This is a genomic window from Streptomyces sp. NPDC053048 (genome assembly GCF_044547045.1).
Classification (GTDB): domain Bacteria; phylum Actinomycetota; class Actinomycetes; order Streptomycetales; family Streptomycetaceae; genus Streptomyces.
The window spans coordinates 728,336-778,157 of the sequence record NZ_JBITZS010000002.1 but is presented as its reverse complement, the minus strand read 5'-3'; the positions used below and the strand labels follow the sequence as shown (position 1 = coordinate 778,157).

Sequence of the window (49,822 nt, the reverse complement as noted above, 5' to 3'; positions counted from 1 at the left end):
ACGGCACGGAGTCCTGTCCGTTGCGGGCACCAAGGTCATCACCCGTTCGGTGGCCATGCTGAAAAGGCTCACTGAGTGTGTCGGCCTCTACGACGTGGGGGTAAAGGGCAGGTGCCGTGGCACGGAGCTCGCTCTGAAGCCGGTCACGTCAGATAGACGCCAGAGAAAGTACCGTCGTAACCCATGGCGCGCTGTGCCTGGTCGAAGTCCTCCGCTACACCCGTGACGGGCCCCATCAGGTCGTCGAATTGCTGGGAGGTCATGCGGGGTTCCGGCCAGGTATGGGTGCAGCGACAGCGGATGAATATGCCTTCGGCGGCCCTGATCACCATCCAGTCGCGGCCCGCTCCGCACTGATGGCAGACCGCGGTTGAACCGGCGATAACCAGATGGCCGGGGTGCGGAAACGCCAGGAAGGACACCGTCGTCCGGTCCACCCGCAGCTCCGCCGGAATATCGACGGATTCCGGGGAGGAGCCCGTCTCCGCCGGAGCGGCGGGCTGCTGCTCAGAGGAGCCAGATTTCCTGCTGCGCCAGAACATCCAGTGTCCTCCCTGCTGCGTTTGCCGTTTGCTGTTTCAGGATCGGCCACGAGTGCCGGGTCGGGCCACTTGCAGTTCGGCGTGCATCAGCGAGCGTTCCCCCCGTCTCGGCGGTGATCGCTGGGAGGCATCGGACGTACGGTCCGGGTAGCTGTTGCCGGTGGCACGGTGGTTGTGACCTGCGGGGTGTGGGCGTGCAGGTTGGCGATGCGGCGTACGCGCCAGACCAGTACGTCGCTGACAGAGCCGGCGGAGTCCAGTTCGCGCTGGCCGGCGGCCTCGCGGAGGAGAGCGGCGGGGTCGGCCCCGGCTCGTGCGGCGTCGCTGAGGGTGGCGGCCAGGGCGTCCCAGCCCCTTTCGGTCAGCACGGTCTGAGCGAGGTGCGGGAGCACGGTGAGCACCGTCGTCTCGTACCGGGCGCGGGTGGATTTCGGCAGGCGTCGACCTCGGTCGCGCAGTGCGGTCAGCGGGGCATGAGCGGCGGAGTTGTAGGCGGCGCGCAGGTGCTCGGCAGCCTGGCGGGCGGCTGCGGCCTGCTGGGCGTGCTGGTGCTGGGCGTGCCAGCGAGCCGCGGCTACCACGACGAGGAGCAGTGTGGAGAGCACCATGGCGGTGGCTGCTCCGTCTTCGCCGCGTCCCAGGGAGGGGCCGGCGTAGACGATTTCCCGGGCGGCCTTGCGCAGTGCGCGCGCTTCGGCGTGCTGGGCGCGGATGTGGGAACGACTGGCGCGCTCGAAGGCACGTGCTGCCAGCCGCAGTTCTTCGCGTGTAGTGGCAGCCGACGTTTTGGCGAGGGCGTCGAGAACCTCGCCGGCGGCCGAGAGCTGGGCTGCTGCTGCGCCGTCATCGCCCTCGTTGCCGAGGAGGAGAGCGGCGTCCCAGATAGAGGTTGTCGCCGCGCGGCGGGCCGGGGCTGGACCGATCGGCCGGGAGCGGATCGTGCTGTCCTCACCCGAGTCCGGCGCGGTGACACGTTCCTCGGTTCCGGAGGTGAGGCGTTCGCGGATGCGGGGGAGGGAGAGATCGGGTGCCAGTTTCGACCCGGAGTAGAAGACGGGCTGGCCGTCCTTGTTGCGGTCGCCGGGCAGAGCGACGGTGTAGCCGAGCAGGTCGCCCGATGGCGCGGTGCGGGTGCGGACGAGGAGGCCGGAGGCGGTGAGGCGGCCGAAGAACTCCGCTTCGGTGTTCGCGCCGGCCACAGCCCGGCGTACGCTCTCGCGCAGTTCCTCCCGTGGAGTCTGCTCGCGGCGCTGCCGTTCAGCCTTGTGGCGCTCGGCGCTGGTGGGTCGTTGAGAGGCGGTCCCGTCACCGGTGTTGAGTCGGCGCAGCCCGAAGTCGGCTTCGATGCGGCGGGCTTCCTCCTGTGAGCGGCCGGCGTCGTTGTGGATCCGCGGCTTGTGCCCGTCCTCGCGCATGAGGGTGGCGATGATGTGGATGTGGTCGTGCGCGTGGCGTACGGCGGCCCAGCGGCACCCGGCCCCGTCGCCGGTGTCGATACCAGTGGCAGCCACCATGCGCCGGGCGATCTCGCCCCACTGGTCGTCGGCGAGCACCGGGTCGTCGGGGGCAGAGCGGATCGAAAGGTGCCATACGTGCTTGTCCGGGCGCCGGTTCGCGGCGACGGCCATCACGGGCTGGTCGAGCAGCTGCTGCAGCTGCTTGTACGTGGCCTGCGGGTCCCGGACCGGGTCGGGGGCCATCCCGTCCCAGGAGGCGACCAGATGCGGGTCGATGTGCTCCTCGTGGGTGCCGGGCCCGTACAGGTAGGCGAGCAGGCCGATGGTGCGGCTGCCGCGTTTGTGGACTCGAGGGATCACGCTGGAGTGCCTTAGCGGTCGATCAGTTGCTGGGCGGCGACCTCGACGCGCTGGACTGCGCGGCGGACGGCCTGGAGGACAACCTCGGCATGCGGGGCATCGGCACCCGAGTTGAGCGCTTTCGTCACCTGGTTGAGGTTGTTGCCGATGTAGCCGAGATGCCGCCGGGCGGTGAACAGCTCCGAGATCACTTCCCGTTCGGAGGCAACTACGGCTGCAGTGCGTTCGAGGTCGCGGGCGGCGGAGAGCGCGCAGTGGGCGAGGAAGCCGGCGACGGTCATGCCGGCGGCCTTCGCCCCGGCGGTGATGCGGGCGAGCTCTTCGTCGTTCAGGCGGGCGTTGCGAACGTGGGTGCGCTGGCCCTGGCTGCGCGGTCCGCGCTGATAAGGACGGCGACGGACGCGCAGCTCGGCGCGCTCGAGGTGCTCGCACGAGGAGGCGTGGCACGCGTGATGCTCCGCCTCGTGCTGCGGTCCGCCCTCGGTCGCAGCCTCTCCCCCTGGTGCCCCCTGGCGCCGGAGGGCCTCCTTCGCCCGCTGGGCGGAGGTCCCTTTGGATACTCCACCACCGGTGGAGTATCCAAAGGTATAACTTGCTCGGCCTTGTGCCGAGTTGGGTACCTGCGGCGGGCCGTGGTGGACCGGGGACGACGCGCGGTCGGTCATCGCGGTTCTCCGTCGGAGGCGCGCAGCTGCTGCTGGAGCGTGGCGGCCAGGACGAGGACTTCGCGGGCGTCGCGCAGCAGCCACACCGTGCTGCCGGGGCAGAGCTGGGCGAGCCATTGCCCGTCTGGGCCTTCGACCGCGGCGTGCACGAGGCCGAAGCGCACCAGGGCGTCGACCCACGCGGCGGCCTCCAGGTCGGTGTTCTTCTGCACGGGCATCGGGCGGTGTTTCATGTGCGCGTCCATTTCTTCGATGGGGAGCGGGGCGGGCTTGGCGGCTTGGCCGCTCCCTTGTGGCGTTTGGGATGTCCGGTCAGCCGCATTCGCGGCAGCGGCCGAGGTGCCGGTTCAGGGCGCGGGCCATGGCGTGGCGGGTGGTCTGGGCGCTGCTGTGGCAGGACCTGCCCATCGGGCTGTTCACCGCGCGCTCGGCGCGGAGCTCGTAGCCGGCGATTTCGCGCTCGAAGGCGGTCCGGATGGTGCGGAAGCGGTGGCAGTGGTGCATGGAGGGAAGGGTCCTCGGTCGTTCGCGCGGTGCGCGGCAGGCCGGAGCGGGTCGGCCGGCCGCGCACCGCGGGGATGGGGGAGTCGGAGCGTCAGGCGGCTTCGGCGCGCAGGCGCTGGAGGATCAGGCCCAGGCGCTGGTTGCTGACCTGGATCTGCTGCTCGCGCAGTCCTCCCCGGACGACGGTCCGGTTGATGCGGCCTTCACGCCGGACCGCGGCACGGGCGATGGGGAGGAGCTGCTCGAGGTCCTGCTCGTCACCATCGCCATCGTGCGGACCGGGCGCGGACCGGTCCGCACCTTCCCGGTCCGCGGGGGAGCCGGTCCGCCGACCGTCGTCGACGGCGCTCAGCGGTGCGGACCGCTCCTGCGGGCTGGTTCCCGCTGCCTGGTCCGCGGGCTGGCCCGCGCTGGAGGTGTTGGTCCGCTCGTCGGCTGCGGACCGGTCCGCCGAACCTGCGGACGGTCCACCGGGTGTCTGGTCGCCTGCGGCCGGCGGCGTGTCAGCGTCAGTGGGGCCCTTCGCACGAGCGGACTGGTCCGCGCGGCCGACCGGGAAAAGGGGGCTGGCGACCTCGTCCTGCGGGTGCGGCCGAGGGCGTTCGCGATCCGGAGCCGGATGCCGGCTCTGCCGTCCGCTGCCCGTAGTGGTCCGCGGTCCGCCGGCGGTGCGGACCGGTCCGCTGGCCGCTCCGGCGTCTCTGCTGTGGCGTGGACCGCTTCGCGCGGTCTGGTCCGGCCACTCTGCCGCGTGCTCTTGCTCTGCGGACTGGTCCGCATCCGCGGTCCGCTGGTCCGTGTCGGCAGAAGCTTGCGTGCGGACCGATCCGCCGGTGTCGTCCGACATGTGGGTGCGGACCGTGTCCGCGGACCGGTCCCCGCCCGTGGACTGGTCCGGGCGGACCGGTCCACGCCCGCTGGTGCCGACGGCGTTCTGGTGGCGGGTGATGAGGATGTAGAGGTGGACGGCGCCGGCGAGCGCGAGCGGGGCCAGGGTGGACAGGACGCCGACGGTGAGGTCGCCGAGGCGTAGGCCGTCGCCGGAGGCGTGGTTGATCTGGTTGAGGCGTACGGCGTGCAGGGCGTTGGCCCAGATGCTGGCCGCGGTCGCGGTGCCGAACAGCACCCATATATAGAGGCGGGCTCTCCAGGGCGCGGTCCGGGTGACGATCAGCGCTCGGACGCCGTAGCCGATGAACCCGTCGACCAGGAGGGGGAAGAGGTAGGTGAGCAGGCCGCGGATGTGGATGGCGGTGGCCATCTGCTGCAGCGCGTCGTAGGAGATGGCGCAGCCGGCGGCACCGAGGAGCAGGATGGCGGCGCGGTCCCAGCCGCCGACCTCGGTAGTGGTGGGGTGGGCGTGGGTCACGCTGCCTCGCTGAGGCTGTTGCGGTCGATCGCTGCACCGAGCGGCTCGGTCACGGTCGTCGCGGGGGCGCCTGCTGGTCGGCCGTCGGCCTTGGTGCCGTCCCAGTGGCGGTCGCGTTCCTCGATCTCCAGGTGAGCGGTGCGCAGGAGGTCGGTCGCCCAGTCCTCGCTGACGTTCAGGGTCCGGGCGAGCTGTTCGGCGGAGAAGCCAAGCTGGTAGGCGCGGCGGGCGACGGCGGTGCGCTCGGCGTTGCTGAGGTGGATGTCCATGCCGCGCAGCCGGGCAGCGATGCGGTCATGGTCCAGTCGGCGGGCGAGTTGGTCGTGCAGGGGGCGGCGCTCGGCCTCGGTCAGGCCGCCGCGGATGCCGTGGACGCTCTCGCTTTCGAGGGCGGCGTCCAGGCAGATCCGGCGTACGGGGCACTGGGCGCACAGCGCTTTGGCCTGGGCGATGTCCTTGCGGGCGCGGGGGGTGGGGAAGAACAGCTGGTCCGCGCTCTGCGGGTCGAGGCTGCTGCAGGTGGCCTTGTCGTGCCAGGAATGGTCGCCCAGTCGACGGAAGTCGGTCGAGGGCAGGGTGGTGGTACGGGCGTGCATGCTGGTGGCTCCGTTCGCCCCCAGGGCGCTGTGCGGGTAGCGCTCGGCCAGGGGTTCGGGTCTGCGGAGATGTTCAAGGGGATGCGGCTGGCCGCGATGGCGGTCTGGGCCGGGTCAGGCGGCGTTGCCGTGGCGGCGGCGGTCAGAGCCGGTGAAGACCACTTGCTCGCACATGCCGGTCAGGCGGGAGGCGACACGGTCGCCGATCTGCGCCCGCAGGTCGCTGGTGGGCAGGTTGCTGGTGATCAGGGTGGGCAGCTGGTGGATGCTGCGCTGGTTGATCAGCCGGTAGGTCAGTTCCTCGGTCCATTCCGAGGACTTCGCGGCGCCGAGGTCGTCCAGGAGCAGCACCGGGATGCGGATGATGCGGCGCAGCATCCACTCCGGATCGGCGCCCTGGCGCGGGCGCATCTCGGCGTAGAGGTCGGCGGCGGTGGTGGCGTGCCAGCGCACGTCGATGCCGGCGCCGAGCAGGCTGCGGATCGCCCCATAGGCGGCGTGGGTCTTGCCCCGGCCAGTCCGGCCGACCAGCAGCAGCGACGGGCCGTGCGTCACCTGCCGCCGCGCGGAGACGTTCGGCGCCTCGGCGGTGCCGGCGATGGTGTGTACCCAGGCGGCCACCCGGGGGTGGTCGGCGACTGCATCCCGGTACAGGCGCGGGATCTGCTTCTGGGCCCGCTCGAGGGCGGGGATCGGCTCGGGGGTGTCGCTGACCGGCATCCCGGCCGGGGGCATGCCGCGCTCGGCGAAGATCCGCTGGAAGCGGGCGGCGAGCGGCGCGGCCGACAAGGGCGCCGGATCGCGGTGGCGAGGGGGCATCAGAGCGCCTCCTCGTAGGCCGAGTCGTCCGCCGGGTTCATCCAGGGCGTGTACCTGCCGCCTGCCCGAGCGGGAGCCTGCCGGACGGTTGCATTCATGACCTCGTTGACCAGGCTCGGCAGCACACTCGGGCTCAGCCCCTTCGCCCGCAGCCGCTCCATGGCGGCGCGCAGGTGCTCGGTAGCGATGCCCTCGCCGAGCAGCTGGTTCAGCTCCCGCCCCAGATGCCCGAGCACCCGCTCCGGAGGCCGGTGCGCACAGGCGGCGACGTACTCGCCGATCAAGGTCTTGGCCGAGACGGTCGAGGGCGCGGGCGCGGCGCGCCCCGAAGGGATGGATCCAGGATCCAGGATCCTAGATCCAGACGGCGAGGGCTCGTCGAGTCCTCGACGAGGGTTCGACGAGTCTTCGTCGAATACGCTTCGACCTGCGCTTTCCTCGTCAGCCGTGGAGGTGGCGGCCTCTGGATGCCCGGCGGATGGCGCTGGGGAGTCCGCTGGGGAGTCCGCGAGGGTGGGGGAGGAGTCGGTCGCAGGCGGCGAGGGCTGTTCGGGGCTCGCGAGAACTCGTCGAATGTTCGTCGAGGGCTCGTCGAGCGCTCGGGGAGGGTTCATCGAGCACTCGACGACGCGGACCGAGGGCGCAGGCGCGTGATCCGGTCGCGGCACCTGGCCGCACTCGCCCTTGCAGGCACCGCATCGCTTGTCCTGGTCGTGGGCGCAGCACAGGGGCAGGCGCGAAGCGCTGGGCCGGTCGATCTTCTGGTGCTTCGCCCAGGCCACGATGTGCAGGTACCCGCGCCCGTCGCACCCGGTGTACCGGCAGATCAGCCCGGCACCGGCGAGCTGCTGGAGATCGTCTTCGACGTCCAGCGGGGTGTGCTCGGGGCGTAGCGGCCACAGCTTCCCGGCGATGATCGCGGGATGGTCGCGGTGACGCCCGTGGTCGTCAGCCTGGGTGAGCAGCCCGAAGAACGTCCGCTCGGCGGTGACCGTGCAGGCGGCCAGCGACTCGGAGACGAACGCCTCCGGCTTGATCGTGCGGATGCGCGCCATGATCAGCAGCCCCCGTCAGCCGCGAGGCGCCCGGCGTGCGGGCCGGGGCCGGCGGCTTGGTCCGCCGAGCTTTCCTGCTGGTGAGCAGGCATGTAACAATCGCTCCTTCGAGTGGGGCCGTCCGGGGTGCCTCGTCCAAAGGGTCCGGATCGGCTCTGGTTGGACCTCCTCGCCTTTGCAGAGGCGGGAGCGTCGCTGTGGTTGGCGCCTGAGAGTTACCGCTCTCGGGCGCCAGCTCGTATCTGCGTCTGTCGTGGCGCCGCGTGAACCACCCTTTCTCCCCGGCCCTCCCTGGCTGCGGGGACCAGCACCATACGGTCAGCCCTCCGCCACAGTCCAGCGGGGCTACCCATCTGACCTGGGACGGAACACTTGGGTGTCGCGAGCCGTGAAAAACTTACACCCCAGTTACGCCGCTCGGTCAACTGGAGTGTCCGACCTCGGGCTGGCGCTACACTGGAGTGGTGATCGCTAAGTTGACCGGTGACTCGGGTGAGGGGAGGGCGGAGATGACAGACAGTTCGGGGAAGACGTTCGCCGAGCTTCTGGAGCACCTGTTCCAGGAGATCCACCCACCCGGGCGCGGCTCCTACACCAATGCGGAGGTCGCGGAGGCGATCACCAAGGCCGCCGCGAACGGCGGCAAGGGCATCTCCGCCAGTGCCATCGCACAGCTGCGCACCGGGCAGAAGAAGAACCCGATGATGTCGACGATCAAGGCACTCGCCGACTTCTTCGGCGTCGAGCCCGGGTACTTCTTCGACCAGGCGGCGAAGGAGCGGACGGAAGCCGAGATCGCGCTGGTCGCCGCGATGCGGGACCAAGACGTGCGGCGCGTCGCTCTGCGCGCGAAGGGGTTGTCCGGGAACAGCCTGAGTATGGTCACGGCGCTGATCGAGCAGGCCCGCAGTATCGAAGGTCTGTCCGACGGCGAGTCGGCGCACGGTCTCGACCTCAGCCAGTAGCCCGCCAGAACTGAGGGACGACGGTGCTGGTCACGGCCGGCGCGCCGTCCAGTCGCGCATGAGCACGATGAAGCGCAGGTGCGTATTGCGCAACGGGGCCAGAGCCATGATCTTTACCGGCACCTCTTCCCGCTGGTGATAAGGAAGGCGTAGGCGCCGGATGTCGCCATCGGGGTGTACCTGAGCCCGGTTTTCCTTCCACAATTCAGCCGCCTCTTCGTTCCCGGCGAGGATGTCGTCGCGGAGCTTTTTCAGCTCTTCGCTCTCCTGGTTATGTGCGACGGCCACCCGGATCTGTGCCAGGAAGGGATCCGCCCAGTCGTCCCGCCAGTTGACCAGCTGTTCGCGAGCTTCCGGGTAGAGGAAGGCCCACCGCATACTGTTCCGCTCGTACGGAATCCAGGGGAACCAGTCCGCCTGCTGATCATTGTGCGCGACGATGTCCCACCAGAGGTTGGTGATGTAAGCCGGATTGGGGAGCTGGGCGTCCAGGAGGGCCTGCATGCTCTCGTCGACTGCGGTATCGACGGCCAGCCGGGTCGGCTCGGGCGTCCGGCCTACGGCCAGCCGGAACAGCATCCCGCGCTCGGTCTCGTCCAAGCGCAGGGTCATGGTCAGCCGCTGAAGGAAGGCGTCGGAGAAGTCGGCCTGCTCGCCCTTTTCCAGCTTGCGGTACCAGGTGACGCTCACCCCGGTCAGGGTGGCTACCTCCTGTTGGGTGAGGCCGGGTCTCAGGCGGCGTCGCCGGGTATCGATGCCGGGAATTCGCCGTGGGTCGAGCCTTTCGCGCCAGGAGACGAGCAGCTGTCCGAGCTCGTTCTCTGACAATCTGACGCCTGTGAGATGTCCGTCACCGTTTGCCATAGTCGGCCCAGTCCTCCCTTCGCATGCAAGGAGTGCGGTCTTTCCGATCATGCGCCTGAAATCGTCGGCGTGCGAGCCAACTGACGAGGTCAGGTTGCGGGAGAGCGGTAAGGGATCTTGTGCGAATAGGACTCCATTTGGTCTAGCGGTGGCAGCGGTACGCCGACTGTCGCCACTCCGAGTGGCGATTGTGGAGGTGCAGAATGCAGAGGCCGGTCGGTGAAACGATCGGCTTCCGGGGAAACTTCAAAACGAGAAAGTTTAATTCGCAATGTCGCGCTCTGTTCTTGTCACAGGAGGAAACCGGGGGATCGGACTGGCCATCGCCCGTGCCCTCTCGGCTGCGGGAGACCGGGTCGCGGTCACCTACCGCAGCGGTGAGCCGCCGGAGGGGTTGTTCGGCGTACGGTGCGACGTCACCGACGCGGACCAGGTCGCTCAGGCTTTCTCGGCAATCGAACAGGAGCAGGGTCCCGTCGAGGTCCTCGTCGCCAACGCCGGCATCACCAAGGACAACCTGCTCCTCCGCATGGACGAGGCCGACTTCCTCGCCGTCCTGGACGCCAATCTCGTCGGAGCCTTCCGCGTCGCCAAACAAGCGGCCCGAGGCATGCTCCGCGCTCGCCAAGGCCGCATCGTCCTGATTGCTTCCGCCGTCGCCCTCGCCGGCGAGGCGGGCCAGTCCAACTACGCCGCCTCCAAGGCCGGCCTCGTCGGATTCGGCCGCTCCCTGGCCAAGGAACTCGGCTCCCGCGGCATCACCGTCAACATCGTCGCCCCCGGCCTGACGGAAACCGACATGACCGCCGCCCTGCCGGACGAGCGCAAACAGCACATCCTCGAGCAGATCCCTCTGCGTCGTGCCGCGGCACCGGAAGAGATCGCCCACGCCGTCAAGTTCATCGCCAGCCCCGAGGCCGCCTACATCACCGGAGCGGTGATCCCGGTCGACGGCGGCGTCGCCATGGGCCACTGATCCGCACCCCGCGCATGAGCGGCGTGCCCCTGCGCAGCCGCGTCACAGCGCCGGTGTGTGGTGATGAGAGCCGCTCGCGACGCGCACAACGCCCTCGGTGCCGCACCCGCATCGGGAAGCCCGGAGCCGCGCCGATGGGCCCAGAGGGACTTGGAGGAGAACATGGACAACCGGCTCCGCATAGCCTGTTCGGAGCGGCTCGAACGCCTGAACCTTCCTCACCGCTTCGGTACCCAGCAGCTGTGCGATGCCGTCGCCGAACTCCGCGGCAAGCCGATCATCCTGCGGCCCATGGACACGGCGGTCACCGGCGACCTGCCGTGCGGGATCCGCGTGGAGATGGCCACGGCTGACGTCCTGTACTTCGAGCGCGGCACCTCCGCACTCCATCAGATGCACATCCTCGCCCACGAAATCGGCCACGTCCTGTGTGACCACCCCGGCAGCCTGTCGCTGGGCGACGGCGAAAACCAGGCACTCGGGCTCAACCCCACGCTCGTACAGCGGATGTCGGGCCGCACCAGCTACCGAACCGACGACGAGCGCGAAGCGGAAACGATGGCCACTGTCATCCGCCAGCGCATCTACCGCGGTATGGAACTGCCTCCCAGCCAGCCGCATGACCGAAGCGAACGCTGGGAAGCCCTCTTCGCCAACTTCCCCCAGAAGAAGCGCAAAAGACTGTGACTCCACCTCTCATCTTCACGACTGCGGACGTTCTTATGCTGGCGGCCATTTTCTGGTTCGTCCGAGGTCGCCGATCGAACCGACGCCCTATTGGCGCTAACGCTATGGTCGCCATCTTCGTCTCGCTCTGGGTGGCCTTCGCCGCGTACGCTCCCGCTGGCCGGTACGTAGTCGACGCCGTCATCCCCCACGGTTCCCGGCTCGTCAGCAACTGCGCCAGCCTGGCCGCAGCCACCGCGGTGCTGGCCTTCATGTTCCAGATCAGCGACCCCGACACGGCACGCCGACGCATCCGCTTGCGCCTGATCTACTTGATCTCCGCAGTCTCCGTGATGAGCGGGCTTTTCATCGCCGGAGATGAAGACCGGTTCTCCCCCCAGCTCTACGCGCTCTACCTACTCGTCTACATCGCCTACCTGGGCATCACTGTTGGCGAATTCCTGGTCCAGACCTGGAGGCAGTCCTTCCGATCCCGTCGGATCAGCCAGCGCATCGGACTGCGCATGGCATCCGTCGGCTGCGCCTCCGCATTGGTGTATTGCGGCTACAAGATCTTCACCCTGGTCTCCTTGGGATTCGACCTGGGTCTGATCACACACGGCTACCGGTGCTCCAGTGTCTTCACCCCCACGCGCTGCACGTTCAGCGTTGCCGCGCCCGCTGTCAGCGTGCTGCTGGTCGTCTTCGGCCTGACCCTGCCGGCGCTGGCCTGGCCTATCAGCCAGCTGGCCCGCAAACGCTGGGAGACCCGCTCCTTCAAAGCCCTCGAACCGCTGTGGAGCGAGCTCGTCGAGGTCAGCCCGGACATCGCTCTCGCCACCACCAAATCCGGCGAGGTAGCCGAGGACGACGCGGACTTCTTCCTCCACCGTCGCGTCATCGAGATCAACGACGGCATTCTGACCCTGCGGGCCTATCGCTCCGGGCGAGTCCAGCAGGCTACCCGACACGCCCTGGCACAGCTCGGTGAAGCCGACACCCTCCGCGGCCATGCCACCGTGGAAGCGGCTGTCCTCAAAGACGCTGTCAGGGCCAAGCACCGCGGCCTGAAACTGAACGGCGACATCGCCCGGCCCGCCCCCGGCACCGACCAACGAGAGGGCAACCTGAGAGCCGAGACCGAGTGGCTGCTGCTCGTCGCCCAGGCGTACGCCAGCAGCGACGTCGTACGCGCGACCACCACGGAAACCGCCCAGGACAAGGAAGCAGTCCCCACACCATGAGCGACCCGCTGTCGTGCCCGGAGTTCTTCCAGAACCCGTACCCCTTCTACGACGAACTCCGCACGGCAGCCCCTGTGCAGCCGGTGACCACCGGCTCGGGAGACAGGCCCAGCTACCTCGTGACCGGCTACGCCGAAGCGAAGGCGGCCTTCACGCACCCGGGCCTGTCCAAGGACACCTCCCGGTTCTTCGCCAGCCGCCCCTCCGGCCGTAACCTCCACCCCGCAGTCGCCCACACCATGCTCGCTACCGACCCACCCGAGCACACTCGGCTGCGCCGCCTGGTGACCAAAGCCTTCACCAGCGGCGCGGTCACCCGCCTGCACCCGTACATCCAGCACATCGTCGACCGCCTCCTCGACGCCCTTCCGAGCGACGGTGAAGCCGACCTCGTCGCCGGTCTCACCATCCCGCTGCCGGTCACGGTGATCTGCCAGCTGCTCGGCGTCCCCGAGGCCGACCGAGCCCAGGTACGTACCTGGTCGAACGACCTCTTCGCCGCCGGACAGCCCCAACGAATCGACGCCGCCTCCCACGCCGTGGCCGGCTACATGGCCGATCTCATCGAGGCCAAGCGCCACGCCTCGGACGGCAGCCTGCTGCACGACCTCGTCACCGTCCGGGAGGAAGGCGAACAGCTCAGCGAAGACGAGCTCGTCTCCCTCGCCGTCCTCCTGCTCGTCGCCGGCCACGAGACCACCACGAACTTCATCGGCAACGCCGTCCTGACACTCCTCCAGCACGCAGATCTCCGCGACCGGGCACGAACCGAACCAGGCCGGATCAGGAGCTTGCTGGATGAACTGCTGCGCTACGACTCACCGGTCGGCATCGCCACCTTCCGATACACCACCCAACCGATCTCCCTCGGCCAGACCGACATCCCCGCCGGCGTCCCCGTGCTCATCTCGCCTGGAGCAGCGAACCGCGATCCCTCCCGGTACCCGACCCCTGACTCTCCCGACCCTGACCGTGACGCCAGGGCACACCTGGCCTTCGGCTACGGTATCCACCGCTGCCTGGGCGCCCCGCTCGCCCTGGCCGAGGCGGAGATTGCCCTCCGCGCTCTCCTGGCCCGGTTCCCCGGACTTCGCCTTGCGGTAGCGCCTGAAGAACTTCGGTGGCGTCGCACGCGACTCATGCGGGGCTTGGAATCTTTGCCTGTGTTCACTCGGTAGAAGGGTGCGTCTGCCGGGCTCTGAACGGGGCAACAAGAGCCGAGGGGCGCAACTGGATCCGCCCGACAAGCCAAGGCTGCCCGCTCGGGAGGGGCGCGCGAGGCACATGTTCGGCTGGATCGGCGGGTGCTGGGTGGGGTCGTCGGGCGGCTGCTCGGCGCATATTTTCCGGTCTTCCTGCTACGGCGCCCTTGGCGAGGTAGCTTGCTTGTGAGCGCAGTGGACCCCGAGTTTCCCCGCTGGTGCGCGACAGACAGCACGATGCCGCAGGAGGGCGGCATTTGGGGGGAAAATGTAGGGAGCCGAGCAAGACTGGGGACGATCAGGCGCCACGTAGGGCCGAGGGTCTCCTTGGGGTGAAGTCGTAGTACGGCCGGGGCGCTTGCGAGTCTCCGAACCCGACAGGTCGTTCCTTCTAGGGGCATCAGGCTGAACCGTGGATCACGGTTCTTGGGATCGCTGTGATTGGCGGTCCGTTCCTGGTGCATCCACGCGAGCGGACCGCCTTCCTGAAGGAAGGACGAGTCCCGGTGAGCAGTCGGGAGCGCAAGGTCTTTTACGCCGCCATCGCGGTGCTGCTGTCGTGTGTCGTCGCCCTCGCCTCTGCCATCTTGAAAGGCTACGCGGGGGCGAATTTGGCGGAGTGCGTGATCCAGGGGGCTGCGGCCTTTGCCACGTCGATGACGGTGACCTTGGCGGTCATCGTCTACCTGACCGTGTAGGCGGGCACGGGCAAACCTGCGGCTGGGCTGCTGCCTCCAGAAGGAGCTGCTGTCCAGCCGCAGGGAGAGCCACTGCTGTAGAAGCCCCTGTCAGGGCCATGGACCGGACACCCGAAGTTCGTCAAAGCATCGCGCGTGCCCTTTCCAGGTCATCTGGCGTATCGATGGCGAACCCGTTGTCCGACACGGGCAGCATGCGGACTCCGTAGCCGTGTTCGACGAGCCGGAGCATCTCTATGCCCTCGGCGCGCTCCACGGGGCCCTGATCGAGCTGTCGAAACAGTTCGAGACCGTTTCGTGTGAAGCCGTAGAGGCCGAGCTGCCGCAGGTAGGTGGGGCGGTGGCCTTTCGGGTAGGGGATCGGCTGTCGGGAGAACATCAGGGCCTTGTCGTTGTCGCCGACGACGACCTTGACGACGTTGTGGTCGACAACGGCTGCCGCGTCGCTCAGCGTGGCGTACGCATTGACGGCCAGGGTGTTGGCGTCCAGGTGGGTGAGCGCGTCCGATACGGCGTCGATCGCCTCGGGGGAGATGAAAGGCTCGTCGCCCTGGACGTTGATGTACGCGTCCGCTTGAAGGTGTTGTGCGCACTCGGCGACTCGGTCGGTGCCGGTGGGGTGCTCGCCGGTCATGACGCAGGGGATGTCGAGCTGGCGACAGGTGGCTTCGATGCGGTGGTCGTCGGTTGCGACGACGGCGTCAGCGAGGCGCTCCGCCTGCCGGCAACGTTGATGGACGTGCCACAGCAGCGGCATCGTGCCGAGCACGGCGAGTGGCTTTCCCGGGAATCTCGAGGCTCCCCAGCGGCAGGGTATGACCGCTATGTGGCGGCGTGTGGCAGTCATGGTCAGCTCCCGTTGATGGGGTATGCACGGGCGTGTGCACCGTGGCGGGAACGCGAGTGATCATCTGTCGAAGTGGTCGAGCCAGACTTGCGCGATGGTCTGCCGGACGGCCGACGGCACTTCGTGCAGGCCGGGGTCGCACCCGCCTCGGCTGAGCGCGGCGGTGGCGGCGATGATCTCGGCTTGGACGAGGTGGATGTAGCTGCCGACCGCCGCGCCGTGCACGAAGTTGACCGCTCCTCCTTCGGCGAGCACGTAGAAGTAGTGCCCGGTCACCTCGTAACGGGTCAGGTGGTCGCCGACGGGAGCGCGCTGATAGAGGCCGTCGAGCGCGTCGAGTTCGAGCTCGTCTTCGGAGGAGGTGACCGACGCGACATAGGCACCGTTGCGGAGGGCTTCGAAGTGACCTTGCCGCAGAGCCAGGTTGCCCGTGGCGCAGAGAACGAGTTCGGCGTCGCGGATTGCCTCGGTGCAGGACGACGAGGTGCAGAAGCCCTGGGAGCGAGCCTGTACTCGTTTGACGGGATCGCTGTCGAAGACGGTGACACGCAGGTCGTGGGCGCGCAGGGTGTGCGCGACGGAGCGGCCGACCTTGCCGAAGCCGATGACACAGGCACCGCGGCTCGTGAGGATGTCGCCCCGGGTGCGGACGAGCGCATCGGTCGAGAAGACGATGGAGCGGCCGACCAGGTGGTCCTCGCAGTGCTTCAAGGGGGAGCGGGCCACGGAGAAGACTGGGCACGGCAGCTCTTCCAGGGCCTCGTACCGCTGGTTACCGTTCTCCGTGTCCTCGACGATGCCCAGGACGTGGCCGGAGAACTTCTCGGCCAGGGTGGCGACGGCGGGAGCGAAGTAGCCGCCGATGTCGAGCAGGACGACGTCCTGGCCCGGGGCGGTCTTCTCCAGGTAGTCCAGGGCCTTGGCGGGGTCGGCGAACGTGGCGCGGCTGAGGTCGTGCACGGCGTAAGTGCGCCGGACTTCCCGGAGTGCCTCGGGGTTGATGGAGCGGGGTTTGGGCAGAACGGCCGCGATGGTCGATGTGCGGGCCAGCGCGTGCAGGAAGGCCGGCCTTTCCGCGAGCAGGTGGGTGATGACCAGTAAGCTGATCGCGCCGTCGACGGGGAATTCGGCGGTGATCCGACGGAAGTACGCGTCGAGCCGGGCTTTCTCGGGACCTTCCACGGCATCTCCCTCTCTGCGGCGAGGTCAGGCCGCGGCGGGGTAGGTGGACCGGGCGAGCGCCTGCATCTGGGCGCGCATGCCGCTGGGCAAGTCGGTCGTGGCTCGCCAGCCGAGAGTGGCTTCGGCGAGCCGGGTATCGGCTCGGGTGCTCAGGACGTCTCCGCTGCGTGCCATGTCGGAACGAACGTCGATTTCCCGGCCCGCGAGGCTCTGGGCGATGTTGATCACGTCGATGAGGGAGGCGTTGGTCCCGCCGCCGATGTTGACGATGCTCGTGTTGTTCGAGGCGGCGCCGGCGGCGATGGTGGCGGCGACCACATCGTCGATGAAGGTGAAGTCCCGGCGCTGGTGTCCGTCTCCGTACAGCCGCAGGGAGCGGCCGGTGAGCGCGGCGTCGAGCGCGCGGTGGATGAACATGTCCGGGCGCTGGCGGGGACCGTAGACCGTGAAGTACCGCAAGGCCACGACGGACGTCGGGCATCCGGCGCGGGCGGCGTGAGCCAGGCACAGCTGCTCCTCGGCGAGCTTGGTGACCGCATATGGAGAAGCCGGGCGGGGGCGGTCGCTCTCGACGCTGGGCCCTCCGCTGGTCACCCCGTAGACGCTTGAGGAGGAGGCGACCACCAGGCGGGGGACGCGCATGCGGGTGGCTGCCTCCATCACGCGCTGGGTGGCGAGGATGTTGGAGCGGACATACTCGCTGAACTGCCATCCCCACGACGGGCGCACACCGGGGACGCCGGCCAGGTGGAAGACGACGTCCGCGTCGACGAGCAGCGGGTCGATCGCGCAATCGATGAGGTCGGCGGTGACGGGGATGTAGCCGTCGCGGCCGTGCAGCACGCTGAGGTTGGTGGCTGTGGCCTCGTCGCTGGCCGGGCCGCGCCGGTCCACGCCGACCACGGTGACGCCTGCCTGGAGGAGAGCGTGCCCGAGGTGGGAGCCGATGAATCCGGCCGCACCCGTCACGACCGCGCGCCGGATGACCGGTGCGGTGATGGCGGAGTGGATCTCTGACATAGGGACCTCCGAACGGGTCGTGGCGAAGGGGTTAGCTCAGGCGGGAGAGGACGGTGCGGCCGTGGGCGGTCAGGGTGGAGTCGTCCTGTTCGTGTCCGCGGACCAAGGAGGTGGCGGCTTCGATGGCGCCGAAGCGCTCGAGAAGGCGCTGCTCGGTGGCGGACGGGCGGGATCCGTAGCCTTCGAAGAAGGCGTCGCGCAGGTGCGGGGCTGCCTGCCAGCGGCGGAATTCGAGCCGCGCGAAGTCGCGCACGCGGGCATCACGTCGCATGTGCTCCATGTCGATGACCCGGAACTCGTCTCCAGTGATCCAGTTCTGCGGCTGGTAGTCGAGGTGGCAGACGGCGCTGTCCATCGGGGTGCCGGCCAGCTCGTCGGAAATCCGGTTGAGGAGCCGATGTTCGACTCGTGAAAGGAGGCCGGCTCGCTCGGCCTTGGCGATCCAGCTGCGCAGGCGGGTGGCGAGCTCGATGCTCAAGGCGCCGGCGCTTCGCCCTGCCGTGCCCCGGTGCAGGGACCGGAGGACGTGGCCGGCGTCGTGGTGCGCCTGTTCCTCCTCGGGGGATCCGGGAGGCAGGCTCTGGCCTCCTTGCCCGTGGACGGCAGTAAGCAGCAGCGTTCGCGTGGCGTCCTGTCGGCCGACGAGCGTCGGTGCGTGACCGTGCAGGTGGCGGACCCACGTCGTGTAGGCCCGGACCTCTTGGGCGTAACGGCGCGATCGCTCGTGCTGCTTGGCGAAGTAGACGTTTCCTAAGCTGTCGGCGAGGCGCAGTACCTGCAGCGGGAGCGCCGGGTCCGCGATGGCGGTGACCTCGCCGACAGTGCTGCGAGCGAGTTGGACGCGCGGGTCGTCGGATTCCGTGCTCACGGCGCGGGCTCCGTGGCTGGCCCGGCGAGGTGCGCGGCGTCGTTGTGAACTTTCAGCAGCCACCGGTGCTGGCCGAGCCGGTTGAGGTGACGCTGCCACCGGCTGATCGAGGCGTGGGAGACGGCGAAGCCGGCATCGGTGCCTGGGCCGAGACCGAGCAGTAGGGTGTGGGCGGCGATCACGGTCTCGCCGTGCGCGGCGAACAGGAGGCGGTCGCCTTCGTGCGCGGCGATGAGGTCGCGGAGAAAGGCACCGGCCCGTTGCAGGTAGCCGTTCCAGGTGTCGGATCCCTCCGCCCACGGCTGGTCAGGGTGGACGTGCGGCGCGCCTCCGGCGGCGGTTTTCACCTCGGTCCAGGGTTTGCCGTCGGCTGCGCCGTGGACAGGACCATCGAGGCCAGGGTGGGTGCCAACCAGCAGGCCGAGGGCCTGGCCGAGGATCTCGCCGGTCTGGCGGAGCCGGAGCCGGGGGCCCGTGTAGAGCGCGGTGAATGGGGTGCTTCGGTGCTCGGCGGCCAGCCGGGCAGCCGCCAGCGTCACCTGGGCGTGGCCGCGGGTGGTGAGTCCGGTGCAGGTCGCGGGCCCGCCGACGACGCCGTCGACGTTGCACTGGGCCTCGCCGTGCCGGATGAAGACGAGTTCGGTGGTGATCACGTTGAGCCTCCGAATCCGGGGACGCCGAAGTGGTAGCCGTTGCGTCCGGTGTACGGGGCGGTCAGGTGCACGTGGAGGGTGAGAAAGGCGTGAAGGCGCTGGAGATCGGTGGCGGCCAGCCGGGCGTCGTGGCGGGAGGCGGCCTCGTTGTAGAGGTCCAGGGCCTGCTCGATGCCGGGCGGTTCGATCGGACCGTGCGTCATGATCAGCGCGGTGATCAGCTTGGCCAGGTCATATCCGAAGGGGGCGAGCGTGAGGTCGTCGGTGTCGACCGTGAAGATCGTGCCGTCGGTGGTGATCAGGAAGTTCCGCGGGTTGCTGTCCTTGTAGAAGGCGACGGGGCCTTCAGCGGTCGCTTCGAGGAGCGCGAGCAGCATGTCCAGTACCGACGTATCGGGCAGGTGGCCCTGCTCCAGCCGCTTGCGCAGGGCGACCTCGCGGCAGGCGGCGTAGTCGGGGAACAGGGCGCCGTCGGGGAACACGTGCGGCCTGGTGAGCGAGGCGCGGTGCAGGTCGCTGGTCCAGGCGGCGCCGTGGGCATGACCCAGCAGGCCAGCCAGGCGTGGCAGGTCGTGCGGCTCGGCGTGTCGGCCCTCGATCCACGCGAACGTCAGGCTGGTGGGGGCGGTGGCTGTGAGCGCGGGTTGGAGCATCGGCCGGGCGTGCGCGGTCAGCCAGTGGTGGTGCCGGGCGGCTTCGGCCGCTTGCCTGGCGCTGACGTAGCGCTTGGTGAACGTGGAGGTCATGGCCGGCCTCCCCGGTGCCGGGCCACGACATAGGTGATGACGGAGCTGGTGGTGATCGACTGCTCGGGGAGCGCTTCGTGGAGTGCCTTGGCCAGTGCGCCCGGGTTGCCGTACAGGCCAGGGGCGAGGTGGTACTTCGGGTTCGTGGCGAGGTACTCCGCCGCGTGATCAAGACCGTCGAACGTGAAGCGGTGCTCCTCGTGCTCGGTCTTGATCACTTCCAGGCAGGTGTCCGTCAGCCCCGCGAGGTTGCCGCTGTGCGCGGCGGTGTAGAGGCTCTCGTGTTCCTCGGCGCGCAGGTCGAGCCCGGCGCCGGCGACGAGGGCGTCCATCTCCCGGTAGCTGTCGAGTGATTTGGTGACCAGGACGGCGAGTCCGTCAACAGCCAGCACGCGGGCGATCTCGGCGAGGGCCCGCTCGGGCCGCGGCGAGTGGTAGAGGCAGAACGCGGCCACCACCGACCCGGCTGAACCGCTGGCCAGGGGCAGCTGGTGGAAGTCCGCCTGGACGAAGTCCGTACGAACACCGCGCTGCCTTCCCGCCCGCTCGCGAGCGTCGGCTAGGAGCGCCGGGGCCAGGTCGATGCCGATCAGTCTCGTCGGCCGGAGCTGCTCGGCCAGGGCCCGAGTGGTGGTACCGCGTCCGCAGCCGATGTCCACCACCAGCCCGAGCGGCGGTGCGCCCTCGCCGCGATGATCCGTGAGGCTGCGGACGATGGCCTCGGGCACCGGTCGACCGGAGATCTTCGCGCGCATGAGAGCGCCGGTCCGGCGGGCCAGCCGGGTAGTACGACCGTACAGATCGCGATGCTGTTTGGGGTCGAGAAAGGGGTTGGTGATCACGAGCCGCACCCCCGCAGGGGCTGCGACCGGGTCAGCTGTGCTCGGCGGCGACCTGTCGAAGCCAGCGGCGCGTGTGGCGTCGGCTGGTCAGCAGCACTACGGTGGCGTGTCCGGCGGCGAACTGCTCGATCTTGGCCATGACGCGGGGTCGCATCTTGCGCCGGTACGTCGCGACGTACTTGATCACGCCCCAGTGGATGCGGTTGTGCACCCCGTTGCCCTGGTGACCGGCGCCGTGCCGGATCTGCCGGGAGAAGATCCCCCACAGGGCGGCCGGCGTCGAGACGTCCATGAGCACGACCGTGTCGCAGGCTTCGAGCCGGATCTGGAGCGTGGAGTTGTAGTTGCCGTCGATCACCCAGGCCGGCTCGGCGACGAGCTTCCGCTGCAGCTCGGCGAACTCCGCCATGGGCAACTCGTCCCAGTCGTCGTCGTAGAACGCGGCATCCAGGTGCGTCACCGGCGCGCCGAGCAGGGCGCCGAGCTCGCGGGCGACGTGTGACTTGCCGCTGCCTCCGCAGCCGACGACGGCGACTTTCTTCATGGTGCTCCAGCCTAGGGCTACGGGGACGGCCGGGCGGCCTGGCTGCCGGGAAAGGTCCGGGTGATCCGGGACGGGCTTTCCGAGCGCGGTGATTCATCGGGCCGCTCCTCGGCAGGCACCCGCCGGGGTGCTGGTGACCGAGTCGAGGACGGCTTCCAGCGCGTCCACCTGGCGGCTCAGACCGAAGAGCTCAAGGCGGGCGAGGCAGGCGGAGATCAGTTCCGCGTGTCGGCGGGTGCCGGCGATCTTCTTCAGGTCAGTGATCTTGCGGACCACGTGGCCGCCCGACCGGACCACCAGCTCGTCGGGTACGAACCGCTCGACCTGCCGGATGCCGGACGGGGCCAGCGGCAGGCAGCCGGCCAGCACGGCCTCGAAGATCCGCTGCGTCATCTGGCCCGTCGCGGCGTACCGCTCGGGCAGCAGCAGGACGGTGGTCAGCGCGTCACCGTACAGGTTGGCGACTTCCGTGAAAGGGACCCGTCCGAGAAAGGTGACGCGCGGCCAGCGACCGGTCTGGGTCCACTTGCCGCCGACCCGGTGCTCGAAGCAGGAGGCGGCCGGGGCGAAGAAGCGGTCGAAGGCTTCGTCGCGGTCGTACTGGTTGCCCACGTAGGCCAGCGGCACCTCGCGGGGCTTCATCGCCAGAGTGTTCGGATCGGCCTGGGCGAGCAACCCCTCGTCGACGGGGAACAGGAGCGTGCGGGCGCCCGGGGTGGGCTCCAGGGCGGCCTCGCACACCGCGACCGTGGAGCAGCGTCGCCAGATGCTGTCCGGTCGCAGCTGGCGGTCCTTGTCCCAGATCACCGTGGGCACGCGACGGTGCGTGGTGTAGTGCAGCAGCAGCTCGGACTGGCGGTGCAGATCACAGGTGTGGCCCGGGGCGCCGCAGACCGTGGTGTTGCGCCCTTCGATGGGCCAACGCCACTCGAGGAACAGGACGTCGATGTCGGGGAACCCGGTGTCGAAGGCGTAACGGCTGTCGACAGTGTCGCCGGCTTCGAGCCGGTCGCGGTCGGCTTGCAGGAAGGCGATGTCGTGGCCGCGCGCGAGGAGGGCGTCGACCAGGGGACGGCGGTGGCTGCGGCCTCCGTCGGGGGTGTCGGTGATTCCGTTGCCGAGGAAGCCCCAGAAGCTGTATCCGATCTTCATTTGGTGATCCACCGGCCTTCCAGGAGCAGCGCGTCCAGCCCGGAAGTCGCGAGGCAGTCGAGTGCCATCTCCGGAGTTCCGCAGATGGGCTTGCCCTTGACGTTGAGCGACGTGTTGATCAACACGGGGACGCCGGTGCGGCGCCCGAACGCCTGGAGAACGTCGTGCATGAAGAGGTTCTGCTGCGCGGTGACGGTCTGGAGCCGGGACGTTCCATTGGCGTGGACGACGGCGGGGATCCGCTCGCGGGCCTTGGCAGTGACCTGGGACGCCATCGACATGTACGGGGCGTCCTGGCCGAGGGTGAAGAACTCCCCGGCCCTCTCGGCGAGGGTGATGGGGGCGAACGGGCGGAACGGCTCTCGGAACTTCACCGTGGCGTTGAGCCGTTCCACGACGCCGTCCTCCAGAGGGGAGGCGAGGATCGACCGGTTTCCCAAGGCACGGGGGCCGGCCTCGACGCGTCCCTGGAACAGACCGACGATCATCCCGTGGGCCAGCTGGTCGGCGAGGAATTCCGCGGCTTCTGTGCCCAGGGGCTTCTGCTTCAGGCCCGGCCACCGGGTGAGGTCCGGACGGGGCTGAGGGTAGGACGGCCCGAGGTAGCAGGCGCGAGCGACCCCTTCGAGAGGCTGCCGACTGCCGGTGTCCGCGTGCACGGCGATCGCGGCGCCGATCGCCGTGCCGGCGTCGCCCGGCGCGGGCGGGACGAAGACCTCATCGAAGATCCCTTCCTCGATGATCCGCCCGATGCTGACGCAGTTCGTGGCCACGCCTCCGCCCACGCACAGCCTCCGCGACCCGGTGACCCGGTGGGCGCGGCGGGCCAGGTGGAGCATGACCTGCTCGGTGCGTTCCTGGAGCGCTGCGGCGAGGTCCTGGTGGACCTGCTGACGCTGTTCTCCTGGGTTTCGCGGTGGGCAGGTGTCGGTGGTGAAGAGGGGTGAGATCCGGGGGTAGCCGGAGTGGAGGACCCGTGGGGGGAAGTAGGCCGGGTCCACGACGAAGCCGGTGGCGGTGGTGCGGAGCGCGCGGGCGAAGACGGGTCGGAACCGGGCGGCGTCGCCGAGGGCCGCGAGCGCCATCACGGTGCCCTCCTCGTCGCCGCGTCGCCAGCCGAGATGTTCGGTGACGGCCCCGTACACGTAGCCGAGGGAGGCCGGGTCGTAGATCTTCTCCAGGGAGCGGATGCACGGGCGTTCGGCATGGTGGCCGTGTGCGACGGTGGTGGTCTGCCGTTCTCCGAGGCTGTCCACGACGAGGACGGCCGCCTCGTCCCATCCCGAGGCCGCAAAGGCGATCAGCTGGTGGGCGCGATGATGCAGTACGGGGACGACCCGGGCGCGGGGAAATTGCCGTCGCAGATATTGGAGGCGGCGCTGCGTGCGTACGGCGACCTTGGCGAACCCGGTGGCGCGCGGCAGGACTCGCGAGCGGGTTGCGCTCGACAGCAGCAGCCGCGCCGTGGCGGGGACCTCGGCCAGGTAGCGGGCGGGCTGGAAGTTGTACGCGACGGCGTCCACGTCGGTCGGCGCGAGGCCGGCTCGGCCGAGGAGCCAGGCGATGGCGTGGTGCGGGTATTCCCGCGTGTGCTTCTTGCCGGAGAGACGTTCCTCTTCGACGAAGCCGACCAGCTCGCCGTTCACCAGGAGGGCTGCGGCCGAGTCGTGCGTGAAGGAACACAGGCCGAGGACGACGGCGGGTACCTGATCCACCACGTCTCACCCTTTCGCTGCGGATGGGACGGAAGCGCTGGCGCGGCGGTTCAGCTCGCCGTACCAGTGGATCAGCGCCTCGCCGAGCGGTCCGTCGACGGTCGTGGCGATGCGTTGTGCCTCCGGGTGCGCCCCGCGCTTCCACAGGCGGTAGCTGCGCATCGTCGCGGCCATGGAGTCCCAGGTGGGATGCCCGGTCTCGCCTCCGGTTTCGACGCGGTCGAGCAGTTTGTCGAAGCCCTCCCATGGGGTGGCCAAGGCGGGCATGACCTGGCTCGCGTTGACGTCGGCCAGGCCGTCGGCCTGCTCGAGGTCACGTTCGTAGATGTGCAAGGAGCCGACCTGGTGGTGGTACTCCCCGAGCTCGGCGTCCAGCCATCCGGCGACCAGCTCGTGCAGCGTGGTGTAGAAGAACAGGTCGTACGGCATGCCGATCCACACGTCCTGGCCGCGCATGCTCGTCGTCATGTGCAGGCGGCCGGCGCGCAGGTGGAAGCGGAAGCCGAGGGTGCACGGGACGTCCTTGTGCCCGGCGGCGTCCCGTGCCGGATCGTAGAGCTGGATCAGGGCCCGGCGGGAATCGGGGTCGTCCTTGAGGATCTCGACGACCCTCTGGAGCTGGTCGGTCCTCCCGGCCCAGTTCCGCATCCGGGGCCCATACGCGCCCTGGAGAATGCCGTCGTCGGCGTAGTGGCGCAGCCGTCCGTTGAACTCGTGGATCCACGGGGCGTCGGTGCCGGACAGGTACCAGACCGTCTCGGCCACGGCGAATGCCGGGTTGATGATCCGGGCCGGCGGAGCGCACAGCAGCCGTGCCCTGGGCTGGGTCAGCCGCATGGCGACGTTGAGGACCTCGCGGGTCGCCATGCCGCGAGGGCTGGCTTTGTCCCCGTTCTTGGCCATTGCCACGGCTCCGACAAAGAGTTCGGCAATGCTGTCGGCGGTCAGATGCGTCATGGTTGCGTCTCCTCACCTTGCGATTCGCCAGGGCCAGTGCCCCGGCATGGTGGTGAACGTGGCTACGCCGGGCCGGTCCGGGACCGGTCGACGACGAGGCGGGCGATGTCGCTGGCGCTGGTGCCGCGCCAGTGGCACACCACGTCGGTGGCCCTGCGTGATCCCTGCGGCTGGGAGGGCGCGCTCAGCGCGTTGGCGATGTCGTCCGCCGAACTGCAGCGCTGGGCGAGGCCATGGTCGGCCAGGCCCAACGTCCGCCCACCGGGATGAGCAAGTTCGAGAACCGGCACATCCAGCAGCACGGCCTCGATGCCGCAGGTGGAGTAGGCACTCAGGACCGCGTCGGCGCCGGCAAGGCACCCGCGGGCGCCGATCCCCGGATCGGCGGCCGCCACCGGCGGCCTGCTTGCCCTTTCGAGGAAGAGGTCGAAGGAGCCGGCGCTCTGCGCAGGGTGGGGCGCGATGACCAGGCCCCAATCCCCCTCGGCCTTCCCCATGCCCTCCAGGACGAGGTCCCCCTGGGCGCGGAGAAGGTCGGGGCCGAAGGGTTGGCAGGCCCACACCGCGATCTTCTCCGGCCGGCGGCCCGCGCGGGCGGACAGAAGGTCGTCGAGGTAGCGGCGCTGCCGCTCTTGATCGAGGCCGGCGAGGGCATCGAACCGCGGCTGCCCCAGGGCGTGGACCTCGGCGTCCGGGTGCCGTGCCCAGGCCCTCGCGGTCGCGACGTCCCGTTCGCCCATGACGACGATGTGACGGCTGTGCAGGGCCGGCCACGCCACCGACTGCGGGGTCCAGGCTCCGTGCTGGACGTAGACCGTCGTGATGCCGTGCCGTTCGGCCGCATGAACCGCGAGCGCGCCCAGCGGGCTGGTGTCGTTGCAGAGCAGGACGGTGTGCGGCCGAGTGGACGCGAACACGCCGTCCAGCCAGGTCTCGGCGCGGAGCACCGCGCGCCAGGACGGTTGGGTGCTGCCGCCGCTCGTCTCGACGACGTAGGCAGCAAGGCGCTCCAGCCGGTCCAGCCGCACGGCCAGCCCGCGGACGCGGATTATCTTGTCGTCGTCGCCAGGGTCCTCGTCGGTGGAGGCGGGGCCGGAGACCGTACCGGCGGGGGAGAGGAGGTCGGCTGGCGCCGGGCACAGGTGGATGGACGGGGTCGTCGGCTCCGGGTATCGGTCCGCGGAGTTCGTGGCCAGATCGACCAGGACACTGGGGTGGCCGTCGCGGGCCAGTTCCTCCAGCACCGGCAGGATGGTCTCGGCGTGACGGGATGACCACGACAACGCTACGACTGTGGACTGCGGCAGCGCCGACAGTATGGAGCTGGGTACGGGCGAAGCCTGCGCGGGGGAGACCGTGAGCTGCCCGAGCTGAGCCGACCGCATCGGATCGTTGGCAACCGGCGCGCCCAGGAGGTAGGCGATACCGGACCAGCTGACGGTGTAGAGGCGGTACTCGCGGGAGCTTGTCTCACGCCTCCCGATCAATGCTTCGCCCGCGGCGGGGATGATGCAGCCGGGGTTTTGTGCGAACGGCTCCCACGCGCTCAGGGCAAGCAGCTTGCGCACAAGGCGACCGACGAGTCGACGCACCGGAACGTGCTGCACGTGGAGCCATGAGGCCCCACCGGGGGTCAAAGCCCGCTGGCCGCTGTGCGCCTCCAGCTCGGCCATCACGGCCTGGACGTGGGAGTCCAACTCCTGCCGATCGATGGGCGCATCCTCGAGATCCGTCGTGGCGATCCACGCCGCCGTCCGCTGGGCCGGCAGGGCGTCTTCCGTGACGAGCGCCCACCAGCACGCCCCGTCCGCCCCCACCCGGGCGAGCAAGAGCGGGCCTACGGCGACCGGGCTCACAGCAGACTCCCTTCGAGGAAGGGCCCGGAGTGCCGGCCCTCACCGAGGAAGTGCAGGAGATCTTCCGGAGCGCGCGCGATCGGAGGGACCGGAGCACCGGGAGATCCATAGCCCCATTCCGCGTGGACGTAGGCGACTCCAGCCCGGCGCGCCGCTTCATGGTCGACCGCCATGTCGCCCACGAAAGTGGCTTGCGCCGGATCAGCACAGAGATCGACGAGCGCGAGCAGCAGAGGATCGGGGGCCGGCTTGCTGCGGCCAGGACCGCCGGCTGCGCGAACCGAGCCGAATGGGCACCCGAGCTGCGCCAGCAGCGGGGCCGCACGATCCAGCGGCTTGGACGTGACGACACCGAGCAGCCACCCGCGAGCGACGAGGGCATGGAGCACTTCCTCCACGCCCTCGAACGGCCGAGCCAGATGGGCGACGGCCTTCGACGCTTCCGAGTACGTCCGATGCACCGCCCCGGCGTCGGTCACGGCCAGGCGCTTCATGATGTCGTTGAACGGGCGGCCCAAGTGCTGCTCGTACTGTTCGAACGGCACATCGATGCGGTGGCGCTGCTGGACCGCGCGCCACGCCTTCTGCATCACCGGTCGTGTGTCGAGCAGGACTCCATCGAGGTCGAGGAGCAGCGAGCGCTGGCCGCCGCGGCGCGCCGGATCGGTGTGACGACTCTGTATCGCGGGGCGAGGTGCCGAGGCCATGTTCTTCTCCCTCGAGTCGGGGTGGAAGTGCCGTGGTTCGAAAGGGCGTGCCGAGTCTTCGGATGTCAGCGAAGCGATGCGTGGGCGATCACTCCTCGGGCGGTAGATCGGGCACGCTGGCCGGCGGTGTGCTCGGGACGGCGTTGTGGTGGTGTTCGAGCTGTCCGAGCAGCCCCAGCGTGGCGACGACGCCGACCCCGTACGTCCACTTGCACACGGTGCCGACGGGGTCGTACCAGACGAGTCGGCGTCGAGGCTGTGCGCGGCCCCTCATGACGCGGCTGCCGGGTAGGGCTGCTCGAAGCCCGGCTCGGCGAGCGCGAGAGCGAGGAGATCGCGACAGATGTGGGCGACCTCTTGGGCGTACACGCAGCGCACGACCGCGGGCCCGGTCTTCGGTTCGTTGTTCAGCCTGTTTCGCACGGATGCGGCCATGAAGCGGATCTGGTCGTCCTGGCCGTACCGGGCCCAGTCCTTTGCCTCGATCTCGGGCAGGAGCAGCTGGATGTGGCCGCGCAGACGCAGCAGCAGGTGATCGACTGTGGCGGCCAGCGGCAGCCTGCCGAGGGTGACGCGGACCGTGCTCATGATGTCGTCGACATCGATGGGGTAGTCGACCTGCCTGGACTGGGGAGCGCCCCGGCGAGTAGCGCGCGGTCGGCGACCAGCAACCGTCTTGAGAGTTCTCACGACACGACCACCCGCCCGGATGCTGCCGGCCTCGCGGCGGATCGCGAGGCGGGCGCGAAGCCGCGGAGGAGGGGGAAACGGGGTTCGCCGAGGACGCGCCAGCACAGGCGGTTGCCGGTGAAGGATTCGCGGGCGTGGAGCCAGCGCTGGTTGTCGATCAGGTAGCCCTGACCGGCGTCCAGCGGGAGCCGGACCTGGTAGGTGGTGAGCGCGCTTCGGAGATCCGGCAGGTAGCTCTGCACGGTGGGGCTGAAGCGGGCGAGGCCGTCGAGCCTGAGCCGTACGGATACACGGCCGTCGGGATGCTCGGTGAACACCTGCGTCGCGTGGCCGTCTCCGCCGCCGAAGAACGCCGTGCGCTCCTTGCTCAGCGCGACGATGGCCTCGCGGCGGCGTGCCGCGATGTCGGTGTAGACCGCGCGGCCGTCGGTGAGCAGGCAGTCGCCGCCGTCGTAGGCGGGGGTTCCGCAGACCAGCAGCATGAGACGGGGCGGCTCAGGGACACCGGAGCGCTCGGTGTGCGGGGCGAGTTCGCCGTTGCCGAAACCCCCGTATCCGGCAAGGTGCGTGTGGCGTCGGGTGTCGCGGAGGGTGGTGAGCCCGTCGGGGTCGCTGTCGCGGTGAGGGGTGATGTTCATGATCCGGGAGGTGAACTCGCGGACGATGGTGCGGGAGGTGAAGCCGCTGAGTGTGATCATCCCGGTGTCGCGTAACCGCTCGTGGACCATCTCTTCGGCCCGCGACGACTGAATGTCGACGTAGTGGGCCGTGTACGGCTTCGCCTCGCGCATCAGTGCGCTCCTCTCCTCGGGGACGGTGCGGCCAGGGTCGACTCGGACCGGCGGCGCGGTACAGCGACGGATTGTCGACTCGGACAATTCGCCTACATGAGCAGAGAGTTGCCGGTTGCGTGCTATGTTCCGCACGCCCCAAGGACCGGCGACGCACGAAGGACAGCGATGACCTACACGCCCCCGACCTGGCCCGTCTCCGTCAAGGCCGTCGCCCTGGACATCCACCAGCGCGTGCTGCTGCTCAAGAACGAACGCGCGGAGTGGGAGCTGCCCGGCGGTCGCCTCGAGTACGACGACGACAGTCCGGAGACGACGGTCGAGCGGGAGCTGCTGGAGGAGACCGGCTGGGAGGTGAAGGCCGGGCCGCTCATCGACGGCGGCGTGTGGATCTACGAGCCGATCCCCGGCCGGCGCGTGCTGATCGTGACGTACGGGTGCACGGTGCTCACCCCGTACGAGGAGCCGGTCGTCAGCCACGAGCACAAGGAGATCGGCCTCTTCGCAGCCGACGAGCTTCCAGGGCTGAACATGCCCGACGGCTACAAGCGCGCCATCGCCACCTGGTACGGACAGCGGCAACGCTGACCGGCCGCCGGGAAGAGCGACGTGATGCCGCCGACGCCCCGCCCCGCCGCCCGCCATGTGGTCTGGCACTGGGCGACCCCGCAGGCCGAGGCCGTCCTCGCCAGCCGCGAACTCGGCACGATCCTGCGGTTCCACCGGGCCGTGCACCGGCTCAACCAGAGCGAGCTCGGCGATGCCCTGGGGTACGACAAGACGTACGTCTCGGCCCTTGAGCTCGGCAAACGCTCGCTGGACGACGTCGGCTCCCGCCGGCGCGTCGCGGAACGACTCGGCCTGCCGCCGCACGTCCTCGGCGTGACCGACGCCGCCGACACCGACCACCGGGCCATGGTGCAGTTCGGGGAGTCGACCGTCCGGCTCGCCGAGATCGCCCGCCAGTCCGGCCACGCCTCCGAAGCCGTCGCCGAGCTCTGGCCGCTCGTCGCCCGCCTGGAAGCCCGCGTCGAAGACGGGCACAGCGAACGTGACGTCGTACGGCTCCTCGCCCGTGCCCGTGTCGGCCTCGGCGTCGCCCTCGGCAACGTGCTCCCCGAGGAGCGCCTGGCCACCGCGGCTCGCTGGACCGCCCGCAGCCTGGAAGCGGCCCGCCACCTCGGCGACGACCCCGCCCTGCTCTCCGGCATCCTGCGCATGCACGGCAACGAACTGCGCAAGGCCCGCCTCACCGGCGCCGCTGTCGAACGCCTGCGCCACGCCGCCGCCATCGCGCCCACCACCGACGACCGCGCCGCCGTCCTGCCGCTCCTGGCCCGCGCCGCCGGCGCCCTCGGCGACCAGGAGCTGTTCGACACGGTGATGCGCGAGACCGACAGCCTTCTCGACCGGGCCGCGCACACCTCGCTGTTCAACCCCTACTCGCTCCACGAGATCCGCCTGCGCGGACTCCTGGCCACGGGCCGCGCACCGGCGGCGATACGGCTCGTCGAGGAACGGCCGGCGCTCACGACCAGGGTGGCGCCGCAGTGGCGGGTGATCGAGCTGGTCACCGTCGCCCAGGTCCGTCTCATTGGCGGGGACCGGGCGGGGGCGGCCGAGGCCCTGGACGTGGCGGTGAGCGAAGCGGTGGTGCAGCGGCTGCCGCACCAGCTGCAGCGCATGATGCGTGCCGCCGGCCGGCGGCTGCCGGACATCCGGGCCGCCGCGGGCGAGGCGCTGGACCGGATGCGACACGAGATGGCCGCGTAGGACTGCGACAACGAGCCCGCTCACCGGATCTGCCCGGGGCCGAGATCGGGGAACGGGACCGCGCGGGCGAGGTCGTAGTAGACCTCGAAGTCGTGGGCGGGCCAGGTCGTCGCATCGCCGTGGGCTTTCCGGTAGCGGGCCCCGACGGGGGATTCGGCGGGGCTCTCGAGCTTCTGGTCCGGGTGGGCGGCGGGTCCGGACATGGCCGTGCCAGGAAAAACGGGCATGGGGAGGCTCCAGCCTGAGCGTTCTGCGCGTTGTGTACGGGGGATGGAACGCGTTGCCCAAAACCGGGGAGAATCATGGTCGTTGGGTCATGCGCCTGGGCACGGATACTGCACTTCGCCGCCACGGCTGTGAAAGCAGCGGATGCGTACGGTCCCCGGGTGTACGCATCAACGGCGTGGACGATGGAGGAGACGCGATGCCGCAGCCGCCAAAGCCACTGAACCCGACCGGTTCGGTCAGAGAACGGTTCGGTGCCCATCTCCGCCACTGGCGCATGGTCCGGGGTCTGTCGCAGACGCAGCTCGGTGCCCTGGTCCACGTCAGCGGCAATCAGATCGGCAAGATCGAAAAGGGTGAGCGGATATGCCGGGTGCCGCTGGCGCGCCTTCTCGACGCCGCGCTCGACACGGGCGGAATCCTGGAGTGGATGTGCCCCTACGTGCAAGCCGAAGCGGACAACGGTCGGCGTGATGCGTACAAGACCGAGGACGGGACAGACTCCGATGAGTGTTCCCGAGGCGGTCATGCTGTCTCTCGACGATGACACGCTGAGTGACAACTGGAGTGACGTGCGACGCCGTTCCTTCCTCACCGCCGGGGGTGCGACCGCGATAGCGGCCTCTCCCTTCTCCCACCTGCTCGCCCCCACCGAGCCCGCGCAGCTGCCGGCCGTCGTACGCCTCCAGGACATCGAGCAGATCCAGGACGCCGCGAACGTGGTCTCCGGCTGGGACAACGCCTATGGCGGGGGCGGCATCGTCCGCCAGGTGGCCACGGCACAGCTGAAGTGGGCCTCTGCCCTCCTCGAGTGCCGCTGCCCGGAGAAGATCCGGCCGCAGCTGTTCGCCGCCGCCGCGCGGCTCGGCATGGTTGTCGGCGCCACCGACTTCGATGCGTACGCCCACGACGACGCTCGCCGTGTGTTCGCCTTCGCCGCGGCCTGCGCCGAGGAGGCCGGGGAATGGCACCTGCGTGCGAAGATCTACAGCTTCCGGGCCCGGCAGGCCATCTGGCTCGGCGACGGAGACACCGGCTTGACCCACGCCGAGCTCGGCCTCGCCCGCTCCGACCGGCTGACCGCAACCGAGCGCGCCATGCTCCACACCGCCCGGGCCCGCGCCTACGCCAAGCTCGGCGACACCGAAGCCGCGCTCAAAGCCATCGGCCAAGCCGACGACGCCTTCGCCCGCCGCGACCCCGCCGCCGACCCTCCGTGGATGGCCTACTACGACGAAGCCCAGCACCAAGGCGACACCGGCCACGCCCTGTACGACCTGGCACTCGCAAGCCACCACCATCCGGCGGCCGTGGAACGCTTCGACACCGCGGTGAAGCTCCACACCGATGCCTATGTGCGGTCACGGGCGATGTCCCGGACGAAGCTGGCCGCCCTGCACATGGCTGTCGGGGATCCCCGCGAGGCCGTCGCCATGGGAGTGCTGGCCCTTGAGGATGTCGGGCAGATGCGGTCCCGGCGAGCAGCGGACGGGCTGCGCGAACTCGCGACTCTCGGATACCGACACCGCGCCATGCCGGAGGTCACGGAGCTCCGCGAGCGCATCAGGGAGACGATCAACGCGTGAGCACCGTGGCCGCACAGTCCCGCGGTGTCCTCAGAGCCGCCTGCCGCCAGGTCGGACTCCCTGATGAAGGGGCCCAGCCGATACGAATCGCCGGCAACGCGATCTGGCGGCTCCCCGGTGGGATCGTCGCCCGCATCGGTCGCCCCGACGGCCGGGAGATCGCGGAACGAGAACTGGCTGTGGCCCGCTGGCTCACCGACAACGGCGTTCGCACCGTCCGTCCGGCGATCGCCGACCGCCCCGTCCTCGTCGACGGCCGACCGGTGACGTTCTGGGACGAGCTCCCACCTCATCGGCCGGGGACCGCCGCCGATGTTGCCCGGCTGCTGAAGCAGATGCATCAGCTCACCCCACCAGCCTTCCTCACCCTGCCGCCGCTCGAACCCTTCACCAAGCCCACGCGCCGCATCGCCGAGGCCGGCCTCCTCACCACCGATGACCGCCGCTGGCTCCAGGACCATGCCGGCCAGCTTGCCGCGGACTTCGCCGGCCTCCCGGCCGGCCTGCCGCTGTGCGCTCTGCACGGCGACGCCTGGGACGGCAACGTCGCTGTCGATGCCGACGGCACCGCCTACCTCCTCGACCTGGAGAACACCTGCTACGGACCACCGGAATGGGACCTCGTCTCCACCGCGGTGAAGCACCTCACGACCGCCACCGTCACGGCAGCCGCATACGAGGACTTCTGCTCGACCTACGGCATGGACGTCACCTCATGGCCCGGGTATCCGGTCCTGGCGGGCATCCGGGAACTGCGCATGGTCACCTTCGCCCTCCAGATCGCCGATGAACACCCGCATGCCCGCGCCGAGGCACAACACCGGGTCGACTGCCTGCGCGGCCGAAAGGGCTTACGCCCGTGGACCTGGACGGCAGTACCGTGATCCGGCAGGGCCGATGTGGGCCGGGGCAGGCGGGGGGCTCTGCCGTTGAGGGCAGACGCCCGTGGGGGCGGGCGCCTTGCTGGAGACCTAACGACAGCGGTCACTCGGGCGGCAAGGCCACCTGGCACAAACTCGAAAGCCCAGGCCGCTTCCGCTAAGGGGCAAGTGTTCGGCGGTGATGCCGCTTCGGCCGCAGAAACCGGTGTCCGGTAACAGGGCTGACCGGCCCATGCCGTGACCGTCCTGAGGAGGGAGGATGGGAAGAGAGTCGGCGTCGCTGCCGGAACTCGCCGGAAGGGAGATTTTCATGACAGCAGCTCCCGTCCTGGATGACGCCCGAGTGGCGGAGCTTGTCGGTGAGGCGGTGACCGCCCCTTCGATGCACAACGCGCAGCCGTGGCGTTTTCGCTACTCGCGGGGAGACGGAACGTTCCGCCTGTATGCGGACCCCGAGCGGAACATGCCGCACTCCGACCCCGACGGCAGGGCCCTGCACATCGGCTGCGGAGCCGCCCTGTTCAACCTGCGCGTCGCACTCGCGGCGGCCGGCCTCCACGCAGATGCCGCACTTCTGCCCGATGCCGAGGACGCCACTTTGCTGGCCTCGGTACGCACGACAGCTTCGGACGGCGGTGAGGATACGGGGCTGAGATTGTTGGAGCCGGCGGTCCGGCAACGGCATACCAGCCGGTACCCGTTCGCCGAGGAGGCGATTCCCGAGAATGTGCGTACTGCCTTGATCGACGCAGCTCAACGGGAGGGTGCCGTTCTGTCCTTTCCCGAGTCCTGGCAGGCGCGGTGGGTGGAGGAGCTCGCCGAGGAAGCCGAGGCGCGCAATCTCACCGACCGTGGCAGTGAGCAGGACCTCGCCCGGTGGACGCGGATCGGCGCCGACGAGGCCGACACGGCGACCGACGGTGTTCCGGAGTACGCCTTCGGGCCGCGCAAGCACGGTGGGCGCGCGCCGATGCGGGACTTCTCCGGCGGGCAACCGGTGGCCGACCGGGGTACGACACCCTTCGAGCGCACCCCGCACCTCGCCGTCGTGAGTACCGATGGTGATCAGCCGGTGCATTGGCTGCGAGCGGGCCAGGCCATGGAGCGTGTGCTGCTGCTCGCCACTCTCAAGGGCCTGGCCACGTCGTTCTCCACCCAGGCCCTGGAATGGCCGGACCTGCGCTGGCCGCTGCGTGATCCTTTGACCGGGACGGGGTCTGTGCAGATGATCCTGCGCCTTGGATACGGACCGCAAGGCCCAGCTACTCCGCGTCGCCCCGTGCGTGAGGTCCTGGCCATCGAGGATTGAGCCCCGTAGGCCGCGCCGAGCCCCGACAGCTCCGGTGGCCGCCCCGTCCGGGTGGATCCAGGCTGGAGACGGCGAGTCGCGCACCGGGCCCGCTGACGCGAAAGGGCAAGTGACGGAGGTGGCCGTCATGGATCAGGCGCCGATCATGGTGGGGCTCGACGGTTCCCCAGAGAGTCTGGCTGCCGCTTTGTGGGCGTCCGACGAGGCCGAGCGCCGAGGACTCGGGCTGCGCCTTCTGCATGCGTGGATACTGCTGGCGGGCGAGCCCTCGACCGGCCTACCGCCGGGCGAGGACCAGAATTACTGGGCGAAGCGCATCCTGCGTGCTGCTGCGACGGCCGTGTACGAGCGGCACCACGACCTCTCCGTGACCGAGGACCTGGTGGCGGAAGAGCCCGAGACCGCTCTGCTGGGGGCGGCCGAGGAATCGACGATGGTGGTACTGGGCTCCCGCGGGCTGGACCGCCTGGCGAGCTTCTTCCTGGGCGACATCAGCCTCCAGGTCGCGGGGAGGGCCGAGCGGCCGGTGGTCCTGGTCCGGGCGACCGGAACCGGTGGACAGCCGGCACCTGCCGTCGGCGCTGCCGACGTGGTCGCCGGCGTCAGTCTGCACGGTCCGTGCGACAGCGTGCTGGAATTCGCCTTCGAGGCCGCTGCGGCACGCGACGCGTCGCTCCGGGTCCTCCACGGTTGTCCGTTGCCGGTGCAGGCGTACGCGCCGTGGGGAGTCGATCCCGACGTGGCGGGCGAGATCAGCAAGGAGGCCGAGGAGAGGCTCTCAGCTGCCGTACGGCCGTGGCGCGATCGTTATCCCCGGGTTGCGGTGACCAGCACGGTGCGGCTGGGCAGTGCCGCCCGCGCTGCTCCGGAGGCCGCGGACGGCGCCGCTCTGCTGGTGGTCGGCAGGCGTCGGCATCACCCGCCGGTGGCGCCACGCCTGGGGAACGTGGCCCAGGCGTGCGTGCACCATGCGGCCTGCCCGGTCGCCGTGGTGCCGCACGACTGAGGCCGGGATGAAGATCTCCGTGCTGATGACGAGGCCCCCGGTCACGGGGACGGCAGGCCACCGCGTCGGTGGACGCGTTGACGGCGGGCCGCCGTGGCGCCCGGTTCCCTGAGCAGAGCGGAAGCGAGGCCGGTGATGGGGGAGTGGACCTGGGAGTACGAGGGGTACGACCCGGCGACGGAGCGGTTGCGGGAGGCGCTCCACACGCTCGGCAACGGCTACTTCGCCACCCGGGGTGCCGCCCCCGAGAGCCGGGGCGGGCTGATCCACTGCCCGGGAACGTACGTCGCCGGATGCTACGACCGGCTGGTCTCGTCGGTCGCGGGCCGGCAGGTCGAGAACGAGGACATCGTCAACCTGCCGAACTGGCTGCTCATGCGCTTCCGGCTGCTGTCCGACGACGGCTCGCCGGGCCCGTGGTTCACGCCCGACACCTGCAAGGTCACGGACTACCGGCAGGTACTCGACATCCGGCAGGGAACGCTGACCCGGACCTTCCGGTACTGGGCCGGCGGCGGCCGGGTGGTGCGGGTGGAGCAGTGCCGGCTGGTCCACATGCGGGAGCCACACCTCGCAGCGTTGCGGACGGTCTTCACGGCTGAGGGTCGGCCCGGAGGGATCGAGGTGGAAGCCGGACTGGACGGGAACGTGGTCAACGCCAACGTGCACCGCTACAAGGCCCTCGAACGCCGCCACCTGACCGGAGTGCACGCCGGCGTGGCGGAACCGGGGACCGTATGGCTGCGCTGCCGCACGAGGACGTCCGGCATCGGTGTCGGTCTGGCCCAGCGTGTGGACGTCGACGGCCCGGCACCGGTGTCGGTCTCGCTCACGGCAGCGGGCCACCGGGCAGCGCACCGCTTCGTGTTCGTCCTGCCGGAGGACGAGCCTGTGACCGTTACCAAGACCGTCGCCCTGCACACGTCCCGGGACACCGCCATCGGTGATCCCGTCGGTGCCGCCGTGGAACGCGTCGCCTGCGCACCGGACTTCACCGAGCTGCTGCGCTCGCATGCCGTGGCGTGGGAGCAGCTGTGGGGGCAGGCGGAGCTCGACGTCCCCGGCGAGGCGGGCCGGGTGCTGCGCCTGCATCTCTTTCACGTCCTGCAGACCCTCTCCCCGCACACCGCCGACCTGGACGTGGGCGTGCCGGCACGCGGGCTGCACGGGGAGGCGTACCGGGGACACGTCTTCTGGGACGAGCTGTTCGTCCTGCCGTACCTCGACCTGCACTTCCCCGAGGTCTCCCGGGCCCTGCTGAACTACCGCCACCGCCGTCTGCCGCAGGCCGTGCGGGCGGCCCGGCAGGCGGGCCGGGCCGGCGCCATGTACCCGTGGCAGAGCGGCAGTGACGGCCGCGAGGAGAGCCAGCTGCTGCACCTCAACCCGCGCTCCGGCCGCTGGCTGCCCGACCACAGCCGGCTCCAGCGCCATGTGGGCTCCGCGGTCGCGTACAACGTGTGGCAGTACTGCCAGGCCACTGGCGATACGGAGTACCTGCACGGCAAGGGCGCGGACATGCTGCTGGAGATCGCCCGGTTCTGGGCGAGCAGCGCCCTGCTCGACACCGCGAGTGGCGGGTACCGCATCCGGGGAGTCGTCGGGCCGGACGAGTACCACGACGCCTACCCCGGCGCCGCCCGGCCCGGCATCGACGACAACGCGTACACCAACGTCACGGCCGCCTGGGTCCTCACCCGTGCCCTCGACCTGACGCGCAGCCTGCCGGCCCGGCGCCGGCAGCAGCTCGTCGAGCGCGGCCGCCTCGACCTCGGCGAACTTCCGCTGTGGGAGGACGTCTCCCGGCGCTTGGTCGTGCCGTTCCACCAGGACGTCATCAGCCAGTTCGACGGCTACGGCGACCTGGCCGAACTGGACTGGGAGCGCTACCGGGAACGCTACGGCGACATCCGCAGGCTGGACCGCATCCTCGAAGCGGAAGGCGACGCGGTCAACCGGTACCAGGTCTCCAAGCAGGCGGACGTGCTGATGCTCGGCTACCTCTTCTCACCGAAGGAGCTCGCGTCACTGTTCGAGCGCCTTGGTTACCGGCTCACGGACGAGCTGTGGCAGCGCACCGTCGACCACTACCTGCGGCGCACCAGCCACGGCTCCACCCTCAGCGAGGTCGTCCACAGCTGGGTGCTGGCCCGCGCCCGCCGCGCCGACGCCTGGCGGTACTTCCACGAGGCGCTCGAAAGCGACGTCGCCGACCTTCAGGGCGGCACCACACCCGAGGGCATCCACCTCGGCGCGATGGCCGGCACGCTCGACCTGGTTCAGCGCGGCCTGACGGGGTTGGAGACCCGGGAGGACGCCTTGTGGCTGGACCCGGTGGAGCTGCCGGAACTCTCGGAGTTCGGCTTCACCCTGCGCTACCGCGGGCACTGGGGCATCGGCGTACGGGTGCGGAGCGACGAGCTGACGGTCAGTGTGCCGGACTCGGAGGAGTCGGCGGTCAGGATCGTCCTGCCGGGCCGCTCGCTCACCGTCTCTCCGGGCGAGTGCACCTCACTGAAACTGGCCGGCACGAAGAGCGATTGACCGTCTCACCCGGTATGGATGGTGCGCCCGGTCACCTGCCCGGGCCGGATACGGACCCACACGTCGCGCTTCCCGCCGGCCCAGGGCTGGGCGCCGGGCCGGGTGGCGAGGTCCTCGGCCGTGTCGGCGTCGGTGATGTGCTCGGCCGTTCCGGTGATGAGGACGCTCCAGCCGCGGCTGAGGTGTTCGTCGATGTGGTCGACCTCGAAGGCGAGCTGATCCCCGTCGCCCGGGGCCGCGGAGCCTTCCGGATCCGTCCGGTAGACGATGCTGTGACCGTCGACCAGGAAGTTCACGGGCAGAACGACTGGTGCCGCCCCGGTGGACAGGCCGACCCTGCCGATGCCGTGGGTGCCGAGCCGTCGCCAGCACTCGTCCTCGGGCAGCTGGGCCAGCAGGGGGTGAGGGCCAGCCCCTCGCCGGCCGGGTGCGGCTTCCCGTGGGCCGCCGACGAGCTCGTCGTAGGGCATTTCCAGGGCGGCGGCGAGCTGCATGAGCGCACCGGGGTCGAAGTCGCCGCTGAACGTCTCCAGCTGGTCCAGGTAGGCCGGCGACATGCCGGCGCGGTGTGCCAGCTCCTCGCGTGTCAGCCCGAGCTGCCGGCGGCGGACGGCGCAGCGCGTGGCCACCGTGTCCTCGTGCTCCTCCTGTGGTTCCCCGGAGGCCGCCCCGGGGCCGCCGCGAGCCGGCCCGTCGGTGTGCATCTTTCGACCTCCGCGTGGACGCCTGGTACGCCTGGGGTTCCTGAGCCGTCCCCGCCTCTCAGGGGATCAGAGGCCGGGCAGTCATGCCAGCGCTGCACCGCCGATCGGGAACGGAAGAGCAGGGGCCTTGCGCGGAGCTCAGCCAGTGGGGGCGTCCAGGTGGAGGTCGACGTTGACGACGCCTTCCACGGCCCTTACCAGGCGGGCTACGAGTGGGGCCATCGTCGCGTCGGGCAGATGGCCCGAGAGAGTGACGACACCTTCCTCCACCTGGACTTCGACGGTCGGGCGCCGGTGCGGGAAGAGGCGGGCCACGATCTCGGCGCGGACCTCTTCGGCGATGTCCTCGTCGCTGCGGAGGTAGATCTTGAGGACGTCGGCCCGGCTCACGATGCCGACCAGCTTGCCTTCGGCGTCGACGACGGGCAGGCGTTTTACGCCCCTGAGAGCCATTGCGCGCGCGGCTTCGGCGACGGTGGCGTCGGCGTGCACGGTGATCGCGGGGGTGCTCATGAGGTCCTCCGCGGTACGTGCGCCCGCCTTGGCCAGGTTGCCGAGCTGCTCGGGCCGGTCGACGTGCGACGGTTCGCGACCCTTGTACTCCTCTTTCGCCAGCAGGTCCGCCTCCGAGACGACGCCGATGACACGGCCCTCGCCCGCCAGGACGGGCATGGCGCTGACCTTCCACTGCGCGAGCGTTTTGGCGATCTCCTTGTAAGGCGCCTCACTGCTGACGGCCACGACCGTCCGCGTCATCACGTCGCTGACGGTGCGCGGTGCGTCAGGCATCTCCGGCTCCCCGGGGGAAGCCGCCTCCGGTGTCGTCGGAGGCGTACGTCAGGCGCTGGTGGACGGAGACGACGCCGTCGACCGAGCGGCACAGGCGCTCGATGAGCGGAATCGTGCTCCGTGCCTCCACGCTGCCGGTGAGGGTGACCTGTCCTTCGGACACCTCGACCCTCACGGCCGAGGGCGCCAGGCCCACGGTGTGCTCCAGCAGGTCGTGTTCGATCTCGGAGCGGATGGCCTCGTCCTCGCGGAGGAAGACCCGCAGGATGTCGGCGCGGCTGATGATGCCCACGAGCTTGTCGGTCTCGTCGACCACCGGCAGGCGTTTGACGTTCTGCGTCGTCATCAGCCGGGCGGTCTCCACCACGTTCCACTCCGGCCGGGCACAGACCGGGGGAGCGGACATCAGTTCCTCGGCGCGGGCACCCTCGGCCTTGGCCCGTTCCCAGGCTTCGAGGTTCGGTACGGGCACGCGGCCGAAGGGGTCGGGCTGGTCGGCCGACTTGCGCATCAGGTCTGCCTCGGAGACCACCCCCACCACCCGGCCGCTCGGTTCGACGACCGGCACGGCAGTGACGTCGTTCTCGGCGAGCTCCTTGACGATCTCCTTGAACGGCGTGTCCGGACGTACCCGCACCACGTTGCGGGTCATGAGCTCGTCGACCGTGCGGTGCTGCAACATGATCCTCGGGTCCCTTCGTGGCAAGTCCCACATGCCCCCGTCTATGTGTTTATGTCAGCTGTGCGGTACGACCGCCACCGGACACCCGGCGTGGTGGACCGCCGCATGCGTCACCGGGCCGATGCGGGCGCCGAAAGCCGGCCGGTGCACACGACGGCCGACGACCAGCAGCTGAGCGTCCTTGGCCGCCTCGACCACGTGCTGGGCGGCCGGCCCGTCGGTCAGCCACTCCTCCACTTCCACGTTCGGCCACCGTCGCCGCCATGGGGCCAACAGCACCGCGAAAAGACGCCCACTGGGTTCCTCCTCGCTGCTGCTGCCGATCGTCGCCTCCGGTCGCCGTACGTGCACGACTCGCAGCACGGCCTGCCTGGCAGCTGCGGCCGCAAAGGCGAAGCCCAGCAGCGGGTCGTACGAACCATCCGGCTCAATCCCCACCACGACTGTGCCACCGCCCCCGGCCACAGGCGGCTCCCACCCGGTGCGGACCAGCACCACCGGTACGGCCGCATGGGCGATCACCGCCAGGCTCACCGACCCCAGCAGCCAGCCCTCAAACATGCTCAATCCCCGCGACCCCAGCACAAGCAGCTCCGCCTTCCGAGCCGCGTCGAGCAGAGCCTTCGCCGGCAGCTCGTCGACCTCCTCCACCTCGACCTCAAGTCCTGGACGGGTCTCGGCCAGTTCCTGCCGGGCCTCTTCGATCCGGTTCTGTGCCCACTCGCGCTGGGCGGAGACGCCGGGGGAGAACTGCAGGTTGCTCGTCCTCCACTCCAGCGCGTGCATGATGCGCAGCGAGGTGCCGCGTGCCACCGCCTCACGCGCCGCCCACGCCGCGGCGTTCAGGCTTTCCTCCGAACCGTCCACGCCTGCGACGACCGGTCGCACCACGGAAACCACCTCTCACGGTTGTTCGGCCGCCGCCACGTGCTGCTTCACCGGCACGAAACTGTCGGGGGCCACTGAGATGGAATCGATCCCCGCCTTGACCAGGAACGCGGCGAATTCCGGGTCGTCGCTCGGCCGCTGGCCGCACAGCCCCACAGGACGCCCGGCGGCGTGGGCGGTCGAGATCAGGGTCTCGATGCTGCGCGTAATGGCGTGGTCCGTCTCGTCGAAGACGTCGGCCAGCTCGGTCGAATCACGGTCGACGCCCAAGGTGAGCTGGGTGAGGTCGTTGCTGCCGATGGAGAAGCCGTCGAAGCGCTCGGCGAAGTCGCGGGCCAGGATGATGTTCGACGGGATCTCCGCCATGACGTACACCTGAAGCCCGTGTTCCCAGCGCCGCAGTCCTTCCTGAGCCATGACCTCCAGGACGCGGTCCGCCTCGGCCAAGGTTCGGCAGAAAGGAATCATCACCACGACATTGGTCAGGCCGAACTCCTCCCGCACCCTCCTGATCGCCCGGCACTCGAGGGCGAAGCCGTCGCGGTAGCCCTCGCTGTAGTAGCGGCTCGCACCCCGCCATCCGATCATCGGGTTGGCCTCGGCCGGCTCGAAGGGACGGCCGCCGACCAGCTTGGCGTACTCATTGGTCTTGAAGTCGCTGGTGCGCAGGATCACCGGAGCGGGCCAGCGCGAGGCGGCGATGGTGGCCACCCCGCGTGCCAGGCGGTCGACGAAGTACTCGCTGCGGTCGGCATACCCCTCGGTCAGCTCGTCCACGGCGCGCCGCTCCTCGGTGGAGAGCCGTTCGGGACGGAGCAGCGCCATGGGGTGCACCTTGACCTGGTGGGCCACCATGAACTCCATACGGGCCAGTCCGACGCCGTCCGCCGGCAGCTGCCACCAGCGGAAGGCGGCGGCCGGGTCGGCGAGGTTGAGCATGACCCGCGTGCGTGTCGTAGGCAGCCCGGAGAGGTCGACGTCCGTCTCCTCGTAGCCGACCAGGCCCGCGTAGATACGGCCCTCCGAGCCCTCGGCGCAGGAGACGGTGACGGGCCGGCCGTCGGCCAGAACGGCCGTGGCATTCCCCGTGCCGACGACCGCCGGGACGCCGAGCTCGCGGCTGACGATGGCGGCGTGCGAGGTGCGCCCGCCGTGGTCGGTGACGATAGCCGCCGCCCGCTTCATCAGCGGTTCCCAGTCGGGGTCGGTCACCGGGGTCACCAGCACCGAGCCGGTGGGGAAGCGCTCCAGCCCCACAGGGGACGCGAGCGCGCACACCGGGCCGGCGCCCACCGCCTCGCCCACGGCCACGCCGGTGGCCAGGCACTCGCCAGCGCCGGTGAGCCGGTAGCGGCGCAGCACGGCGGAGGTGCGCCGGGACCGTACCGTCTCGGGGCGTGCCTGGACGACGAACACCTCCCCTGTCCGGCCGTCCTTCGCCCACTCGAGGTCCATGGGCGTGCCGTAGTGCCCCTCGACCGCCACTGCCCACTCGGCCAGGCGCCGTACCTCGCCGTCGTCGAGCACACGCGCCGCTCGCTCCGCCGGGTCGGTGTCCACCGTGCGGGTGAGACCGCCCTCGGCATAGACGACCTTGGCGTGCTTGCCGCCGATCGACACCCGGATGACCGGGTTCAGACCCGGGTCCTTGAGCAGGGGCTTGAACACCACATACTCGTCGGGGTCGACCTGCCCGCTCACCACGCTCTCGCCGAGCCCCCACGCCGCGTTGATCACCACGACGTCCGGGAAACCGGTCTCGGTGTCGAGGGTGAACATCACCCCCGCCCCGCCGAGGTCGGAGCGGACCATCAGCTGCACTCCCACCGACAGGGCCACGGACAGCTGATCGAAACCCATCCGCTCCCGGTAGTCGATCGCCCGGTCGGTGAACAGGGAGGCGTAGCAACGGTGACACGCGTCCAGCAGCGCCTCCGGGCCACGGACGTTGAGGAAGGTCTCCTGCTGGCCGGCGAAGCTCGCCTCGGGCAGGTCCTCGGCGGTCGCGCTGCTGCGCACGGCGACGTCGGGATCGGTACGCCCGGCCTCGTGAGCGAGCCGGGCGTACGCCTGGACGACCTCGTCCCGCAGTGCCTCCGGCAGGGGCGTGGCGAGGATATCGGCGCGGATCTCCGCTCCTGCGTCCGAGAGGGCGCCCCCTGCCGCCAGGCGGGCCAGGTGCTCGGCAATGCGGTCGCCCAGGGCATCGATCCGCAGGAACTCACGATAGGCATCGGCGGTGGTGGCGAAACCATCGGGCACCTTGACCCCGGAGGGGGACAGATGCTGGATGAGCTCGCCGAGCGAGGCGTTCTTGCCGCCCACCACGGACACGTCCGAGCGACCCAGCTCGGAGAAGGGGACGACGCGTCCGCCAATGGCCATCGCGCTCCTAGACAGGTGCTGGGCACCGCCCAACCTCCGGGCGGTGACGCTGACGGGAGGGCCCATCCACTTCTCGCGGATCCGGATTGCGCGGTGCACGGTCGCGAGCCGCTTCCCCGCGTCTCCTGCGGGTCCTCCCGCCACTTCCATCACACCACGCCCCGGGGCGCCCCGCCAGTGCTTTGACCAGCAGTTTTCCGTGCCTCGGCGGGACTTCGCTGCCGTGGTTTCCGGGGCTCAAGCATGCGGTACGACAGCCACGGGACAGCCGGCATGGTGCAAGGCGTGATGGGTGACGCGTCCAAGCTGGAGGCCGATGTGCCCATGCCGCCTGGACGCCCCGAGCACCAGCAGGTCCGCATCGGCCGACAACCGGACGAGGACCTTGTGGGCAGGGCCTTCGACCGTCTCCTGGCGGACCGGTACCTGCGGGAAGTCACGTGGGGCGCAGCCCAGTGCCTTGGCCAGGGTGTCAGCGGCCTGCCGTTCGTGCGCGCGGGCCGCCTCGCCCGGTGCCACCACATGCTCCACCGGTAGCTCGTCCGGAGAGCGCCAGGTGCGGACGGCCTGGAGCTCGGCCTGCCGCACGGCTGCCGCACGGAGCGCGAAGTCCACCGCGGCCGCCGACTCGGTGGGATCGCCGACGCCTACGATCACTCGCCGGCACAGCCCGCCTACGGTGCGTCCCGTACCCCGGACCACGACCACGGGGCAGTGGGCCCGGCCGGCCACCGACAGGCTCACCGAGCCCAGCAGCAGCCGCCGGACCGCCCCGCGCCCGGACGACCCTGTGACCACGGTCCTTGCCGCGCGTGCCTCCGCCAGCAGCGCGCTCACAGCATCATCAGGCACGACCACGGCGTGAATTCCCAGCTGCGGGGCGCGCAGTCGTGCGTGTTGCTCGGCCGAGGCCACGACCTGCTCGGTCATCAGCCCCTCCGCCGGACGTTCGTCGTCGGGAGCAGTCACCGACCCTTCGTAACGCTGCCACAGGGACGCGCACACGATGCGCAAGGGCAGGGCGAGACGGACCGCCTCGTCCACGGCCCAGTCCAGTGCGGTCAGGCTCGCATCGGAGCCGTCGACTCCGACGACCAGGGGAAGCTCCATCGCTCCACCACCTTGTCCGGCCCTTCTCCTGTTCCGTCAGTCGGCGCGACTTATGGGGATCCTGCGCGGGGCACGTTCCTTCTCGGCCGCGCGGGGCACGGTCACCGTGAGGATGCCGTCTCGGTACTCGGCCATGAGGCCTTCGTCGGGGATGGGGAACGGCAGCCGAACCGTGCGCTCGAACGAGCCGTAACGGAATTCAGAGTGCCGTTTGTCCTCCTTGCTTTCGCTGTGCTCGGCCCGGACGGTGAGCGTGTCGCCCTCGGTCGTTATCTCGATGTCCTTCTCGGGATCGACGCCGGGCAGCTCGGCGCGCAGGATGTACTGCTCACCACTGTCCGAGACCTCGATCGGGATGGTGTGGGCGCCCCAGGCCACCGGTACGGCGGGGAATCCCGAGCCCAACCACTCCATCAGCTCGGGAAGCCCGGACCGGTGCCGCGGGGCGGGCGTGCCTGCCATGACGGCCTCCTTTGTGAGTGACGTCGTCGAACGACCCTTCTCCTTCCACGATCCCTCGCCGGGGAGGAAGCCCCACACGGCGGGCGTCACGCCGATGGACGGCTCGGCTGCCGCCTCCGCCCCGAATACCGGGATCCTGGGTAAGGGAGGACGACCGGCTACAGGAGCGCGGGATCATGACGGGAGTCGTCGCGTACGGGGTCACCGCAGACGAGCGGCCACTGCTGGTAGGGGCACTGGGCGAGGCCTACGACCTGCGCTGCCTGGACCTGACCCTCGACCGGGACACGGCCGCTACGGCGGCGGGCCGCCGGGTGGTGTGCAGCAGCGTCAATGACGTGCTGGACGAGGAGGTGCTGCGGATCCTCGCCGACGGCGGCATCGAGCTGATCACCCAGCGTGCCACGGGCTACAACAACATCGACCTGGCGGCGGCGCGGGCGCTGGGGCTGACGGTGGCCAGGGTCTCGTGGTACTCGCCGTACGCGGTGGCGGAGTTCGCCTGGGCGCTGGCTCTTGCGGTCAACCGCAGACTCCCGAGAGCGGTGACCCGCACCCGGGACTTCGACTTCCGGCTCGACGGGCTGATGGGCCGGGACTTCCACGGGCGGACAGCGGGCATCCTGGGCACCGGCAAGATCGGTACGGCCTTCGCCCGTATCGCCGCCGGCTTCGGCATGCGGCTGCTCGGGCACGATGTGGCACCCAGTGAGGAATGTCGTGCGCTGGGTGTCGAGTACGTCGGGCGGGACCGGCTGTTCGCCGAGTCCGACCTGCTCAGCCTGCACACGCCGCTGGTGCCCGAGACGTACCACGTCGTCGACGCGGCAGCGCTGGCTCTGATGAAGGACGACGCCATCCTGATCAACACCGGCAGGGGAGGGCTGGTCGACGCTCATGCGCTGGTCGAGACCCTGCTCGCCGGGCGGCTGCTGGGAGTGGGCCTGGACGTGTACGAGGAGGAGGCGGGCGTCTTCTTCTTCGACAAGTCGCTGGAGGTGATGACGGACGAGACCCTCGCACGGCTGATGACCTTCGGCAATGTCCTGGTCAGCTCTCACCAGGCCTATTTCACCCGGGAGGCGGTGGGCCAGATCGTCGAGACCACCGCCCGGAACATCGCCGACCATCTGGCAGGCCGGACGAACGACAACACCCTCGTGGCACCGGCCTGAGCCGAGCCGTCGGCTCAGGGGCGCGTCGATGTGGGGCGCCAGTGCCGCAGGCGGGAGGAGTTGGTGACCACCGACAGGGAGGACAGTGCCATGGCGGCTGCGGCGATGACGGGGCTGAGGCGGATGCCCCACAGGGGGTAGAGGGCGCCGGCGGCGATCGGCACGCCGACCGCGTTGTAGACGAGGGCGAAGAACAGGTTCTGCCGGATGTTGCGCATGGTGGCGCGCGAGAGGCGGATGGCGGTGGCCACGCCGGTCAGGGAGCCGGAGATGAGGGTGATGTCGGCGGCTTCGATGGCGACGTCGGTGCCGGTGCCGATCGCGAGCCCGACGTCGGCCGCGGCCAGGGCGGGGGCGTCGTTGATCCCGTCGCCCACCATGCCGACGGTGCGGCCCTCACCCTGCAGGCGGCGGATCTCGTCGGCCTTGTGCTCGGGCAGGACCTCGGCCAGGACCCGCTCCACGCCCACCTGCTGAGCGATGGCATGGGCGGTGCGAGCGTTGTCGCCCGTGATGATGACGACGTCCAGGCCGAGTTGTCGGAGTGCGGCGATGGCTGAGGTGGAGTCCTCCTTGAGAGTGTCGGCCACCGCGAGCACTCCGGCGGGACGGCCGTCGACGGCGGCGAGGACGGGCGTCCTGCCCTGCGCGGAGAAGCCGGTCGCCACCGCCTCCAGCGCGGCGGCGTCGATGCCGGCGTCGGCGAGCAGCCGTGCGGTGCCGACCAGTACGGCCCGGTCGGCGACGGTGGCCTGGACTCCCTTGCCGGTGACGGAGTCGAACGCGCTCGCCTCGGGAAAAGTGAGGCCGCGTTCGCGGGTTCCGGAGACGATGGCCGCGGCGAGGGGGTGCTCACTGGTTTGCTCGGCCGCGGCGACCAGCGTCAGCAGCTCGTTCTTGTCGAAGCCCGCAGCCGTGTGGATGTCAGTGAGGACGGGCTTGCCCGCGGTGACGGTGCCGGTCTTGTCGAGGACGACGGTGTCGAGTTTGTGCGCGGTCTCCAGGGCTTCGGCGGAGCGGATGAGGATGCCGGCCCGGGCGCCTTTGCCGGTGCCGACCATGACGGACAGGGGTGTCGCGAGCCCGAGCGCGCAGGGGCAGGCGATGATCAGTACGGCCACGGCGGAGACGAGGGCGAGGGTCAGGGCGGGGGCCGGTCCGCTGGTGAACCAGACGGCGAACGTGGCGATCGCGATGGCGATGACCGCGGGGACGAAGTAGGCGGATACGGCATCGGCGAGCCGCTGGATGGGGGCTTTGGACGCCTGGGCCTGCTGCACCAGACGGATGATCTGGGCCAGCATCGTGTCGGCGCCGATTTTGCTCGCTTGTACACGCAGGGAGCCGGTGCCGTTGACGGTGGCGCCGATGACGGTGTCCCCGGTCCGTTTGGTGACCGGTATCGGTTCCCCGGTGACCATCGACTCGTCCACCGGCGAAGAGCCTGAGAGCACCTCGGCGTCGACGGGGACCTTCTCACCGGGCCGGATCACCAGCTCGTCCCCGACGACGACCTCCTCCACCGGGATCTCCTGCGCGTTGCCGTCGCGGATGACCCGGGCGGTACGGGCCTGGAGCCCCAGCAGGGCGCGGATCGCCTCTCCGGTGCCGGCCTTGGCACGCGCTTCCAGGAGGCGGCCGAGGAGGATCAGGGTGAGGATGACGCCGACCGCCTCGAAATACACCTCGCGCACGTCCTCGGGGAAGAGGAACGGCGCGAGGGTGACCAGGAGGCTGTAGCCGTAAGCGGCGGTGGTGCCCAGGGTGATCAGGGAGTTCATGTCGGCGCCGCGATGGCGCAGAGTCAGCCAGCCGGTGGAGTGAATGGGCCGGCCCGTGTAGAACATCACCGGTGTGATCAGGGCGAGTTGCAGCCAGTGATTGAGCATCCAGCCGGGCACCCAGTCGGCCCCGAACAGCTCGTGGGCCATCACTGCGAACAGCACCGGCAGGGTCAGCACCGCGCCGACGACGACCCGCCGGGTCAGGTCCGTGATCTCCGACCGGCGCTCGGCGGTCTCGGCCGCCTCCGCCTCGGCGGCAGCCCCCGAGGGAGGCGCTTCGCTCGGCGGCCGGGCCGTGCCCTCCGCCTCACCGGGGGCGGGTGCGGGTGGGGGCGCCGTCGCCGTCGTGTCCTGGGCCGGCTCGACCAAGAGCGTTCCGCGGATCATGTTCATGCCGCAGGCGAATCCGAAGGAGCCGGCCCGGTCCGGCTCGAGCCGGACGGTGGTGCGGGTGAAGGCCGGCAGGGCCGCGCTGACGTGCAGGTCGGGGAAGACGACCCGGGAGGTGCACTCCCCGGTTTCCTGCCGGTCGAAGACCAGCTCTGCCGGGATCCCCTGGCGCAGCATGATCACGTCCGGGCTGTAGCCGCCACGCACCGTGACCTCGGCCCGCTGCACACCGCCCTCGACAGTGGCGGCACGAGCTCTGCGCGGGCCGAAGAAGAACCACCCCAGGGCCGCCATCAGCCCGGCCGCGATCACGGCCACGACAACGTCGACGGTACCCATCACGGGCCTCCGTCCCTGCCGGGAACAGCTTTCGTCTTCCAGCCTGCACCCCTGCCTCGGGACAGGACCACTGTCGTTGGCCAGGGCCACACGGCCCCTTCGCCCACCCGGGCGAGACGAGGGAAAATGGACAGTGAGGGGCCTGCCGTGCAGGCCCGGCGCCCGGGACCGCCTGGGGAAGTGAAGTGAGAATGATGTTCTGGTACGGCCACAACATGAGTGGCTGGGGCTGGTTCGCGATGGCGGCCAGCATGATCCTCTTCTGGGCACTGATCATCACCGTCGCCGTCCTGCTCTTCCGGGCCTTGGCCCGCCCGACTCCGCCCGGCGTCGGGGGCACACCGGCTGGCACAAGGAACCGCCCCCCAGCAGTCCCGAGCAGATCCTCGCCGAGCGGTACGCGCGGGGCGAGATCGACGAAGAGGAATACCAGCGCCGCCTGGCCACCCTCCGAGGCTCGCCGCCGGGCCCGCCCGAGCCCTGAAACCAGACCTGGCCGCGCCGCTCCCACCAGCAGCCGGGCACCTACCGTCCGGGAGGCCACGATGACCGCACCTGCCGGTCCGGACGCGCTGGTCGCCAGCGCGACTGGCCATGGTTCCCTGTACGCCAAGCTCGGCCACGTGCCCCGTTCGCTGCGGAGCCACTCATGAGCACCCACCACACCGACCCGGGCCGGGACAAGCGCGGCAGGCACGGGTGGCTGATGATGGCCTGCTGCGTCCCAATGATCATTGCCGCGATCGTCCTGGTCGCCACCGGCATCGTCAGCGCCGGCTACCTGATCGTCGCCGTCATCTGCGTGGCGATGATGGCGTTGATGATGCGCGGCATGGGCCAGGGCGGCGACGGCCGCTCCTGACTGCTGGGGGCTGTGACCGGGCCTGAGAACCGTCCCCGGGAAGGTGAGGACGATGGCTGACCCCTCGTTCGGCCTGTGGCCGCTGGTGGTGGTCAACACGGCCCTGTTTATCCTCTTCGCCGCCAGCTTCTTCCACCCGAAGACCAAGCGGGACTGGCGTGCCATGGGCGCCTACAGCGCGTTCCTGCTCGCCCTGTTCACCGAGATGTACGGCGCCCCACTGACGGTCTACTTCCTGGGCAGCTGGCTGGGCAGTCAGTTTCCGCTGCTGAAGGACACCCATGCCGGCGGCCACGTGTGGAACGACCTGACGGGTTGGTCCGGCGACCCGCACCTGAGCCCCTTCCACCTGGCCAGCTACGCGGCGATCGGCGGC

Annotated in this window: 53 protein-coding genes (1 of these 53 only partly in view); 18 read left to right on the top strand and 35 right to left on the bottom strand. The window is 69.9% G+C overall.

Annotated features, from left to right (window positions below):
* Positions 1-143: 143 nt before the first annotated feature.
* From ACIG36_RS08355 to ACIG36_RS08315, 9 genes are all read right to left on the bottom strand, one after another.
* On the bottom strand, positions 144-542 hold the full coding sequence (locus ACIG36_RS08355) for a hypothetical protein (RefSeq protein ID WP_399923929.1): 399 nt from the start codon (positions 540-542) through the stop codon (positions 144-146).
* Between the two features lie 86 nt (positions 543-628).
* The gene (locus ACIG36_RS08350) at positions 629-2,359 is read right to left on the bottom strand and encodes a relaxase/mobilization nuclease domain-containing protein (protein ID WP_399923927.1); all 1,731 of its coding nucleotides are present in this window, start codon (positions 2,357-2,359) and stop codon (positions 629-631) included.
* Positions 2,360-2,370: 11 nt separating this feature from the next.
* Positions 2,371-3,024, bottom strand: a complete 654-nt coding sequence (locus tag ACIG36_RS08345) for a plasmid mobilization protein (RefSeq protein ID WP_399923924.1) — start codon at positions 3,022-3,024, stop codon at positions 2,371-2,373.
* Complete coding sequence (locus tag ACIG36_RS08340; protein WP_399923922.1) at positions 3,021-3,257, bottom strand: hypothetical protein; 237 nt, start codon at positions 3,255-3,257, stop codon at positions 3,021-3,023. Before ACIG36_RS08340 ends, ACIG36_RS08345 begins: the two co-directional genes overlap by 4 nt.
* 79 nt (positions 3,258-3,336) lie before the next feature.
* On the bottom strand, positions 3,337-3,528 hold the full coding sequence (locus tag ACIG36_RS08335; RefSeq protein WP_388623902.1) for a hypothetical protein: 192 nt from the start codon (positions 3,526-3,528) through the stop codon (positions 3,337-3,339).
* A 91-nt stretch (positions 3,529-3,619) separates the two neighbouring features.
* On the bottom strand, positions 3,620-4,897 hold the full coding sequence (locus tag ACIG36_RS08330) for a DUF2637 domain-containing protein (RefSeq protein WP_399923918.1): 1,278 nt from the start codon (positions 4,895-4,897) through the stop codon (positions 3,620-3,622).
* A complete protein-coding gene (locus ACIG36_RS08325; RefSeq protein WP_399923915.1) occupies positions 4,894-5,493 on the bottom strand; it encodes a WhiB family transcriptional regulator in 600 nt (199 codons plus the stop codon). The genes ACIG36_RS08330 and ACIG36_RS08325 overlap by 4 nt, the downstream gene beginning before the upstream one ends.
* A 114-nt stretch (positions 5,494-5,607) precedes the next feature.
* On the bottom strand, positions 5,608-6,312 hold the full coding sequence (locus ACIG36_RS08320) for an ATP-binding protein (RefSeq protein WP_399923913.1): 705 nt from the start codon (positions 6,310-6,312) through the stop codon (positions 5,608-5,610).
* Positions 6,312-7,367, bottom strand: a complete 1,056-nt coding sequence (locus ACIG36_RS08315) for a hypothetical protein (RefSeq protein ID WP_399923910.1) — start codon at positions 7,365-7,367, stop codon at positions 6,312-6,314. The genes ACIG36_RS08320 and ACIG36_RS08315 overlap by 1 nt, the downstream gene beginning before the upstream one ends.
* A 509-nt stretch (positions 7,368-7,876) precedes the next feature.
* On the opposite strand from ACIG36_RS08315, the gene ACIG36_RS08310 reads away from it, so the two are divergent.
* Positions 7,877-8,332: a helix-turn-helix domain-containing protein gene (locus tag ACIG36_RS08310; protein WP_399923907.1), complete on the top strand. Its 456-nt coding sequence runs from the start codon at positions 7,877-7,879 to the stop codon at positions 8,330-8,332.
* Positions 8,333-8,362: 30 nt separating this feature from the next.
* On the opposite strand, the gene ACIG36_RS08305 is transcribed toward ACIG36_RS08310, so the two are convergent.
* Entirely contained in the window at positions 8,363-9,160 is a 798-nt protein-coding gene (locus tag ACIG36_RS08305; RefSeq protein ID WP_399923904.1) for a helix-turn-helix transcriptional regulator, read from the bottom strand.
* 307 nt (positions 9,161-9,467) lie between these two features.
* Between ACIG36_RS08305 and fabG the strand changes: the two genes are divergently transcribed.
* The 5 genes from fabG to ACIG36_RS08280 all read left to right on the top strand — a co-directional run bounded on the left by fabG (position 9,468) and on the right by ACIG36_RS08280 (position 13,982).
* Positions 9,468-10,172, top strand: a complete 705-nt coding sequence (gene fabG / locus ACIG36_RS08300) for a 3-oxoacyl-ACP reductase FabG (RefSeq protein ID WP_399923901.1) — start codon at positions 9,468-9,470, stop codon at positions 10,170-10,172.
* A 162-nt stretch (positions 10,173-10,334) separates the two neighbouring features.
* The gene (locus tag ACIG36_RS08295; RefSeq protein ID WP_399923897.1) at positions 10,335-10,859 is read left to right on the top strand and encodes a regulator component; all 525 of its coding nucleotides are present in this window, start codon (positions 10,335-10,337) and stop codon (positions 10,857-10,859) included.
* A 35-nt stretch (positions 10,860-10,894) separates the two neighbouring features.
* A complete protein-coding gene (locus tag ACIG36_RS08290) occupies positions 10,895-12,082 on the top strand; it encodes an MAB_1171c family putative transporter (RefSeq protein ID WP_399923894.1) in 1,188 nt (395 codons plus the stop codon).
* Complete coding sequence (locus tag ACIG36_RS08285; protein WP_399923892.1) at positions 12,079-13,260, top strand: cytochrome P450; 1,182 nt, start codon at positions 12,079-12,081, stop codon at positions 13,258-13,260. The genes ACIG36_RS08290 and ACIG36_RS08285 overlap by 4 nt, the downstream gene beginning before the upstream one ends.
* 530 nt (positions 13,261-13,790) lie before the next feature.
* Positions 13,791-13,982 (top strand): hypothetical protein, encoded by a 192-nt coding sequence (locus ACIG36_RS08280; protein WP_399923889.1) that lies wholly within the window; start codon positions 13,791-13,793, stop codon positions 13,980-13,982.
* A gap of 121 nt (positions 13,983-14,103) precedes the next feature.
* On the opposite strand, the gene ACIG36_RS08275 is transcribed toward ACIG36_RS08280, so the two are convergent.
* From ACIG36_RS08275 to ACIG36_RS08200, 16 genes are all read right to left on the bottom strand, one after another.
* Positions 14,104-14,829, bottom strand: coding sequence for a 3-deoxy-manno-octulosonate cytidylyltransferase (locus tag ACIG36_RS08275; RefSeq protein WP_399923886.1), 726 nt, complete (start codon positions 14,827-14,829; stop codon positions 14,104-14,106).
* Positions 14,830-14,889: 60 nt separating this feature from the next.
* Positions 14,890-16,011: an adenosylhomocysteinase gene (locus tag ACIG36_RS08270; protein ID WP_399923883.1), complete on the bottom strand. Its 1,122-nt coding sequence runs from the start codon at positions 16,009-16,011 to the stop codon at positions 14,890-14,892.
* A gap of 24 nt (positions 16,012-16,035) precedes the next feature.
* Positions 16,036-17,031, bottom strand: coding sequence for an NAD-dependent epimerase/dehydratase family protein (locus ACIG36_RS08265; RefSeq protein ID WP_399923880.1), 996 nt, complete (start codon positions 17,029-17,031; stop codon positions 16,036-16,038).
* Between the two features lie 31 nt (positions 17,032-17,062).
* Positions 17,063-17,899, bottom strand: a complete 837-nt coding sequence (locus ACIG36_RS08260) for an aminoglycoside phosphotransferase (protein WP_399923877.1) — start codon at positions 17,897-17,899, stop codon at positions 17,063-17,065.
* Positions 17,896-18,552, bottom strand: a complete 657-nt coding sequence (locus ACIG36_RS08255; RefSeq protein ID WP_399923874.1) for a histidine phosphatase family protein — start codon at positions 18,550-18,552, stop codon at positions 17,896-17,898. Before ACIG36_RS08255 ends, ACIG36_RS08260 begins: the two co-directional genes overlap by 4 nt.
* Positions 18,549-19,298: a phosphotransferase gene (locus ACIG36_RS08250; protein ID WP_399923871.1), complete on the bottom strand. Its 750-nt coding sequence runs from the start codon at positions 19,296-19,298 to the stop codon at positions 18,549-18,551. The genes ACIG36_RS08255 and ACIG36_RS08250 overlap by 4 nt, the downstream gene beginning before the upstream one ends.
* The gene (locus tag ACIG36_RS08245; RefSeq protein ID WP_399923868.1) at positions 19,295-20,140 is read right to left on the bottom strand and encodes a class I SAM-dependent methyltransferase; all 846 of its coding nucleotides are present in this window, start codon (positions 20,138-20,140) and stop codon (positions 19,295-19,297) included. Before ACIG36_RS08245 ends, ACIG36_RS08250 begins: the two co-directional genes overlap by 4 nt.
* A 31-nt stretch (positions 20,141-20,171) precedes the next feature.
* Positions 20,172-20,684 (bottom strand): topology modulation protein, encoded by a 513-nt coding sequence (locus tag ACIG36_RS08240; RefSeq protein ID WP_399923865.1) that lies wholly within the window; start codon positions 20,682-20,684, stop codon positions 20,172-20,174.
* Positions 20,685-20,777: 93 nt separating this feature from the next.
* Positions 20,778-21,836 carry a hypothetical protein gene (locus ACIG36_RS08235; RefSeq protein ID WP_399923862.1) on the bottom strand — a complete coding sequence of 353 codons (1,059 nt, stop codon included), beginning with the start codon at positions 21,834-21,836 and terminating at the stop codon, positions 20,778-20,780.
* Complete coding sequence (locus ACIG36_RS08230) at positions 21,833-23,551, bottom strand: carbamoyltransferase (RefSeq protein WP_399924036.1); 1,719 nt, start codon at positions 23,549-23,551, stop codon at positions 21,833-21,835. The genes ACIG36_RS08235 and ACIG36_RS08230 overlap by 4 nt, the downstream gene beginning before the upstream one ends.
* 6 nt (positions 23,552-23,557) lie before the next feature.
* Positions 23,558-24,508, bottom strand: coding sequence for a thymidylate synthase (locus tag ACIG36_RS08225; RefSeq protein WP_399923859.1), 951 nt, complete (start codon positions 24,506-24,508; stop codon positions 23,558-23,560).
* Positions 24,509-24,570: 62 nt separating this feature from the next.
* Positions 24,571-26,364, bottom strand: a complete 1,794-nt coding sequence (locus ACIG36_RS08220; protein ID WP_399923856.1) for a hypothetical protein — start codon at positions 26,362-26,364, stop codon at positions 24,571-24,573.
* Positions 26,361-27,071: an HAD family hydrolase gene (locus ACIG36_RS08215; protein ID WP_399923853.1), complete on the bottom strand. Its 711-nt coding sequence runs from the start codon at positions 27,069-27,071 to the stop codon at positions 26,361-26,363. The genes ACIG36_RS08220 and ACIG36_RS08215 overlap by 4 nt, the downstream gene beginning before the upstream one ends.
* Before the next feature lie 88 nt (positions 27,072-27,159).
* The gene (locus tag ACIG36_RS08210) at positions 27,160-27,345 is read right to left on the bottom strand and encodes a hypothetical protein (RefSeq protein WP_399923850.1); all 186 of its coding nucleotides are present in this window, start codon (positions 27,343-27,345) and stop codon (positions 27,160-27,162) included.
* Complete coding sequence (locus tag ACIG36_RS08205; RefSeq protein WP_399923847.1) at positions 27,342-27,659, bottom strand: DUF6415 family natural product biosynthesis protein; 318 nt, start codon at positions 27,657-27,659, stop codon at positions 27,342-27,344. Before ACIG36_RS08205 ends, ACIG36_RS08210 begins: the two co-directional genes overlap by 4 nt.
* A 98-nt stretch (positions 27,660-27,757) precedes the next feature.
* Positions 27,758-28,552, bottom strand: a complete 795-nt coding sequence (locus tag ACIG36_RS08200; protein ID WP_399923845.1) for a TauD/TfdA family dioxygenase — start codon at positions 28,550-28,552, stop codon at positions 27,758-27,760.
* Between the two features lie 168 nt (positions 28,553-28,720).
* On the opposite strand from ACIG36_RS08200, the gene ACIG36_RS08195 reads away from it, so the two are divergent.
* Positions 28,721-29,140, top strand: coding sequence for an NUDIX domain-containing protein (locus ACIG36_RS08195; RefSeq protein ID WP_399923842.1), 420 nt, complete (start codon positions 28,721-28,723; stop codon positions 29,138-29,140).
* A 24-nt stretch (positions 29,141-29,164) separates the two neighbouring features.
* Positions 29,165-30,325 (top strand): helix-turn-helix domain-containing protein, encoded by a 1,161-nt coding sequence (locus tag ACIG36_RS08190; protein ID WP_399923839.1) that lies wholly within the window; start codon positions 29,165-29,167, stop codon positions 30,323-30,325.
* Between the two features lie 20 nt (positions 30,326-30,345).
* Here ACIG36_RS08190 and ACIG36_RS08185 read toward each other — a convergent pair whose 3' ends face one another.
* The gene (locus ACIG36_RS08185) at positions 30,346-30,552 is read right to left on the bottom strand and encodes a hypothetical protein (protein ID WP_399923836.1); all 207 of its coding nucleotides are present in this window, start codon (positions 30,550-30,552) and stop codon (positions 30,346-30,348) included.
* 197 nt (positions 30,553-30,749) lie between these two features.
* Here ACIG36_RS08185 and ACIG36_RS08180 point away from each other — a divergent pair, with 197 nt between their 5' ends.
* The 6 genes from ACIG36_RS08180 (at position 30,750) to ACIG36_RS08155 (ending at position 37,876) form a co-directional block, all read left to right on the top strand.
* Positions 30,750-31,097 carry a helix-turn-helix domain-containing protein gene (locus ACIG36_RS08180; protein WP_399923833.1) on the top strand — a complete coding sequence of 116 codons (348 nt, stop codon included), beginning with the start codon at positions 30,750-30,752 and terminating at the stop codon, positions 31,095-31,097.
* A 25-nt stretch (positions 31,098-31,122) separates the two neighbouring features.
* A complete protein-coding gene (locus ACIG36_RS08175; RefSeq protein ID WP_399923830.1) occupies positions 31,123-32,136 on the top strand; it encodes a hypothetical protein in 1,014 nt (337 codons plus the stop codon).
* On the top strand, positions 32,133-33,020 hold the full coding sequence (locus tag ACIG36_RS08170) for a phosphotransferase enzyme family protein (protein WP_399923827.1): 888 nt from the start codon (positions 32,133-32,135) through the stop codon (positions 33,018-33,020). Before ACIG36_RS08175 ends, ACIG36_RS08170 begins: the two co-directional genes overlap by 4 nt.
* A 307-nt stretch (positions 33,021-33,327) precedes the next feature.
* Positions 33,328-34,326 (top strand): Acg family FMN-binding oxidoreductase, encoded by a 999-nt coding sequence (locus ACIG36_RS08165; protein ID WP_399923824.1) that lies wholly within the window; start codon positions 33,328-33,330, stop codon positions 34,324-34,326.
* 127 nt (positions 34,327-34,453) lie between these two features.
* Complete coding sequence (locus ACIG36_RS08160) at positions 34,454-35,332, top strand: universal stress protein (RefSeq protein WP_399923821.1); 879 nt, start codon at positions 34,454-34,456, stop codon at positions 35,330-35,332.
* 135 nt (positions 35,333-35,467) lie between these two features.
* The gene (locus tag ACIG36_RS08155; RefSeq protein ID WP_399923818.1) at positions 35,468-37,876 is read left to right on the top strand and encodes a glycoside hydrolase family 65 protein; all 2,409 of its coding nucleotides are present in this window, start codon (positions 35,468-35,470) and stop codon (positions 37,874-37,876) included.
* A gap of 5 nt (positions 37,877-37,881) precedes the next feature.
* On the opposite strand, the gene ACIG36_RS08150 is transcribed toward ACIG36_RS08155, so the two are convergent.
* The 7 genes from ACIG36_RS08150 to ACIG36_RS08120 all read right to left on the bottom strand — a co-directional run bounded on the left by ACIG36_RS08150 (position 37,882) and on the right by ACIG36_RS08120 (position 44,896).
* Positions 37,882-38,580, bottom strand: coding sequence for a helix-turn-helix domain-containing protein (locus tag ACIG36_RS08150; RefSeq protein ID WP_399923815.1), 699 nt, complete (start codon positions 38,578-38,580; stop codon positions 37,882-37,884).
* A gap of 138 nt (positions 38,581-38,718) precedes the next feature.
* Positions 38,719-39,369: a CBS domain-containing protein gene (locus ACIG36_RS08145; protein WP_399923812.1), complete on the bottom strand. Its 651-nt coding sequence runs from the start codon at positions 39,367-39,369 to the stop codon at positions 38,719-38,721.
* Positions 39,362-40,048 carry a CBS domain-containing protein gene (locus ACIG36_RS08140; protein WP_399924033.1) on the bottom strand — a complete coding sequence of 229 codons (687 nt, stop codon included), beginning with the start codon at positions 40,046-40,048 and terminating at the stop codon, positions 39,362-39,364. Before ACIG36_RS08140 ends, ACIG36_RS08145 begins: the two co-directional genes overlap by 8 nt.
* A gap of 57 nt (positions 40,049-40,105) precedes the next feature.
* Positions 40,106-40,942, bottom strand: a complete 837-nt coding sequence (locus tag ACIG36_RS08135) for a universal stress protein (RefSeq protein ID WP_399923809.1) — start codon at positions 40,940-40,942, stop codon at positions 40,106-40,108.
* A gap of 12 nt (positions 40,943-40,954) precedes the next feature.
* Positions 40,955-43,324: a phosphoenolpyruvate synthase gene (ppsA, locus tag ACIG36_RS08130; protein ID WP_399923806.1), complete on the bottom strand. Its 2,370-nt coding sequence runs from the start codon at positions 43,322-43,324 to the stop codon at positions 40,955-40,957.
* 237 nt (positions 43,325-43,561) lie between these two features.
* The gene (locus tag ACIG36_RS08125) at positions 43,562-44,434 is read right to left on the bottom strand and encodes a universal stress protein (protein ID WP_399923803.1); all 873 of its coding nucleotides are present in this window, start codon (positions 44,432-44,434) and stop codon (positions 43,562-43,564) included.
* A gap of 36 nt (positions 44,435-44,470) precedes the next feature.
* Complete coding sequence (locus tag ACIG36_RS08120) at positions 44,471-44,896, bottom strand: Hsp20/alpha crystallin family protein (RefSeq protein WP_399923800.1); 426 nt, start codon at positions 44,894-44,896, stop codon at positions 44,471-44,473.
* A gap of 176 nt (positions 44,897-45,072) precedes the next feature.
* Between ACIG36_RS08120 and ACIG36_RS08115 the strand changes: the two genes are divergently transcribed.
* The gene (locus ACIG36_RS08115; RefSeq protein WP_399923796.1) at positions 45,073-46,071 is read left to right on the top strand and encodes a 2-hydroxyacid dehydrogenase; all 999 of its coding nucleotides are present in this window, start codon (positions 45,073-45,075) and stop codon (positions 46,069-46,071) included.
* A 14-nt stretch (positions 46,072-46,085) separates the two neighbouring features.
* Here the strand turns inward: ACIG36_RS08115 and ACIG36_RS08110 are convergent, their stop codons facing one another.
* Positions 46,086-48,584, bottom strand: coding sequence for a heavy metal translocating P-type ATPase (locus ACIG36_RS08110; RefSeq protein ID WP_399923793.1), 2,499 nt, complete (start codon positions 48,582-48,584; stop codon positions 46,086-46,088).
* Positions 48,585-48,783: 199 nt separating this feature from the next.
* Between ACIG36_RS08110 and ACIG36_RS08105 the strand changes: the two genes are divergently transcribed.
* From ACIG36_RS08105 to ACIG36_RS08095, 3 genes are all read left to right on the top strand, one after another.
* On the top strand, positions 48,784-49,068 hold the full coding sequence (locus ACIG36_RS08105) for an SHOCT domain-containing protein (RefSeq protein ID WP_399924030.1): 285 nt from the start codon (positions 48,784-48,786) through the stop codon (positions 49,066-49,068).
* A gap of 165 nt (positions 49,069-49,233) precedes the next feature.
* The gene (locus tag ACIG36_RS08100; protein ID WP_399923790.1) at positions 49,234-49,446 is read left to right on the top strand and encodes a hypothetical protein; all 213 of its coding nucleotides are present in this window, start codon (positions 49,234-49,236) and stop codon (positions 49,444-49,446) included.
* Between the two features lie 52 nt (positions 49,447-49,498).
* Positions 49,499-49,822, top strand: partial view of a methyltransferase family protein gene (locus ACIG36_RS08095; protein ID WP_399923788.1) — the start only. 387 nt of this gene lie beyond the right edge of the window; 324 of the gene's 711 nt are visible here — the first part of the coding sequence; the start codon lies at positions 49,499-49,501; the stop codon falls past the right edge of the window.

Coding starts and splice junctions, on each gene's coding strand:
- ACIG36_RS08355 (WP_399923929.1), bottom strand. CDS start 542: ATGTTCTGGCGCAGCAGGAAATCTGGCTCCTCTGAGCAGCAGCCCGCC.
- ACIG36_RS08345 (WP_399923924.1), bottom strand. CDS start 3,024: ATGACCGACCGCGCGTCGTCCCCGGTCCACCACGGCCCGCCGCAGGTA.
- ACIG36_RS08340 (WP_399923922.1), bottom strand. CDS start 3,257: ATGAAACACCGCCCGATGCCCGTGCAGAAGAACACCGACCTGGAGGCC.
- ACIG36_RS08335 (WP_388623902.1), bottom strand. CDS start 3,528: ATGCACCACTGCCACCGCTTCCGCACCATCCGGACCGCCTTCGAGCGC.
- ACIG36_RS08325 (WP_399923915.1), bottom strand. CDS start 5,493: ATGCACGCCCGTACCACCACCCTGCCCTCGACCGACTTCCGTCGACTG.
- ACIG36_RS08320 (WP_399923913.1), bottom strand. CDS start 6,312: ATGCCCCCTCGCCACCGCGATCCGGCGCCCTTGTCGGCCGCGCCGCTC.
- ACIG36_RS08315 (WP_399923910.1), bottom strand. CDS start 7,367: ATGGCGCGCATCCGCACGATCAAGCCGGAGGCGTTCGTCTCCGAGTCG.
- ACIG36_RS08310 (WP_399923907.1), top strand. CDS start 7,877: ATGACAGACAGTTCGGGGAAGACGTTCGCCGAGCTTCTGGAGCACCTG.
- fabG (WP_399923901.1), top strand. CDS start 9,468: ATGTCGCGCTCTGTTCTTGTCACAGGAGGAAACCGGGGGATCGGACTG.
- ACIG36_RS08295 (WP_399923897.1), top strand. CDS start 10,335: ATGGACAACCGGCTCCGCATAGCCTGTTCGGAGCGGCTCGAACGCCTG.
- ACIG36_RS08290 (WP_399923894.1), top strand. CDS start 10,895: ATGCTGGCGGCCATTTTCTGGTTCGTCCGAGGTCGCCGATCGAACCGA.
- ACIG36_RS08285 (WP_399923892.1), top strand. CDS start 12,079: ATGAGCGACCCGCTGTCGTGCCCGGAGTTCTTCCAGAACCCGTACCCC.
- ACIG36_RS08275 (WP_399923886.1), bottom strand. CDS start 14,829: ATGACTGCCACACGCCGCCACATAGCGGTCATACCCTGCCGCTGGGGA.
- ACIG36_RS08265 (WP_399923880.1), bottom strand. CDS start 17,031: ATGTCAGAGATCCACTCCGCCATCACCGCACCGGTCATCCGGCGCGCG.
- ACIG36_RS08250 (WP_399923871.1), bottom strand. CDS start 19,298: ATGACCTCCACGTTCACCAAGCGCTACGTCAGCGCCAGGCAAGCGGCC.
- ACIG36_RS08240 (WP_399923865.1), bottom strand. CDS start 20,684: ATGAAGAAAGTCGCCGTCGTCGGCTGCGGAGGCAGCGGCAAGTCACAC.
- ACIG36_RS08235 (WP_399923862.1), bottom strand. CDS start 21,836: ATGAAGATCGGATACAGCTTCTGGGGCTTCCTCGGCAACGGAATCACC.
- ACIG36_RS08225 (WP_399923859.1), bottom strand. CDS start 24,508: ATGACGCATCTGACCGCCGACAGCATTGCCGAACTCTTTGTCGGAGCC.
- ACIG36_RS08215 (WP_399923853.1), bottom strand. CDS start 27,071: ATGGCCTCGGCACCTCGCCCCGCGATACAGAGTCGTCACACCGATCCG.
- ACIG36_RS08210 (WP_399923850.1), bottom strand. CDS start 27,345: ATGAGGGGCCGCGCACAGCCTCGACGCCGACTCGTCTGGTACGACCCC.
- ACIG36_RS08205 (WP_399923847.1), bottom strand. CDS start 27,659: ATGAGCACGGTCCGCGTCACCCTCGGCAGGCTGCCGCTGGCCGCCACA.
- ACIG36_RS08200 (WP_399923845.1), bottom strand. CDS start 28,552: ATGCGCGAGGCGAAGCCGTACACGGCCCACTACGTCGACATTCAGTCG.
- ACIG36_RS08195 (WP_399923842.1), top strand. CDS start 28,721: ATGACCTACACGCCCCCGACCTGGCCCGTCTCCGTCAAGGCCGTCGCC.
- ACIG36_RS08190 (WP_399923839.1), top strand. CDS start 29,165: ATGCCGCCGACGCCCCGCCCCGCCGCCCGCCATGTGGTCTGGCACTGG.
- ACIG36_RS08185 (WP_399923836.1), bottom strand. CDS start 30,552: ATGCCCGTTTTTCCTGGCACGGCCATGTCCGGACCCGCCGCCCACCCG.
- ACIG36_RS08180 (WP_399923833.1), top strand. CDS start 30,750: ATGCCGCAGCCGCCAAAGCCACTGAACCCGACCGGTTCGGTCAGAGAA.
- ACIG36_RS08165 (WP_399923824.1), top strand. CDS start 33,328: ATGACAGCAGCTCCCGTCCTGGATGACGCCCGAGTGGCGGAGCTTGTC.
- ACIG36_RS08160 (WP_399923821.1), top strand. CDS start 34,454: ATGGATCAGGCGCCGATCATGGTGGGGCTCGACGGTTCCCCAGAGAGT.
- ACIG36_RS08155 (WP_399923818.1), top strand. CDS start 35,468: ATGGGGGAGTGGACCTGGGAGTACGAGGGGTACGACCCGGCGACGGAG.
- ACIG36_RS08150 (WP_399923815.1), bottom strand. CDS start 38,580: ATGCACACCGACGGGCCGGCTCGCGGCGGCCCCGGGGCGGCCTCCGGG.
- ACIG36_RS08145 (WP_399923812.1), bottom strand. CDS start 39,369: ATGCCTGACGCACCGCGCACCGTCAGCGACGTGATGACGCGGACGGTC.
- ppsA (WP_399923806.1), bottom strand. CDS start 43,324: ATGGCCATTGGCGGACGCGTCGTCCCCTTCTCCGAGCTGGGTCGCTCG.
- ACIG36_RS08125 (WP_399923803.1), bottom strand. CDS start 44,434: ATGGAGCTTCCCCTGGTCGTCGGAGTCGACGGCTCCGATGCGAGCCTG.
- ACIG36_RS08120 (WP_399923800.1), bottom strand. CDS start 44,896: ATGGCAGGCACGCCCGCCCCGCGGCACCGGTCCGGGCTTCCCGAGCTG.
- ACIG36_RS08115 (WP_399923796.1), top strand. CDS start 45,073: ATGACGGGAGTCGTCGCGTACGGGGTCACCGCAGACGAGCGGCCACTG.
- ACIG36_RS08110 (WP_399923793.1), bottom strand. CDS start 48,584: ATGGGTACCGTCGACGTTGTCGTGGCCGTGATCGCGGCCGGGCTGATG.
- ACIG36_RS08100 (WP_399923790.1), top strand. CDS start 49,234: ATGAGCACCCACCACACCGACCCGGGCCGGGACAAGCGCGGCAGGCAC.